The 57,671-nt window shown below is 32.4% G+C and carries 42 protein-coding genes (2 of these 42 running past the window's edge); 18 read left to right on the top strand and 24 right to left on the bottom strand.

Features of this window, described 5'->3' with window-relative positions; translation table 11 throughout:
• The 5 genes from BT107_RS15335 to BT107_RS15315 form a co-directional block, all read right to left on the bottom strand.
• On the bottom strand, positions 1-3,139 hold the 5' portion of the coding sequence (locus BT107_RS15335) for a SusC/RagA family TonB-linked outer membrane protein (RefSeq protein ID WP_072304714.1). Its footprint begins 50 nt before the window's first position; only the first 3,139 of its 3,189 coding nucleotides appear in the window; it begins with the start codon at positions 3,137-3,139; the stop codon falls past the left edge of the window.
• Positions 3,140-3,661: 522 nt separating this feature from the next.
• Positions 3,662-5,179, bottom strand: coding sequence for a RagB/SusD family nutrient uptake outer membrane protein (locus BT107_RS15330; RefSeq protein ID WP_072304713.1), 1,518 nt, complete (start codon positions 5,177-5,179; stop codon positions 3,662-3,664).
• 4 nt (positions 5,180-5,183) lie between these two features.
• Positions 5,184-8,447, bottom strand: coding sequence for a SusC/RagA family TonB-linked outer membrane protein (locus tag BT107_RS15325; RefSeq protein ID WP_072304712.1), 3,264 nt, complete (start codon positions 8,445-8,447; stop codon positions 5,184-5,186).
• Between the two features lie 403 nt (positions 8,448-8,850).
• On the bottom strand, positions 8,851-10,269 hold the full coding sequence (locus tag BT107_RS15320) for a RagB/SusD family nutrient uptake outer membrane protein (protein ID WP_072304711.1): 1,419 nt from the start codon (positions 10,267-10,269) through the stop codon (positions 8,851-8,853).
• Between the two features lie 14 nt (positions 10,270-10,283).
• Entirely contained in the window at positions 10,284-13,403 is a 3,120-nt protein-coding gene (locus BT107_RS15315; protein ID WP_072304710.1) for a SusC/RagA family TonB-linked outer membrane protein, read from the bottom strand.
• 432 nt (positions 13,404-13,835) lie between these two features.
• Between BT107_RS15315 and BT107_RS15310 the strand changes: the two genes are divergently transcribed.
• Together BT107_RS15310 and BT107_RS15305 are read left to right on the top strand one after the other, a co-directional pair.
• Complete coding sequence (locus BT107_RS15310) at positions 13,836-14,441, top strand: ribonuclease HII (protein WP_072304709.1); 606 nt, start codon at positions 13,836-13,838, stop codon at positions 14,439-14,441.
• 29 nt (positions 14,442-14,470) lie between these two features.
• Entirely contained in the window at positions 14,471-16,912 is a 2,442-nt protein-coding gene (locus tag BT107_RS15305) for a hypothetical protein (RefSeq protein ID WP_072304708.1), read from the top strand.
• A gap of 1 nt (position 16,913) precedes the next feature.
• Here the strand turns inward: BT107_RS15305 and lipB are convergent, their stop codons facing one another.
• Together lipB and BT107_RS15295 are read right to left on the bottom strand one after the other, a co-directional pair.
• On the bottom strand, positions 16,914-17,618 hold the full coding sequence (lipB, locus tag BT107_RS15300; protein WP_072304707.1) for a lipoyl(octanoyl) transferase LipB: 705 nt from the start codon (positions 17,616-17,618) through the stop codon (positions 16,914-16,916).
• Positions 17,619-17,633: 15 nt separating this feature from the next.
• Complete coding sequence (locus tag BT107_RS15295) at positions 17,634-17,792, bottom strand: YqaE/Pmp3 family membrane protein (RefSeq protein ID WP_072304706.1); 159 nt, start codon at positions 17,790-17,792, stop codon at positions 17,634-17,636.
• A gap of 314 nt (positions 17,793-18,106) precedes the next feature.
• On the opposite strand from BT107_RS15295, the gene lysS reads away from it, so the two are divergent.
• The gene (lysS, locus tag BT107_RS15290; protein WP_072304705.1) at positions 18,107-19,798 is read left to right on the top strand and encodes a lysine--tRNA ligase; all 1,692 of its coding nucleotides are present in this window, start codon (positions 18,107-18,109) and stop codon (positions 19,796-19,798) included.
• A 126-nt stretch (positions 19,799-19,924) separates the two neighbouring features.
• Here the strand turns inward: lysS and yiaA are convergent, their stop codons facing one another.
• Entirely contained in the window at positions 19,925-20,404 is a 480-nt protein-coding gene (gene yiaA / locus BT107_RS15285; protein WP_072304704.1) for an inner membrane protein YiaA, read from the bottom strand.
• A gap of 149 nt (positions 20,405-20,553) precedes the next feature.
• Between yiaA and BT107_RS15280 the strand changes: the two genes are divergently transcribed.
• The 5 genes from BT107_RS15280 to BT107_RS15260 all read left to right on the top strand — a co-directional run bounded on the left by BT107_RS15280 (position 20,554) and on the right by BT107_RS15260 (position 27,613).
• Positions 20,554-22,062 (top strand): hypothetical protein, encoded by a 1,509-nt coding sequence (locus BT107_RS15280; protein WP_072304703.1) that lies wholly within the window; start codon positions 20,554-20,556, stop codon positions 22,060-22,062.
• Positions 22,063-22,135: 73 nt separating this feature from the next.
• Positions 22,136-23,566 (top strand): SLC13 family permease, encoded by a 1,431-nt coding sequence (locus tag BT107_RS15275; protein WP_072304702.1) that lies wholly within the window; start codon positions 22,136-22,138, stop codon positions 23,564-23,566.
• 354 nt (positions 23,567-23,920) lie between these two features.
• The gene (locus tag BT107_RS15270) at positions 23,921-26,401 is read left to right on the top strand and encodes a zinc-dependent metalloprotease (protein WP_072304701.1); all 2,481 of its coding nucleotides are present in this window, start codon (positions 23,921-23,923) and stop codon (positions 26,399-26,401) included.
• Positions 26,402-26,747: 346 nt separating this feature from the next.
• Positions 26,748-26,927, top strand: coding sequence for a hypothetical protein (locus tag BT107_RS15265; RefSeq protein WP_072304700.1), 180 nt, complete (start codon positions 26,748-26,750; stop codon positions 26,925-26,927).
• A 155-nt stretch (positions 26,928-27,082) separates the two neighbouring features.
• Positions 27,083-27,613 carry a hypothetical protein gene (locus tag BT107_RS15260; protein ID WP_072304699.1) on the top strand — a complete coding sequence of 177 codons (531 nt, stop codon included), beginning with the start codon at positions 27,083-27,085 and terminating at the stop codon, positions 27,611-27,613.
• Between the two features lie 52 nt (positions 27,614-27,665).
• Here BT107_RS15260 and hemL read toward each other — a convergent pair whose 3' ends face one another.
• The 4 genes from hemL to BT107_RS15240 are packed head-to-tail and all read right to left on the bottom strand — an operon-like array spanning position 27,666 to position 31,038.
• Positions 27,666-28,946: a glutamate-1-semialdehyde 2,1-aminomutase gene (hemL, locus tag BT107_RS15255; RefSeq protein ID WP_072304698.1), complete on the bottom strand. Its 1,281-nt coding sequence runs from the start codon at positions 28,944-28,946 to the stop codon at positions 27,666-27,668.
• 9 nt (positions 28,947-28,955) lie between these two features.
• Positions 28,956-29,798: a glucosaminidase domain-containing protein gene (locus BT107_RS15250; protein WP_072304697.1), complete on the bottom strand. Its 843-nt coding sequence runs from the start codon at positions 29,796-29,798 to the stop codon at positions 28,956-28,958.
• Positions 29,788-30,696: a 1-aminocyclopropane-1-carboxylate deaminase/D-cysteine desulfhydrase gene (locus BT107_RS15245; protein ID WP_072304696.1), complete on the bottom strand. Its 909-nt coding sequence runs from the start codon at positions 30,694-30,696 to the stop codon at positions 29,788-29,790. Before BT107_RS15245 ends, BT107_RS15250 begins: the two co-directional genes overlap by 11 nt.
• Before the next feature lie 12 nt (positions 30,697-30,708).
• Complete coding sequence (locus BT107_RS15240; RefSeq protein ID WP_072304695.1) at positions 30,709-31,038, bottom strand: hypothetical protein; 330 nt, start codon at positions 31,036-31,038, stop codon at positions 30,709-30,711.
• Between the two features lie 168 nt (positions 31,039-31,206).
• Here BT107_RS15240 and BT107_RS17570 point away from each other — a divergent pair, with 168 nt between their 5' ends.
• The 3 genes from BT107_RS17570 to BT107_RS15230 all read left to right on the top strand — a co-directional run bounded on the left by BT107_RS17570 (position 31,207) and on the right by BT107_RS15230 (position 33,912).
• Positions 31,207-31,368: a C1orf53 family protein gene (locus BT107_RS17570; protein ID WP_170854747.1), complete on the top strand. Its 162-nt coding sequence runs from the start codon at positions 31,207-31,209 to the stop codon at positions 31,366-31,368.
• 82 nt (positions 31,369-31,450) lie between these two features.
• Entirely contained in the window at positions 31,451-32,005 is a 555-nt protein-coding gene (locus BT107_RS15235; protein ID WP_072304694.1) for a DUF4136 domain-containing protein, read from the top strand.
• Positions 32,006-32,160: 155 nt separating this feature from the next.
• Positions 32,161-33,912, top strand: a complete 1,752-nt coding sequence (locus BT107_RS15230; protein WP_072304693.1) for an aromatic amino acid hydroxylase — start codon at positions 32,161-32,163, stop codon at positions 33,910-33,912.
• 8 nt (positions 33,913-33,920) lie between these two features.
• Here BT107_RS15230 and BT107_RS15225 read toward each other — a convergent pair whose 3' ends face one another.
• The 3 genes from BT107_RS15225 to alaS are packed head-to-tail and all read right to left on the bottom strand — an operon-like array spanning position 33,921 to position 38,120.
• On the bottom strand, positions 33,921-34,541 hold the full coding sequence (locus tag BT107_RS15225) for a DUF4230 domain-containing protein (protein WP_072304692.1): 621 nt from the start codon (positions 34,539-34,541) through the stop codon (positions 33,921-33,923).
• A 2-nt stretch (positions 34,542-34,543) separates the two neighbouring features.
• On the bottom strand, positions 34,544-35,494 hold the full coding sequence (locus tag BT107_RS15220; RefSeq protein ID WP_072304691.1) for a GSCFA domain-containing protein: 951 nt from the start codon (positions 35,492-35,494) through the stop codon (positions 34,544-34,546).
• A 10-nt stretch (positions 35,495-35,504) separates the two neighbouring features.
• Positions 35,505-38,120 (bottom strand): alanine--tRNA ligase, encoded by a 2,616-nt coding sequence (alaS, locus tag BT107_RS15215; RefSeq protein WP_072304690.1) that lies wholly within the window; start codon positions 38,118-38,120, stop codon positions 35,505-35,507.
• Between the two features lie 199 nt (positions 38,121-38,319).
• On the opposite strand from alaS, the gene BT107_RS15210 reads away from it, so the two are divergent.
• Genes BT107_RS15210 through BT107_RS15190 form a run of 5 tightly spaced genes read left to right on the top strand, consistent with a single transcriptional unit; the run spans position 38,320 to position 41,484 of the window.
• Positions 38,320-39,297 (top strand): M23 family metallopeptidase, encoded by a 978-nt coding sequence (locus BT107_RS15210; RefSeq protein ID WP_072304689.1) that lies wholly within the window; start codon positions 38,320-38,322, stop codon positions 39,295-39,297.
• Entirely contained in the window at positions 39,297-39,626 is a 330-nt protein-coding gene (locus BT107_RS15205; protein ID WP_072304688.1) for a MerR family transcriptional regulator, read from the top strand. The genes BT107_RS15210 and BT107_RS15205 overlap by 1 nt, the downstream gene beginning before the upstream one ends.
• A 39-nt stretch (positions 39,627-39,665) precedes the next feature.
• On the top strand, positions 39,666-40,265 hold the full coding sequence (locus BT107_RS15200; RefSeq protein WP_072304687.1) for a LemA family protein: 600 nt from the start codon (positions 39,666-39,668) through the stop codon (positions 40,263-40,265).
• 6 nt (positions 40,266-40,271) lie between these two features.
• Complete coding sequence (locus tag BT107_RS15195; RefSeq protein ID WP_072304686.1) at positions 40,272-40,709, top strand: TPM domain-containing protein; 438 nt, start codon at positions 40,272-40,274, stop codon at positions 40,707-40,709.
• Entirely contained in the window at positions 40,690-41,484 is a 795-nt protein-coding gene (locus tag BT107_RS15190) for a TPM domain-containing protein (RefSeq protein ID WP_072304685.1), read from the top strand. Before BT107_RS15195 ends, BT107_RS15190 begins: the two co-directional genes overlap by 20 nt.
• 68 nt (positions 41,485-41,552) lie before the next feature.
• Here the strand turns inward: BT107_RS15190 and BT107_RS15185 are convergent, their stop codons facing one another.
• From BT107_RS15185 to BT107_RS15165, 5 genes are all read right to left on the bottom strand, one after another.
• Positions 41,553-44,297: an outer membrane beta-barrel protein gene (locus tag BT107_RS15185; RefSeq protein ID WP_072304684.1), complete on the bottom strand. Its 2,745-nt coding sequence runs from the start codon at positions 44,295-44,297 to the stop codon at positions 41,553-41,555.
• A gap of 120 nt (positions 44,298-44,417) precedes the next feature.
• A complete protein-coding gene (locus BT107_RS15180) occupies positions 44,418-45,575 on the bottom strand; it encodes a glycerate kinase (protein WP_072304683.1) in 1,158 nt (385 codons plus the stop codon).
• A 1-nt stretch (position 45,576) separates the two neighbouring features.
• Positions 45,577-47,223 (bottom strand): sodium:solute symporter family protein, encoded by a 1,647-nt coding sequence (locus BT107_RS15175; RefSeq protein WP_072304682.1) that lies wholly within the window; start codon positions 47,221-47,223, stop codon positions 45,577-45,579.
• A 10-nt stretch (positions 47,224-47,233) separates the two neighbouring features.
• Complete coding sequence (locus BT107_RS15170; protein ID WP_072304681.1) at positions 47,234-48,535, bottom strand: MGH1-like glycoside hydrolase domain-containing protein; 1,302 nt, start codon at positions 48,533-48,535, stop codon at positions 47,234-47,236.
• Between the two features lie 81 nt (positions 48,536-48,616).
• A complete protein-coding gene (locus BT107_RS15165; protein WP_072304680.1) occupies positions 48,617-51,211 on the bottom strand; it encodes a TonB-dependent receptor in 2,595 nt (864 codons plus the stop codon).
• Between the two features lie 185 nt (positions 51,212-51,396).
• Here BT107_RS15165 and BT107_RS15160 point away from each other — a divergent pair, with 185 nt between their 5' ends.
• The gene (locus BT107_RS15160) at positions 51,397-52,422 is read left to right on the top strand and encodes a LacI family DNA-binding transcriptional regulator (protein ID WP_072304679.1); all 1,026 of its coding nucleotides are present in this window, start codon (positions 51,397-51,399) and stop codon (positions 52,420-52,422) included.
• A gap of 38 nt (positions 52,423-52,460) precedes the next feature.
• Here the strand turns inward: BT107_RS15160 and der are convergent, their stop codons facing one another.
• Positions 52,461-53,765, bottom strand: coding sequence for a ribosome biogenesis GTPase Der (gene der / locus BT107_RS15155; protein WP_072304678.1), 1,305 nt, complete (start codon positions 53,763-53,765; stop codon positions 52,461-52,463).
• 76 nt (positions 53,766-53,841) lie between these two features.
• Between der and BT107_RS15150 the strand changes: the two genes are divergently transcribed.
• Entirely contained in the window at positions 53,842-54,342 is a 501-nt protein-coding gene (locus tag BT107_RS15150; RefSeq protein ID WP_072304677.1) for a GTP-binding protein, read from the top strand.
• Positions 54,343-54,497: 155 nt separating this feature from the next.
• Here BT107_RS15150 and BT107_RS15145 read toward each other — a convergent pair whose 3' ends face one another.
• From BT107_RS15145 to BT107_RS15135, 3 genes are all read right to left on the bottom strand, one after another.
• On the bottom strand, positions 54,498-56,015 hold the full coding sequence (locus tag BT107_RS15145; protein ID WP_072304676.1) for a choice-of-anchor I family protein: 1,518 nt from the start codon (positions 56,013-56,015) through the stop codon (positions 54,498-54,500).
• An 84-nt stretch (positions 56,016-56,099) separates the two neighbouring features.
• A complete protein-coding gene (era, locus tag BT107_RS15140) occupies positions 56,100-56,984 on the bottom strand; it encodes a GTPase Era (RefSeq protein WP_072304675.1) in 885 nt (294 codons plus the stop codon).
• A 50-nt stretch (positions 56,985-57,034) separates the two neighbouring features.
• Positions 57,035-57,671 carry the end of a Na+/H+ antiporter NhaC family protein gene (locus BT107_RS15135; RefSeq protein WP_072304674.1) on the bottom strand. It continues 842 nt past the right edge of the window, so only the last 637 of its 1,479 coding nucleotides appear in the window; its start codon lies off the right edge, out of view — the gene reads right to left on this strand; its stop codon occupies positions 57,035-57,037.

Genomic DNA, 57,671 nt, shown 5'->3' with positions numbered 1-57,671 from the left:
TAACAGAGTTATTACCTCCCGTAACACTTGCTCGTGGATCAAAACCTTGTCTACCAGAAGCTGTCCATAAAGCCAGATTGTTACCTAAACCATATATTCTAACCTTAGATAAACCAATTTTTTCTACTACGTCACTAGGTAAAGTATACCCTATAGAAACATCATTAAGACTAATAAAATCTGATTTTTCTAAAAGTAAATCTGATGTATTGTAATTTCTAGAACCATCTATTACTCTTGGTAAACTTGCAGTTGTATTATCATACGTCCAAGTTTTATAAAAATCTTTACTTAGATTTTCTCCTATTCCACCACCAAAAGCATCATTATAAATAGCATCAAAAGCATAACCACCAAATTGATAAGAAAGCGCAAAACTAAAATCTAAATTCTTGTATGTAAGTGACGATGTAAAACCACCATTAACATCTGGTAATGCAGATTTTCCTAAGTTAGTTTCTGAAGCAACTGAGTAATCTTCTGTTTGATTATTTACTATTGGCGTTGTACCATCTGCTTCAAATTCACTAGAAGTATACCATATAGCATTACCATTAGTTGGGTTTACCCCTACAAAATCTCGAATGTAATAATCAAAGGCACTACTACCCTTTTCCCATCTATATACTGTACCTGGATCTATAAAGTCTCTTCCTGGAGCTAATTTTGTAATCTCATTTTTATAATGTGTAGCGTTAAGATCTACTGTCCAGTTTAAATTCTGGTTTCTAATAATATCATAAGAAATACTTGCTTCTACACCAACATTTTGCATATCCATTACATTTTCTGGAATAGATGGTAAGCCAGAAGAATTTGGTAATGGTCTGTTAAAAATTAAATCTGTGATCTTTCTTTGAAAATATTCTGACTCTATTCTAAGTCTGTTTTCAAACATATTTAATTCGAAACCAGCGTTAAAATTGGTAGATGTTTCCCATTTTAAATTTTCATTTCCTAAAACAGTTTTATTTAAATTAAATTCTTCACCATCTGATGTAACATCCCATTGATCTAAATAAGGCGCATAATTTCTTACCGCTGTATTATCTGGGTAACCTACATAATCGTTCCCTTGCTGACCAATACTAGATTTTAGTTTTAACTCATTAATCCAATTTACATTATCCATAAAAGACTCTTTAGATATTCTCCACGCTACACCAGCACCCCAAAAGTTACCCCATCTATTGTCTTCAGAAAAAACAGAAGAACCATCTCTACGAAAACTTCCGTTTATGTAATACTTACTATCAAAATCGTATAACATTCTAGCAAAGAAACCTTCTAAAAGATATTCTGTTGGACCACCAGTTACATTACCAGCCCCATCATTCTCTGCAAAAAGACTAGCAGATATATCATTAGAAATAAATTGATTCTTTTTATTAGCGTCTAAAAATTTAAAATTGTAGTCTGAGTTTTCATGGCCTAATAAAATATCTAAGTTATGATTGTCTGCAATTGTTTTTTTCCAACCTAATAATTGTTGGTTAGTGTACGTTGTACCTCTTCCAAATTGTTCTGATAACCTACCATTAACATCTGAAGAAGCAGAACTACCTACAATTTTATTTGTATAATTGGTAGTATTGTAAAATGCTAGATCTAAACCAAAATTATAGGTAAAGACAAAATCCTTTAAAAATTTAATTTCAGTAAAAGCTCTAGATGTAAGGTTGTCTCTTACAGACTTGTTTACGTTTAAAGTTTGTAATGCATGTGGGTTAGAAAACCCATTAAAAGGTCTACCTGCAGTTGCATTAGGAGAAGTAACATCTGCCCAATCCCAAAGTGCATTTCCTTTATCATCTAAAACTGTTGCTCCTGTTGCATGATCTACTGCAAAAACAGGATAAATAGGCGCTATATTTCTTACCCAAGCAAAATTACCTGTAATATTATTAGTTAACGTACCGGTTTGTTCTCTGTTTGCATAATTAGCAGATACTCCCATCTTAATGTTATCATTAATTTGAGAATTCATATTCATATTTAATGTTAATCTTTTAAATCCTGTATTAACATTATAACCTGTATTGTCTTCGTTACCTACAGAAAAGAAATAAGTAGCTTTTTCTGTTCCGCCAGCAACACTAGCATACAAAGTTTGTATTCCGCTACCATCATTAAACAACTCGTCTTCCCAGTCTGATGTCCACAATTGATTACCAGATCTTAATATGCCAGTATTAGGATCTACAACTGTAGTTCTGTCTCCGCCAAAAGGGTTGTAAACCAAACCTTGAGTACCATCAAACAAATTAGCTGAAGCATTTAAGCCTGCAGTAGCTACATCTGTTCCGTTCTCTACAATATCATTACTTTTTAGCATTTTATGATATGCCTCTAAGTATTCACCTGCATCGTTAAATACGTCATAATCTTTAGTTGCTCTACTAGTAAAACTAGTTCTTACATCTAAATTTACACTTACTTTACCTGCTTTACCTTTTTTAGTAGTTACAATAATAACACCATTAGCTCCCCTGTTACCATATAAAGCAGCAGCAGCAGCATCCTTTAAAAATGAAATTGTCTCAATATCATTTGGGTTTAAAGATGTAATAGATTCGTTATAAGGAACACCATCTACAACATATAAAGGAGCAGAAGATCCATTTAAAGATCCTATACCTCTAAACCTTACAGTAGGTGCTGTACCAGGCTGACCAGAGTTTGAAAAAATCTGAACACCAGAAACTTTACCTGTTAAACCAGTCACAGCATTACCAGAAGCAACTTTAGCAATTTCCTCTGATTTAATTTCTGTTATAGAACCTGTTAAAGATTCCTTTTTCTGCACGCCATAAGCAGTAACAACTACTTCTTCTAAAGCTTCTGCATCTTCCTCTAGCTGTAAATTAATTACACTAGAAGCACCAACTGTTCTTTGCGTTGTTTTTTGCCCAATATAACTGTAACGTAATATTTGACCTATACTTGCCTTAATAGTATAATTACCATCAAAATCTGATTCTGTTCCTATTGTTGTACCAACAACTAGAACAGACACACCTGGTAATGGCAAACCATCTTGATCTGTAACACTACCTGTAATTGTTTTCTCTTGTCCGTAAGAGAAACTCATTAATAACACCAACAAGGGTGTTAAAATCCAAGTTACTTTTTTTCTCATTTAATTTAGTTTTTAGTTAGCTTCAGCTTTTTTCCAAACTATTTGTATAAGAACAAGTAAGAGATTAACATTTAATTAATCTTTTAATGTGATTAACAAACAATAGAGATAGACTGAAAATTATTTAATAAAAAAATATAGATACTTAGTAAATCCATTGTCTTACAAAGAATTAGTACTACCCAAAAAACTTCATAAATAAGAAAATCAGTAACTTAAAAAGTATCTATGAGATGCTTTGTCGTATTAAAGATTTGTTAATTACAGTTATTTTTAAAAAAATATGCTTTTCATTGAAAATAAATTAAAAAAGAAGCATGTTTCTTATTAAATTAATAGCTTATAACATCAAAAGGTAAATAAAATAAGATTTAGAACGTAGGATAAAAGCGTTCTTTTTTAACACGTAATCTGTGTTTGTTAAGTAACAAGATTTTACTTAACAATAGAAATAAGACATAAAAAAACCGCCAAGAGCAAGGCTCTTGGCGGTTGTAAATTTTATTAATAGTATAAAGACTATTAATTTTGAGTGTTTATATTTGGATTAAATAAAATTTCCTCTTGTGGAATTTCATAAGTTAAACGCTCATCATCATGGCTAAATGCATCACCAGAAAAATCTAACCAATTAGAACCTCTTGTTCTAGTTTCACGTCTTCTTTTCATTACAAAGTAAGATTGTCCCTCTGCAAACAATTCTAAACGAGCTTGTAAAGCTGCCTCTTCTGCTAGAGCTGCTCCAGATAAACCATCTATATAAGAACTGTCATCTAATCTTAAGTCCAATAATGCTTTTAAACTAGTTCTAGCACCAGCATCATTACCATTTTCAGCTGCAGCTTCTGCATGTAATAAATACATTTCTGCTATCCTCATATAGTGAGAGTCAGAATCTATATTAGACTGAGGTCCTGAGAAAGCACCAAATCCATTGTTTTCTGCACCTTTGTAGTAAAACTTACCAGAAGGTTGTAAACTTCCTGAAAATTGATTTAATCTAATATCATCATCTCTAAAATTAGCATGTAAATCTGCATCCATTCCTTTAGAGTTTCCTACAGCTGCATAACTATAACTATATACATCCATAAAACCCCACCAAGAAAATAAAGATGCTAAGCCTTGACCTGTAGGTGTAATGTCTATACCCCACATAATACCTGGGATAGAGTTAATATCATTAAAACCACCAACAGCACCACTTTCACCTGGCAATAAGGCTACTTCATCAGCTGTCATTATTGGGTAATTACCAGAATTAACAACTAAAGCAGCATAATCCTCAGCGTTTTCCCAGTCGTTAAGAGCTCCATAAGTTTTAGCTAATAAACCTCTTACAATATCTTGGTTAATTTCAATTTTATCTTCTCTTACAAAACCTTCTAATAATGTTTCAGCATCAGTTAAATCTTTTATAACTAAGTCAAAAACTTCTTGTAAAGTAGATTTTGGTTGATCAATATCTTCTGCACTTGTATAAATAGGAAGTGCTTCTTGAGATAAGTTTGATATGTCATTTACAAAAACGTGAGCAAGAAAGAAGTAAGCATAAGCTCTAAGAGCTTTTGCTTGACCTACGGTATACCTTAAGTTTTCTGTTTCTGGTACTACATCATTACCGCCTGCACCATCAATAACTAAGTTAGAAAGGTTTACAACTCTAAAAAGAAATCTCCAAGGTCTGTAGTTATAATCAGAATCTGGATCTACTGTTGCTGTTAGCTCTGAAACTTGTGTTTGCCTGTTATAACTTTTACCTAAATGAGCCATATCTGTAGAAAACATATCTAACTGTATGTACTGTGTTGTTATACCAAAATCTTCTTGACTAGTTGTACCTCCACTACCTCTACGGTATAAGTTTTCGTAAATACCCAATAATGTAGCCTTAGAAACATCTGGATTAATTTTTGAAGCCTCACTTACTTGCTCTTGAGACAATGTTTCTGTTGGAAACACCTCTAAAAAGTCTTCACTACATGAGCTCATAAACAGTAAAGCTCCTGCTGTATATATTATTTTATTTAAAGTTTTCATAGTTTTATAATTTTAAATTAACACCTAAAACAACAGTTGATAATGGACTATAACTGTAAATTGAAGATCCACCAGTTATAGATGTAGATGGGTTAAAACCTTGTCTTTTAGAGAAAAATGCAAGATTATCTCCTGTTATATAAAAATCTAGATTTTTAAGTCCAATTTGCTTACTAATGTCACTTGGTAAAGTATACCCTAACCTGATATTGTTTAATGCTAAATAATCAGATTTCACTAAAAATCTAGTAGATGTAGCACTTTGCTGAATTTGGAATCTAGCATCCTGTCTAGGAATATCAGTAACATCACCAGGCTGCATCCAACGATCTCTAATATCTACATGGAAATTATTTGTACCAGCATAATCATTATCCATTAAGTTAGCATAAGCAGCGTCATAAGCATAACCACCTAAAGAATAGTTAAATAAAGTGCTTAAAGTAAAATTACCATATTTAGCATTTAACCTAAAAGAACCTGTTACATCTGGTATAGCTGTTTTATTGATAAATTTATCAGCAGCTTCTGAATATACCTCAGTAATATCTTGAACTACATTAGCGTCTGGATTATCATTAGTATATGATGTTAAATTTGTAATTATTTCATCACCTGTTCCAAAAACACCATCACCATCTAAATCATTAAAGCTACGCTCCCATTGTGCTGCACCTGTATCTACATTAACACCTGCATATACTGGCATATAGTAGTCATATAATGAACGGCCAACTGTACGTCCGTAATTTCCACTTATATCAAGTTTTTGCTGCTCCCCGGTAGATGGATCTATTGGCATTGCCTTTAATTCATTTTTAAAAGTAGAACCATTAATACCTAATGATAAGCTAAATTTATCGTTTTGAACCAATTTAAAATCTAAATCAAATTCTACACCTGAATTAACCATCTCTCCGTCATTTACAGAAATTAACGCATACCCTACTGAAGGACCTACTCTTCTGTCAAAAAACATATCTGTAGTAGATTTACTATATGCCTCTACAGAACCATCTATAAAACCACCAAGTTCAAACTCTACACCAACATTAAATTGATTTGAACTTTCCCAAGTAAGGTCTGGGTTTCCTTTGGTAGCAAATGCTAATGATATATTATCATTTAAATTATTTACAGAATATAAGTTATATCCTGGATAGTAGTTGTTAGCGGTACCTGTTAATACACCAGAGTTACCAAGAACACCATAACTACCCTTAACTTTTAAGAAATCTACAAAATTAGAACTAGACATAAAATCTTCTTGAGATAAAACCCATGCTGCACCAACTGAATAAAAATTACCCCATTTTTCGTTTAAAAATCTTGAAGAAGCATCTCTGTTAAACGTTGCATTTAAAAAATACTTACTAGAAAAATCTAACGTAGCATTTGCTATGTAACTTTCTGTTGTTTCATCTCTAGTAAAACCATCACTAGGTGCATTTACAACACCGTTAGAAATATCTGTTCCAAAAGGTGTTACTAACTTAGAGCGCTCTGCTTCTAAATAATTAAATTTATATGATGTAGCTACGTGAGATACAAAAGCAGACAAATTTGTTTCTCCAAAAGTTTTATTATATCTAAGACCTGTTCTTATTGAATAATTTTTAGTTTCTGATCTAGATCTGTTAATTACCCCACCTTGACCTTTAGCAGGACTATAAAAAGGCTCGTTTAGATCTATATCATCACTCATAAAATACTGATAAGAGAAGTTATTATCTAAAGTTAAACCTTCTACTAATGTAATTTTTAAATCATTAGTAAAGTTTACTGAGTTGTCTTTAGACCTACTAATATTAATTTGAGAATCTGCAACACCATTTGTAGCAAAACCAAAACCACGACCATCTTCTAAACCATAATCATAAAGAGAACCACCATATATAGGATCGTCAATTTTGTTACCATTAGCATCTCTAGTAAACAATGGGTAAATTGATGGGATATTATCTATCCACCAAAACTGTGAAGAAGAAGAACTACCTGTACCATTATTATTAGTTTCACTCTGCGCATAGTTTAAAGAAGTATTCATTTTTATGACATCTTTATACTTGTTTGTTGCAGAAATACGTGCATTTAACCTTTGATAATCAGTGTTACTTGCATAACCTTGATCATCAATAAAACCTACTGAAGTATATACTGAAGAGTTTTCTCCTGTATTAGCTAGAGAAACATTTCCTTCAATTCTATTTGCACTTTGAAAAGCAAAATCTTCCCAATCTTCTGGCGAATATCTTCTAGTTACCCCTGGTCTAACCATACCTGTTACAGGGTCTATTAATTCTGACACTCCAATTGCACCGCTATCACTGGTATTCCACATATTGTATACTGGCGAAATATCTGAAACATCTGCATTTGCACCTTCAAATAAGTTTGCATTAGCATAATCTACTGCTGCAATTTGATCTCCATTATTTTCTAACAAACCTCTTTGATAAGTACCTTCCCAAGCAATACCAATATATTCTTCTGGAGAATCAATAGTCTCGTATCTACCAATACCTTGAAAATTGGCACCTGTTTTAATAGATACGCTTATTTCGTTACCAGTATCAGAACCTCTTTTTGTTGTAATAACAATTACACCATTAGCTCCTCTTGCTCCATACAAAGAAGTTGCAGAAGCATCTTTAAGAACGGTTACAGATTTAATATCATTTGGGTTGATATCATTTAAACTACCTCTAAATGGAGCATCATCCACAATGTATAATGGATTTTGACTACCATTTACAGATCCAAAACCTCTAATTCTCACAGTAGATGTACTACCAGGCTGACCAGATGTATTAAATACAGATACACCTGCAATTTCACCTGCTAACGCTTGAGATACATTTGTGAAAGACTTTTGAGAAATGTTTTCACCCGCTACTACTTTTGCAGAACCGGCAAAAGATGTTTTAGATACATTACCAAAACCAGTAACAATTACCTCGTCCAATGCCTCAGCATCCTGCTCCATTTGAATGTTAATTGTACTACTTGATCCAACCTTTCTATCTGTTGCTTTTTGACCAATATAGGTGTAACGCAAAGTTTGCCCTACTTTTGCCTTAATAGTGTAATTACCATCAAAGTCAGATTGGGTTCCTGTTGTTGTTCCAACAACTAAAACAGAAACTCCTGGTAATGGAAGACCATCTTGATCTGTAACATTACCTGTAATTGTTTTCTCTTGTCCGTAAGAGAAACTCATTAATAACACCAACAAGGGTGTTAAAATCCAAGTTACTTTTGCTCTCATTTATTTTCGATTTTTGAGTTAGTTTCACAAAAATCTTAAAATTAAGTTAAAGAAACAAACAATAGATGTTAATTATATTAACAATACCTGAAGAAAAAGTGTACGTGTAAGACAAATACTCACTTATGTGTTAATAGTAAGAAAACAACTGTTCATTAGATTTAAGGTTAAATTATTAAGAAAAATACTACTTTGAAATGCCTGTGAAAATGGATAATTAAATAAGTAAAAAAATAAAAACCAATAACCTTAAGAGCTATAACAGACAGAAAGCGACCATAAAAGATTAGTTAAAAACCAACACTAAGCAATGTAACACTTCCAAATGTTAATTTTATAAAACAAAAAAAACCGCTATAAGCAATTGCTCATAGCGGTTAAATAAAATTTATTTACTTTATTCTTATCTACCTGAATTCACAGAATCATCTATGTTTTCATTTGCATCAATTTCAACTTGTGGAATTTTTAAATAAAACCTTTTATCATTAGGCTCTAATGTTTTCACAATTCTATGGTTTGGAGTTCTTACAATACCTCTTTGTAATCTTTTTGCATCAAACCATTCTACACCATATTCACCATATAATTCTTTTCTTCTTTCTAAAAGAATTTCCTCTTCTAAAGCAGAACCAGTGTTAGTAGACTTAACAGCCATCGGATCTCTATTACTTTGTAACTCAAACATTAAATCTCTTGCTCCAATTTCGTCACCTTGTCTAAATTTAGCTTCAGCTTCAATTAAAATCATCTCTGCTGTTCTCATTAAAACAATATCACTAGAGAAAGCAAAAACAAATTTAGTACTTGTTACTTTAGTAAAATCTGTAGCAGTACCGTAAGTAAAAGTGTTACGAGCATCTGTAGCTGTAAATTCGTTTGCAAAAAATTCATTTATATAAATATTATTATATGCTGGGTTTATTGGATCTACGAAAGCAGAAGGTGCATTGTAATAATAGTTAGATTGATCACCAGTTTGAGGGTTACCCCAAATCCACTCAACATTGCTAATATCATCAAATCCATTTCCATAACTATCTGGATCTAATACAGCAGCAACATTACCACCGTAAGCAGCATTTGCAGCATCCTCAGCACCGTCCCAATTAGACATAGCCAAATAAACTCTAGCCAATATACCATTAGCAACATTTACGTTTACGTAAGACTTACCAAGTCTATCTTCTGATAAAGAAGATATAGCTGTAGTTAAATCTTCTACGATAAAATCGTAAAGCTCACCTAAAGTACCCATTGGCTTACCTTCTGTAGAAAGTTCTGTGTAAATTGGAGGAGCAGGTAAATCTCTATTTGAAGATGTGTAACCTTCTTGAAATTCTAATGCTAATTGGAAATAGTAAAAACCTCTTAAAGCTCTAGCTTGACCAATTAATTCTGATTTATCTACTTCAGATAATTCAGATGTTTCAACACCATTAATACAAGCATTAAGTTGGTTAATCATATAGTAAGGAAATTCCCAACTAAAAGAAGTTCTACGGTAAGTAGGCTCTCTGTTATCATTATCATAATCAAAACCCCACCAAGAACGAGCGTGGATTAAATCGTTTCCTTTTAATGTTCTAGCAAAGTAAATTGAATTTACACCAGCTGCATCAACACTACTAAATTGACCTCTAGCTCTTCTTGCAATACCTGATAAAAAAGCTTCTACACCTGTACGAGACCCAAAAATAACACTTTCCGCAACTATTTCAGTTGGTTGAGGATCATTTAAGTAATCTTCAGAACAACCAACGAAGATAAAAGAGCTTGCGCATAGTAAGGATAAAAATCCTGTTTTTATATAATTCTTCATTTCTCTATATATTATTAAAATTGAACATTAAGACCTAAACTAACTGTTTTTAACAAAGATGATCTACTATCTGTAGTACCTGCTAAACTTTGTTCTGGGTCTATTCCTTTATGACTTTGCCAAGTGAATAAATTATCACCTCTTAAGTATAACCTAACGTTATCTAATGACGCTTTACCTACTATATCTTTAGGTAATGTATAACCTATTGTAAGTGCTCTTAGTCTAACATAATCATTATCAAACAAGAATCTTGTTGACGTACCATTAAAATCATTTTGAGAATTTAATAAAAGAGGTACATCTGTTACGTCTCCAGGCTGAGTCCATCTACTTGCAACATCTGGAGATGCAGTATAACCAGGTCTAGAAAAACCATCCATTAAACCAGCATAAGAACTATCATAAATTTGAGCTCCAACACTAAAGTTAAATAACATATTAAAGTCAAAACCACCAACTTTAAGGTCTGTTGTTAAACCACCTGTAACGTCTGGCAAAGAAGAACCTTGGTAATATCTAGTTGCTTCTGAATAATCTTTTGTAGTCTCTCTTTCTCCTGTTGGATTACCTTCTGTATCTAAAACATCTTTATACCACATACCGTAACCGTCTGCAGAATCTACTCCAGCCCAGTCTTGAATAAAGAAATCATATAAAGATTTTCCTTCTTTCCATTTTTTGGTACCAGTAATAAATTCATCCTGAGTTAACTCAGTAATTTCATTCTTATTAACTGATGCGTTAACACCAACAGACCAAGTAACATTATTTGTTTGAATAATTCTACCTGCTAATGAAAGTTCGTAACCAGAGTTTTTAATAGAACCTACGTTTGTTGTAATACCAGAGTTACCAGTAGAAATTGGTAACGGCTTAGTATAAATTAAATCAATAGACTCTTTACTGTAATACTCTAAAGTACCATCTAACCTATCATTAAGTAAAGAAAAATCTAAACCTACATTAAAAATTGCTTGATTTTCCCAAGTTAAATTAGGATCTGTTACATCTCCTAATAATACTCCTGTGTTCTCTAACTCGTTGTTTCCTGTTTCAAAACCTTGTAAATAAGGAAAATAAGAACCTGTACTTGCGTTACCAAGCTCACCATATGATGATCTCAATTTCAATAAATTAATAGTATTACTATTTGCAAGGAAACCTTCATCAGAAATAACCCATGAACCACCTATAGAGAAAAAGTTACCCCATCTTGTGTCTTCAGAAAATCTTGAAGAACCATCTCTACGGTAAGAACCTTCTATAAAGTATTTATCTTTATAACTGTATGCCAAACGTCCTAAATATGAAGTTATTCTATCTTCATTAACAAATCCACTAACACCTTCTGGAAGCGTACTACCATTTAAAACTTTTACCCCTGGTAAAAAACCAGTTCCTTGAGCTCCTAATGCATCAACCTTAAGCTTGTAAGCTTCGAAAATTGCAGTTCCTTGAATACTATGATCTCCAAATGTTTTATCATAATTAAGAGAGTTTGTAAAGTTAAAAGTTGTAGTAATATCTCTATCTTGAGCTACACGACCACCAACACTAGCAGCAACACCTACATCATAAGCATCATAAGAATTACTATCAAATAAATAGTTTTCGTATGATAAGTTAGTCTTGAAAGATAAGTTATCAGAAAACTTAATTTTAGCAAAACCATTTACAGTTGCATTTGTTCTTTTGTTAACATCATCATAATTAAATAATGAACCAACTGCATTTTCATTTCCTAATAAAGGTCTACTACCGTTAACAGATTGTCCTGGTGTAGAACCATAATCGTAAATACGATTTCCTAAGTTATCTAAAACTAAACCTCCAGCTTCGTTTCTTCTATATAATGGGTAAATTGAAGACATACTGTAAATCCATTGGTAAGAACTTTGAAAGTTAGATCCTGACTGTGTTGGAAATTGTTGCTTAGATGTAGATAATGACGTATTTAAACCTACAGTTAACCAATCTTTAACACTAGATTCTACATTTAAACGAGTAGTAAATCTTTCAAAATCTGACTCTCTAACTGCTCCTTCTTGGTTTAAATAGTTTGCAGATAAGAAAAACCTTGATGATTCTCCACCTCCACTAATACTTACTGTATACTCGTTACGTTGAGCTGCACTTCTTAACATTGCATCTTCCCAATCAGTTTCCCATTGAGATGCTGCACCAGCTACTAAGTTTCCATTTTGATCAACTGGCTGAGCAACATTGTAAGGATTGTATCCTAAATTAGATATTAAACTTTGTGAAGCATTAACACCAGCATCTGCTGCAGACTGACCAGAAACATAAATATTTTTATTTCTTTCTGCTTCCCAAGAATATCTCATCATATCATCATTACCTATACGCTCATGTAAAGATACTGCTGGAGTAGAAAAACCAGAAACTGCAGTTACAGTAATTTTTGATTCTGAATTGTAACTACCTTTTTTAGTTGTAATTAAAATAACCCCGTTTGCAGCTCTTGAACCGTATAATGCAGTAGATGATGCATCTTTAAGAATGTTCATAGATTCAATCTGATCACCACTAATACTATTAATATTCCCATTAAAAGGAACACCATCTAATATAATTAATGGATCTGAACTAGCATTAATAGAACCTACACCACGAATTCTAATTGTTGGGTTAGATCCTGGCTGACCACCAGAAGTAATAACATTTACACCCGCCACTGTACCTTGAATAGCACTAGTAACAGTTGTTAACTGCTGATTACCTATTTCCTCTACTCCTAAAGAAGTAACAGAACCTACTATAGATTTCTTTTTTTGAGATCCGTAAGCCACTACAACTACCTCTTCTAACGCTTCTGCGTCTTCCTCCATTTGAAGGCTAATTGTGCTGCTTGATCCAACTTTTCTTTCAGTTGTTTTTTGACCAATATAGCTGTAACGCAATACCTGCCCTACACTTGCTTTTATGGTATAGTTACCATCAAAGTCTGTTTGAGTTCCTGTTGTTGTACCTACAACTAAAACAGTTACTCCTGGTAATGTTAGACCTTCGTGATCTGTGACATTACCTGTAATTGTCTTTTCTTGTCCATAAGAAAAGCTCATTAATAACACCAACAAGGGCGTTAAAATCCAAGTTACTTTCGTTCTCATTTATTATAATTTTTGAGTTAGTACCCAACAAAACTCTTAATTAATGGTTAAGATTCCAAGAAATTACTGTTAACGGAACATGCATATGTTAAAAAAAAGGTTAAAAATAAACAATTGTTAAAATAGACATTAAATAACAAACGAAAATCTATTTTTAAGCTATAAAAACCAAAAATACTTAAGAAAAACACAAAATTAAATAAAAAAAAATGAAGATAAAATCCTACAAAAAAAACATAATAAAATATAACGAATATCAAATGTTAACCTTTAGGTAAAATTATAATTTTAAAAAATTAACAAATGATACCTTAAAGGTGTTTGCGAAAAGTTAAAGATGTGTTTACTCCAAATAAAATCACCAATAATTAAACATATAAAGCCAAACTGTGAAAAATTCTTAATTTTGCATATTTAACATTTTGAACCTTTATGCTAAAAGCCTATCACAAACTAATAAATGAAACAGGAACAGATGAAGCAGGACGTGGATGTTTAGCTGGCCCAGTTACTGCTGCTGCAATTATTTTACCTGAAGATTTTAAAAATTCTATTTTAAATGATTCTAAGCAATTATCAGAAAAAAAAAGAGAGCTTCTTAGACCTATTATAGAGGAACAAGCTATTTGCTTTGGCGTAACACACATATACCCTAAAAAAATAGACGAAATAAACATATTAAATGCCTCTATACTTGCAATGCATAAAAGCATAGGTAAGCTTACAACTAAACCCGATTTTATAATTGTAGACGGAAACCGATTTAAGCCTTATAAAAAAATTGCTCATGAGTGCATTGTTAAAGGTGACTCTAAATTTATGAGCATTGCTGCAGCATCTATACTAGCTAAAACATATAGAGATGCATATATGGAAAAAATACATTTAGAATACCCAATGTACAATTGGAAGAAAAATAAGGGCTACCCTACCAAAGAACATAGGGAAGCAATTAGAGAATTTGGAATAACTAAATACCACCGCAAAAGCTTTAAACAATTACCCGAGCAATTAAAATTTCCTTTAAAACTAAATTAATCTAACTTTGTTATTCTAAGTTGCTTTGTATGAAATTTAAAATTATTGCCGTATTATTTTTATTAGTTTGCATTAGTTGCACTACCAACGAACAAACCAAGACATCTATTCTAGATTATATCCCTAGTAATACCACTACGCTATTAAAAATTAATGATTACAACAGCTTAACCAGTGAGATTAAAAATAACGATTTTTTAACTGACCTTAAAAAAAGTGATCTCCTAAAAACATATCAGGAGTCTGTTACCCTATTAGACTATGCAGAACCTAGCGCAAAAGGCTTGCTTGCTTTTACCAAAACAAATGACACTACAGACTTCTTTTTTATAACCAAGGACTCTATAAATCTAAACAGATTAGATAGCTTAAATACAACCAAGAGTGTTTTAGATTACATAAGTACTACTTACACCAAAACCACACTAGACAGCACTGCTTATTATAGCTATAAAGAAAACGAATACACCATTTTATCTAGCTCTAAAAACTTAATAGAAAACACAATTAATAATACTGTAGAAGCTAGACTAAACAGCAATACCTTACAAAAACTATACAAAGCGGCTAGTAACAATAAGTCTGGAACTTTGTTTTTACACACACAAAACAATTTTTTACTTAAAAATACGCTACCAAAAGACACAATTACCAATACTAAAACTATAGATTGGATGTCTCTTGATATTAACACCAAGCAAACCCAACTAAACTTAGCAGGCATAACTGTTACCAACGATTCTGTTTTAACAATTTTAAGCTTGTTTAAAAATACAACAGCAGTAGCCAACAGAGCACAAGAGTATGCTCCTGAAAACACAGAGGCAATTAGTTCTTATACTTTTACAGACTACAATACTTTTGCTAAAAACAGAATTAACTATATAGTAAAAGACAGTTTGCAAGATTCTATTTTTAACACTGTAGAAGAAATAGCTTTAATTACTATAAATTCTAAGAAAGCAGTTTTACTACAAACCTTTGGCGCAGATAATATAGATGAACACCTAAATACCTTTAAAAAAGCCGAAAGTAACTTTAAAGACAGTCAAATTAAGGAGTTAAACAAAAACACTATTCTAACCGAGGTATTTAGTCCGTTGGTAGAAGGGTTTAAATCTAACTACTACACCATAATAGGTAATGCTTTTATTTTTTCTGAAGATTTATATACGTTACAAGATATTATTAGCAATTACAAAAACGGCACAACGTTTAACAAAACTCCTCTTTACAAATCTGCTACCGAGACAATGGCAAAACAATCTTCAATATTACGAATTGCTGATGCCAAAAAACTGAAACAAGATTTAGCAACTAATTTTTCAAATAGCTATAAGGATATCGATTTAGAAAACTACTTTTTTGCAGGTCAGCTTGTCGCAGACGCTAATTTTTATCACACGAACTTTACAATTCAGAAAATAAACACAGAGACTGAAGCCAATACTACGTCCCCTATTTTTACTGTACAGTTAGATAATGATCTTGCAACCAATCCTCAGTTTGTAAAAAACCACAGAACTAACAAAAAAGAAGTAATAGTACAAGACATAGAAAACAACCTGTATTTAATTTCTACAGACGGTAAGGTCTTATGGAAAAAACAATTAGAAGGTAAAATACAAGGAGAAATAGCCCAAGTAGACCTGTACAAGAACGGAAGATTACAATTTGCCTTTACAACTAACAATCAATTTTTAATTTTAGACAGAGACGGAAAGTCTGTGGAACCTTTTTCTATTACATATAAAGGAGGTAACTTAAATGCTCTTGCGGTTTTTGATTATGAAAACAATAAGAAATACAGATTTGTAGTAACACAAGGAGACAAAGTATTTATGTACAATAACAAAGCAGATATAGTTTCTGGATTTACATATACTAAAGCTAGCAGTGCTATTATAAAAAAACCAAAACATTTTACTGTTGGCAATAAAGATTACTTGGTTTTTATGCTAGAAGATGGTTCTCTTAAAATTTTAAACAGAGTTGGTAAAGTACGCGTTAAGACTAGTAAAAAAATAGCCTTTTCTACAAATGACGTTGTTCTGTATAAAGACAAGTTTACTGTAACAGACACAACTTCAATTCTACACCAAATAGCTACAAATGGTAAAACAGCTGCAACTAAATTTAACCTAATTAAAGAACACGGTTTAGACGCTACAACAAATACTTTGGTTTTAATGGACCAAAATACAATTACTATAAAAGGTAAAAAAGTAACCTTAGATCTAGGTATGTACAGTAAGCCAAAAATATTTTACATTAACAATAAAATATACGTTAGCGTTACAGATTTACAGAACCAGAAAATATATTTGTTTGACAGCAATGCAGATCCAATACAGAACTTTCCAGTTTACGGAAGCTCTCTAATTGACTTAGCGGATGTAGACAATGATAAAAAACTAGAACTTGTATCTAAAGATTTAGATAACTCTATAATTGTGTATAAAATAAATTAGGCTACTTAACCGTTATTTCAGCTTTAAATAATGTTGTAAAATGCTTTAGCAGCTTTTCTTTTACCTCAGTTACATTTACTTCTTTTTTACCTAGCTCAACGTTTAAAGAAGTTACTGCTTTATCTTTTATGCCACAAGGTATCATTAAATCAAAATACCCTAAATCTGCATTTACATTTAAAGCAAAACCGTGCATAGTTACCCATCTGCTAGCACGCACACCCATTGCACAAATTTTACGCGCAAATGGTGTACCAACGTCTAACCATACTCCAGTTTCCCCTTTAGATCTTTCGGCTTTTAAACCATACTCTGCCAGGGTTAAAATTACCATCTCTTCTAACAAACGTAAATACTTATGTATATCTGTAAAAAAGTTATCTAAATCTATTATTGGGTAACCTACTATTTGTCCGGGTCCGTGGTATGTTATGTCTCCTCCTCTATTAATTTTATAAAACGTAGCATTCTTTTTTGCTAACTGCTCTTCGTCAATTAACAAATTAGACATATCGCCACTTTTACCTAAGGTATACACGTGCGGATGTTCTACAAACAAAAAGTGATTAGGTGTTTTTAAACCAGCATCTTCTCGCCTGTTTTTAATCTTTATATCTAAAGTTTCTTTAAAAAGATCTTCTTGGTAATCCCAAGTCTCTTTATAATCTTTTTGTCCTAAATCCTGTAGAAACACTTCTTTATTCATTCTACAAAGATACAATTATCTGTCCGGATTATTCAATATTATAAGCGCTGCAATTGTACCAGGAACCCAACCGCACAGCCAAAGCAAAAATACAATTACTATAGATCCGCATCCTTTACCTATTACAGCCAAAGGCGGACAAAAAATAGCCAATACTACTCTCCAAAAACTCATTTATTATTATTTTGATTGATGTATTTATAAGACGAACAAAACACGTCTTTGTTACTCTTTTTCTTCAATTTCACTAAAAACATCGTATTTCTTACGTTTTATAGATTGATAAAATCAAATTTTAAACAACCAATAAAAGCATCAAACTTAAAAATAAAGACCATATTATTATAAATTTTAATTGTTTTTAGATTAATGATTTACAACATAGTTACATCAAAATGTAAAAATTATAAATCCTTTTTATTCTATTACGCTTTCTACTTTGATAGATTACCACTTTGTAACTATATTTGCAGCCTTAATATAGATATATGCAGCTTTCGGAACAAGAAATCATCAGAAGGGAAAAATTAGGCAAGCTTAGAGAAATGGGAATAAACCCATACCCAGCAGACCTATATCCAGTAAATACCACCTCTAAACAAGTAAAAGAGAATTTTGAAGAGGGTAAACAGGTGGTTATTTCTGGCCGATTAATGTCTCGTAGAATACAAGGAAAAGCTTCTTTTGCAGAACTACAAGATGGCGAAGGAAAAATACAGGTATATTTTAATCGTGACGAAATTTGTACTGGTGACGACAAAACATTGTATAACGATGTTTACAAAAAGTTATTAGATATTGGCGATATTATTGGTATAGAAGGCGATTTGTTTACAACACAAGTTGGCGAAAAAACAGTAATGGTAAAAAACTTTACATTACTTAGTAAATCTTTACGCCCATTGCCTTTACCAAAAGTAGATGCAGATGGTAAAGTTTTTGATGAGTTTAACGATCCAGAAATGCGTTACCGTCGTCGTTACGCAGATTTAGTTGTAAACCCACACGTAAAAGAAGTGTTTATTAAGCGTACTAAGTTATTTAACGCAATGCGCGACTTTTTTAATGACTCTGGTTATTTTGAAGTTGAAACACCAATACTACAGCCTATACCTGGTGGTGCAGCGGCTAGACCGTTTATTACACACCACAACAGTTTAGATATTCCGTTATATATGAGAATTGCTAACGAGCTTTACTTAAAACGTTTAATTGTTGGTGGTTTTGATGGTGTTTATGAGTTTTCTAAAAACTTTAGAAACGAAGGAATGGATAAAACACATAACCCAGAGTTTACTGCTATGGAGATTTATGTGGCTTACAAAGATTACAATTGGATGATGGATTTCTGTGAGAAATTACTAGAACATTGTGCAATTGCTGTTAATGGTACTAGTGAAGCTACTTTTGGTGAGCATAAAATTAATTTTAAGCCACCGTATGCTCGTGTAACAATGGCAGATTCGATTAAACACTTTACTGGTTTTGATATTACAGGAAAAACAGAAGCTGAAATTCGTGATGCTGCTAAAGGCTTAGGAATAGAGGTTGATGAAACAATGGGTAAAGGAAAACTTATTGATGAGATTTTTGGTGAAAAATGTGAAGGAAACTATATACAGCCTACCTTTATTACAGATTACCCTAAAGAAATGAGTCCGCTGTGTAAAGAACACAGAGATAACCCTGAGTTAACAGAGCGTTTTGAGCTTATGGTTTGTGGTAAAGAAATTGCAAATGCATATTCTGAGCTTAACGACCCAATAGACCAAAGAGAACGTTTTGAGCACCAATTAAAATTAGCTCAAAAAGGAGATGATGAAGCTACAGAATTTATAGATCACGATTTTTTACGTGCTTTAGAATACGGAATGCCTCCTACATCTGGAATGGGAATTGGAATGGACAGGTTAATTATGTTCTTAACCAATAACCAATCTATACAAGAGGTTCTTTTCTTTCCACAAATGAGACCAGAGCGCAAAGCTGTTGCTTTAAGTGATGAAGGAAAAGCGGTATTAAACATTCTTAAAAAATCTGATAAATTACCTTTAGAAGAATTAAAGACTGCTTCTGGTTTAAGCAATAAAAAATGGGATAAAACCATTAAAGAATTAACCAAAAACAATGCTGCTAAAGTAGCAAAAACAGAAGAAGGTTTATTTGTAGAACTTGTTTAACTAGACTACAAACCCATATAAATTTAAAACAGCGTTACTTTTTAGTAACGCTGTTTTTGGTTAAACTAATAACCTTCATCAAAACAAATAGTTTGTGTTTGTTTTAACTTTTAAAATAGTTTAAAACTACTCTTCATTTTTATCATTATCTTCTATATACTTAATATCTCTTGTGTTTTTCTGTACCGCAATAGCAGAAAAAAGACATAGTAAATAAGACATTCCGTAAAATCCTTTTTCACTTAATAACAAATCGGCATTCCATAAACCAACAACCAATAACACAATAGATGCTGTTGCTGCAAACCAACTTATACCGTAATAAATATCTGTTACTTGCACTCCTTCTAACTTATCTCTCACCGCTTTTTGCAGAGATATAACAGAGAACAAACCAAAAAGAAGAATTGTAAAATAATATCCTTTTTCATTTAGTAACATTTCTGCATTCCATAAACCAATACAGAAAGCAACCATACCTACACATAAAGATGTCCATGCAGCTCCAATAAATGCCGGTGTTGGCCTTTGATCGTATACCTTTTTAACTTTTTTCTTTTTTAATTTTGACTCTTTATCTACTGAAACATTTGTTTGATAATCCATAATATTTTTGTTTTGATTATGATGCAAAGATGTAACGCTTTTAAGCCTACAACAACACAAGTTTTACAAAAAACTGACGATATATTTTACATACAATCCATAAAATAACCTATATTTATAGGATATACTTAAAAATAACTGACGATTAAATGACTGATATAAATTTAATTATTTCTACACTTACTATTGAAGAGCAACAACAATTTGTTACATATTTGAAGAAAAAGAACAAAAGAAATGATATTAAAAATATTCAACTCTTTAAGCTATTACAGCAAAACGAGTTGTCTTCATCAGAAATTTGCCTCGCAATATATAAAGCAAACAAAAAAAATGCTTACCACGCATTAAGAAAACGTCTTTATCAATCTTTAATAGATTTTATTGCCAATATAAACTTAGAAGAAGAAAACTCGGTAGACATGCAAGTAATTAAATATATACTTGCCTCGCGTTCTTTTTTACACAACCAGCAGTACAAACTGGCTTATAAAATATTAGATAAAGCAGAAGCATTAGCAGAGGCACATTACTTGTTTTCTATACTAAATGAGATCTACCATACAAAAATTCAATATGCATATGCAAATCCAGAAACAGAGATTAATACTCTTATTGAAACGTTTAAAGTAAACCAAAAAAACCTATTTATAGAAGACCAGCTAAACATTGTGTATGCTAAAATGCGACAAACACTACACAATATTACCTATAAAGGTGACATTATAGATATAGAAACATTACTTAAAACCACATTGCAAGATCACCATATCTCTGTAACCGAGTCTATGTCTTTTAAATCTTTATACCAATTAATAACATTGGTAACCATACCTGCATTTGTAACTAACGATTATTTAAAAACAGAACCTTTTATAATTGAAACCTACTCTATTTTAAAAACACACAAAAGTCAAAGCAAGCAGCTATACTACCATATTCAAGTACTTTTTTTAATTGCAAATACCTTATTTAGAAATAAGAAGTTTAAAGAGTCTTTAAATTACCTAGAGCAAATGAAAACCCAAATGCTACTAAATAGAAAAAAACACTACACTACTTTTAAACTAAAGCATCAGTTTTTACTAGCCTTAAATGCAAATTATTCTAATCAGCAAAAAACAGCCATAGAAATACTAGAAAAGCATATAAATACCAGGCACGAGGATTTAGATTCACTCTTAAAAATACATTTAAGTCTAATTATGTTTTACATACAAGCCAAAAGATATAAAGACGCACACGGTATTTTTTCTAAATTTTACCACACAGATAATTATTACGAAAGTAAAGCTGGTAAGGAATGGGTTATAAAAAAAAACTTAATCGAAATTATTCTACACATAGAACTAAACAATATAAATTTAGTAGAATCTAGATTACTTAGTTTTAAAAGAAATTATTTTAGCTACTTAAAACAAATTAAACAACAACGTGCCATAACATACCTCTCTTTTATAGAAGGGTATTACAAAGACCCTACATATATACAAACGGTTGAGTTTAAAAACAAAGTACAAGGATCTTTTGAGTGGGTAGGAAAAGAAAGAGAAGATATTTTTGTAATGAGTTTTTACGCTTGGTTAAAAAGTAAAATGGAAAACAAACCACTATATGAAACAACTTTAGAGTTAGTACAACTTGCAAGAGAAAATTAATAAAGGCACATTAGTATTAGTTTTTAGTTTGCTCGCAAATTCTATATTTGTACAATTCTTAGCATAACATATTATGGCAATTAGCAAAAAAATTGGACTTATAGTAGGACCACTAGTCTTTTTCTGTATTCTTTTACTACCAAATACACTATTATCTACAAAAGCAGATGCGGTTTTAGGTGTTGCCGCCTGGATGGTTATTTGGTGGATTACCGAAGCTGTTTCAATTTCCGTTACAGCCTTATTACCCCTAATACTATTTCCGCTTTTAAAGATAATGCCACTAGATACCGTTGGTGCAAACTATGGTAGTAAAATAATTTTCTTATTCTTTGGCGGTTTTATACTGGCTTTAGCATTAGAAAAAGTGAATTTACACAAACGCATTGCCTTAAACATTATAAAAATTACAGGAACTACGCCAAATAAAGTAGTACTTGGGTTTATGATTGCTACAGCTGCATTAAGTATGTGGATTAGCAACACCGCAAGTACTGTTGTTATGCTACCCATAGCAGTATCTGTTATAAAATTACTTATTAACGACAAGGACGGCTTTACCAAAAGCGATAAAAATTTTGCATTAAGTGTTATGTTGGGTATTGCTTTTTCTGCAAATGCTGGTGGTATTGCTACTATTATAGGCACACCACCAAATTCGGTATTAATTGGCTTACTAGAAAAACAATACAACATTGAAATATCTTTTTTTAAATGGATGATTGTTGGCCTTCCTTTTTCCTTAGTTCTATTAACCGTAATTTATTTTGTGCTTGTAAAATGGATGTTCCCAAACAAACAACTAGAATTTAGCGCTTCTAAAGATGTCATAAAATCGGAATTAGCAAAACTAGGACCTACTAGCAAAAAAGAAAAAATGGTTCTTGTTATTTTTGGAGTAACTGTTTCTCTATGGATTTTTAGGACACTTATAAATTCTATTTTTCCTAATTTAGGTTTATCAGATACGGTTATTAGTATGATAGCTGCTGTGTCGCTCTTTGCAATACCATTTAACCTTAAAAAAGGAGATTTTATATTAAAATGGAAAGATACAGAGAAACTTTCCTGGGGAATACTTGTCTTATTCGGCGGTGGCTTAGCATTAGCAAACGGAATGGCAACTACAGGTATTATAAATACTGTTACAGAAGCCATATCAAACAGCAACATTAATATTCTCTTTACGGTTTCTCTACTTATACTACTAATGTTATTTATGACAGAGTTAATGAGTAACGTAGCACTTATAACAGTTTTAGCACCAATAGTCGCAGGTATTGCAATAGGGTTAGATATTCCTATGCTACATATACTTATACCCGTAACAATGGCAAGTAGCTGTGCTTTTATGCTGCCAATGGCTACACCTCCTAACGCTATAGTTTTTGCTAGTGGCTATATTAAAGTAAAACAAATGGCAAGGGTTGGTGTTATTCTTAATCTTATATCTGTTGCACTTTTAATTCTAATGTACAGATTTGTACTACCTCTCCTTTTTTAATAAAAAATTTTATAAATAGAATAGCCCCTGCATTGCAGAGGCTATTCAATCGACTAATTCAATCTTACAAAGAGAATTTTATAATGCTTTTTGTTGTTGATTGTTACTTAAATAGACGAATAATAAATCAAAAAGTTACAATAAAAATAAAATTTTAACATAATTTCATTTAAATATCATTTTTTTTAACAAATGTTAATATCTGTTAAACCAAAAACCAACCTGTTAAAAATCAAACTTTTAAATCGTTAAACAGGTAACACAATTCAATTTTTAGTTATGATATCCTTAACATAGAATTAGGATTATTTTACTTTTATTTGTTTTATTCAAAAAATTTAACTCAAACTAACAATGATTAAAAGTTTACCCACCAAACTTCTTTTAGCTGTTTTTTTATTTGGTTCATTAACCACAATAGAAGCTCAGTCTAAAAAGAAGAACAAGAAAAGCAAAAAAAATGCTAAGACAGAAGCTCCCGCTGCTAAACCCAAAAAAGGAGACATTTTACCTTACAGTAAAGTAATTACTAAAGACGCCGTAACAGACGAAGGTCTTTTTAAAGTACACACTGTAGATGATAAACGCTACTACGAAATTCCAGATTCTTTATTAAATAAAGAAATGTTAATGGTAAGTAGAATATCTAAAACAGCAACCGGACTAGGATTTGGTGGTGGTAAAATAAACACACAAATGCTACGTTGGGAAAAGAAAGACAAAAAAGTTCTTCTACGCATTATGTCTACCAGCATTGTCGCAGATGAAAAACTGCCTGTACATGAAGCTGTAGTAAATTCTAACTTAGAACCAGTTTTATATTCTTTTGACATTAAAGCATTAAAAAAAGATTCTCTTAACCCTACAACGGTAATAGAAATCAATGATTTTTTTCAGAAAGATGTAAAAACATTAGGCTTACCAGAACGTAACAGAAAACAATATAAAGTTAGTCGTTTAGACGACAGCAGAAGTTATATTGAAAGTGTAAAAAGTTACCCTTTAAATATTGAAGCTAGACACGTAAAAACATATTTTGCTGGAAACCCACCATCTAACTCAGCTTTAGGATCTATTACAATAGAGATTAATAACTCTATGATTTTACTTCCTAAAAACCCAATGAAAAGACGTTATTTTGACGAACGTGTTGGTTGGTTTGCTCGTAGCCAAGTAGATTATGGTTTAGATGCACAAAAAAGTAAATCTGTTACATATTTAGACAGATGGAGATTAGAAGTTAAAGATGAAGATCTTGAAAAATTTAAAAGAGGTGAACTTGTAGAGCCTAAAAAACAAATTGTTTACTATATAGATAGAGCCACTCCAGAAGAATGGGTGCCTTTTATTAAGCAAGGTATAGAAGATTGGCAAGTTGCTTTTGAAGCTGCTGGTTTTAAAAATGCAATTGTTGCAAAAACACCTCCTACTCCAGAAGAAGATCCAGAATGGTCTGCAGAAGATGTAAGATATTCTGTTGTTAGATATTTAGCTTCTCCTATTCCTAATGCAAATGGCCCTCACGTAAGTGACCCAAGAACAGGTGAAATTTTAGAATCTGATATTAACTGGTACCACAATGTAATGACATTATTACGTAACTGGTTCTTTGTACAAACTGCAGCTATTAATCCTGATGCTAGAGGCGTTGAGTTTAAAACTGAAGTTATGGGTAGACTAATACGTTTTGTATCTTCTCATGAGGTTGGCCACACATTAGGTTTACCACACAACATGGGCAGTAGTCCTGCATACCCTGTAGACTCTTTACGTTCTGCATCTTTTACTAAAAAATATGGTACAGCACCATCTATTATGGATTATGCTCGTTTTAATTACATAGCACAACCTGGTGATGAAGGTGTTGCATTAATGCCAAACATTGGCTTTTACGATAAATACTCTATTAGCTGGGGTTACCGTCCAATCTTAGACAAATCTGCTAAAGAAGAAAAGAAAACTTTAGATGCTTGGATTTTAAAGCACGCTGGAGATCCTCTTTATCGTTTTGGAAAACAACAATTTGGAGTTATAGATCCTAGTTCGCAAACCGAAGATTTAGGTGATGACGCTATGAAAGCTAGTGATTACGGTATTGCTAACTTAAAAAGAATTGTTCCTAATTTAATTAAATGGACAGCAGAAGATGGTAAATCTTATGATGATTTAGATGAATTATACGGACAAGTTCTTGGACAATACAATAGATATATGGGCCACGTAGCAAACAATGTTGGTGGTGTTTACGAAGATTATAAAACGTATGATCAAGAAGGTGATGTTTACACTCACGTTCCAAAAGAAAAGCAAAAAAGAGCAGTAACATTCTTACACAAACAATTATTTACTACTCCTACTTGGTTATTAGATAACAATATACTTAACAAGATTGAAAATGCTGGTGCTGTAGAGCGTATTAGAAGCACACAATCTAGAACATTAAGTAATCTTTTAGACACTGGCAGAATGGCTCGTATAATAGAGAACGAAGCATTAAACGGTTCTGAAGCTTACAACCTTACCACAATGATGTCTGATGTTAGAAAAGGCATCTGGAAAGAACTTAGCACAGGAAGATCTATAGATACGTACAGACGTAATTTACAACGTGCTTATGTAGACCGTATGGAGTATTTAATGACTACTGATCCTAAATCTTCTAGATTTGGCACAGCTGTAAACGTAAGTCAGTCTGATATTAGAGCCGTTGTTAGAGCAGAATTACAAACGTTAGAGCGTTCGGTAAAATCTGCAGCTGCAAACTCTTCAGGTATCAGAAGAGCTCACTTAAAAGATATACAAGAAAGAATAGGTGCTATTTTAGACCCTAAATAAAATAGAAAAAACACACTTTATATCAAAGGCTGCAATGTATGTTACATTGCAGTCTTTTTTTTGTAACATACTAATAAACAAACCCCTATATCTCACAACAGTTTAGTAACACTTTCACAACAACTTTACCACTATTTTTGTATTAAATGAGCTAAATACGTGTATTTCATCTATTTAATTACGCACTTTATCCTGTTTATTCATTTTTTTTAATATATTGCAGAGAGTAAACAACATAATATTGATGTTTCACAACTATTAAATGGTTGTTTTACAACAAGATTTTTTAATTATTAATTAACCTAGGTATCTTTGATATAGAACCGATATAAAAACCCCAAATCTTATGTCATACAAATTAAAAAGCTTAGTTTATTTTTCTTGTTTAGTTCTTGCTATTATTGCTTATGGCGCAATGGATAACGAAAACGTTTTAGATGAAAAAGATAACACAGCTCAACTTCACAACCTAGAAGAGAACACAAACAATAATGACTTAATTGTTCAGTTAACTGAAGAAGAATAGCACTGTTGAAAAAATTAAAAAAAAGTCTGAAACTTTAGAGTTTCAGACTTTTTTTATGCCTTATAATTAATGTTAAAACCATACTAAAAAGCACATTGCAATTAAACTATTTTAAAAATCTGATGTCAAAATAGAGAACAATAAAAAATAGTAGTATGAAAAAAATAACACTAATAATGGTTTTAATGCTAGGCGTTTTAACTATTTCTGCACAGGAAAAACCAAGAGATTCTAAAGACGCAAAACACAAAACACATAGAAAAAAAGGCGGCAAAAAAGGAATGCATAGAATGGCACAATTTACGCCAGAACAGATCGCTGTTTTGCAGACTAAAAGAATGACACTTGCTTTAGATTTATCAGATGCGCAGCAATCTAAAATTAAAACACTAAATCTAAAAAATGCAGAATTAATTCAACAAAAAAGAGAAGAAAGAAAAGATAAAAAAGAGCGCACTAAGTTATCTCCAGAAAAAAAGTACGCCATAGCTAACGCAAAGTTAGATCATCAAATAGAGCATAAAAGAGCATTGCAAAAAATTCTATCAAAAGAGCAATATGCACAATGGGATAAAATGCACAAAAGAAAGTCTCACACTCTTAAAAAAAGAGGTATGCATAATGCAAAAGACAGAAAAGACAGAAAAGATAGAATGGAGAAAAGAGAAAAGACTATGAAGTCTTAATACAAAAAAGGGAGCCACTTGGCTCCCTTTTCTAATTTATTTCTATTTACAATTACAGATCTAAACTCTCTAAAGCCGCAATAGTATCATCTAAATCTTTATACGATAATGCATCGTTTAAAAAATAACTTTCAAAAGCACTTGGCGGCAAATACACACCCTTACTTAACATTCCGTGAAAATATTTTTTAAATGTATCGTTATTCCCTTTCGCTGAAGATTCAAAATCTATAACTGGCTCATCAGTAAAATGAACAGAAATCATACTACCAAATCTATTAATTTGGTAAGCAATTCCTTTTTTATCTAAAGCCTTCTCTAAACCTTTATGCAAGTATTCTGTCTTCTCTGCTAAACTTCTAAAAATATCAGGATTATTATTTAACTCAGTTAACATAGCCAAACCAGCACTCATAGCTAACGGATTACCACTTAAAGTTCCTGCTTGGTAAACAGGTCCGTTTGGAGCTAAATAATCCATAATTTCATCACGAGCAGCAAAAGCACCAACAGGTAAACCGCCACCTATAACCTTACCAAAAGTTACAATATCTGCATCTACACCTAAAACTTCTTGTGCACCACCTCTTCCTAAACGAAAGCCAGTCATAACCTCATCAAAAATTAACAAAATACCTTCCTTTGTACACAACTCTCTTAAGCCAGTAATAAATTCTTTAGAAGGTATTATACACCCCATATTACCAGCAACTGGTTCTATAATAATAGCTGCAATTTCTCCTTTGTTTGCAGCCACCATAGAAGTTACATTATCTAAATCGTTATAATTTGCCAATAAAGTATCTTTTGCCGTTCCTTCTGTTACACCAGGACTGTTTGGACTACCAAAAGTAACCGCACCACTACCCGCTTGTATTAAAAAAGAATCTGAATGGCCGTGGTAACAACCTGCAAATTTTATAATCTTATCTTTTCCTTTAAAACCTCTTGCTAGCCTTACAGCACTCATACAAGCTTCTGTACCACTATTTACAAATCTTATTTTATCTATGTTAGGCACCATAGAAACTGCCAGCTTAGCTAACTCGGTTTCTATTTCTGTAGGCATACCAAAAGAAGTTCCCTTTTTAGCTTTTTCTATTACTGCATTAATTACAGGATCGTAAGCGTGACCTAAAATTAACGGCCCCCAAGAAGCTATGTAATCTATAATCTTGTTTCCATCTTCATCATACAAATAAGCGCCTTTTGCCTCTTTTACAAAAATAGGTTCGCCACCAACAGCATTAAAAGCTCTTACAGGAGAATTTACACCACCTGGTATGTATTTTTTTGCTTCGTTAAAAAGTTCACTGCTTCTTTTATAAATCATTTTTAAGATTTAATTTTTAGTATATTTTACAATAAGTTCTTGACCTACGTGTAGGTTTGTATTTTTTAAATTATTTAACTCCATTAGCTCAGGTACACCCATAAAGTACATTTTAGAGATAGCGTACAGTGTTTCACCTGCTGCTACTTTATGTCTTTTAACAACATACTCTTTTGGACTTCTAGGTTCTGCTTTATGCTTGCCATCAAACTTATGAAGATTGTATTTTTCTATTAGATAAATTAATTTTTGTGGGTATTTAGGATCTGTTGCATAACCTGCCTTACGCAAACCCTTTGCCCAACCTTTATAATCTTTACTCCCTAGGTCAAATAAAAAAGAGTAACGCCCTCTAGTTGTTAAAAATAAACTGTGATCTCTAAAAGAATACATTGGATGATTGTATTTTCTAAAACACTCTCCTTTTTCATCATCATCATGGTAATCATAATCACCCTCCCAACCGGTATGGCATTTTATGCCAAAATGATTATTTGTTTTACGAGCCAACTCACCCTTTCCAGAACCACTTTCTAAAATTCCCTGTGCTATAGTTATACTTGCTGGTATACCATAAGATTTCATTTCATCTTGAGCTATTGCTGCAAAGGTATTTATATAATCGTCTGTATTTTCTATTGCAAAACTAACAAAATGGCCTTCATCTTTTGGCAACCCCATTGGCTCCCCTGTTGTTTTAACATCTCCTCTAGGTGATACAGTAACAACTCTTTTATGATTTTTTTTTGTAGTGCTTCTCTTTGCTTTACAGCTAGCAAAAAAAACTAACAATACAACTACACCCAACTTAGAAGCTAACCTTAAACTATTTTTATATATACTAATACTCATTAATAAGTGGTAATTTTTTCTTTTTCAATAAACTATTCATTCCTTCTATGCCTTGTAATCCGCCAGTATGTATTGCTACAATTTTAGTGCCAGGCGCAAAATAATCTTTACGCACAAGATCTAAAATACCAAACAACATTTTAGCTGTGTAAATAGGATCTAAAGGTATGTTTGTTTCTGTTCTAAAGTAATTTATAAACTCTATTAATTCTTGCGTTACCTTTGCATAACCTCCAAAATGATAGTCTTTTAACAACTCCCAATTTGTCTTGTGAGCAAATTTACAAATATCTTCTTTTAAAAAATCACCTTTTAACGCAGGAAAACCTAAAACGCGTTGGTTTTTATTGGTAGAATTTATAACCCCAGCTATTGTACCACCAGTACCCACTGCACTGCAGACAATATTAAACATACTATCTTCTGCCGTTAAAATTTCTTCACAACCTTTAACAGCTAAGTCGTTTGCACCACCTTCCGGTAGAATAAAACTGTCTTTATATTGATGTTTTAATTCGGTTAAAAAATCAGGATTGTTCTTTTTTCTGTAAGTTTCTCTGCTCACAAACTTAAATTCCATTCCGTTTTTTTTAGCAAAAGAAAGTGTTGGGTTTTGCTGCCATTTACCAGCTAACTCTTCGCCTCTTATTACCCCAATAGTTTTTATGCCATTCTCCTTGCCTGCATAAGCAGTTGCCGCAATATGGTTAGAGAATGCACCTCCAAACGTAAGTATAGATTTAGCATTTAATTGTTGTGCTTGTAGTAAATTGTATTTTAATTTTCTAAACTTGTTCCCAGATATAAAAGGATGTAACATATCTTCTCTTTTAATATAGAGCGATATATTTTTTTCTGTTAGAATAGGAAGCTGTACTTGCTGATTTAAAACTTTCACGTTTTATTATTTTCAGCGCCAAAGATATTTAATAAAACTGAAGGGTCTACGTTCATTTAAATAATTAGGGTTATCTTCATTAAAATAAGCCTCACGCTCAAAACTAAGATTTTGATATGCCTTATAACTATCCCTGTAAACTAAACAACGTATTGCAAATTCTGATAAATACAAAATGTAAAAAGGTAAAACTAAAAGTTCTAGTTGTTGCCTTAAATGTATTTTTTCGTGATTAATTAATGTATCATCTGCCTTTAGAGCATCACTCTTTAAAATTATAAAAGGCCATAATGATAGGCCTACATAATTTTTTCTAAAGAAGAGTTTTGAAACTAAAATCATATATTGGGATTAATTAACAATGTCAAATTTAATAGGTTAGAACATAAATTATACCATTTTTAAGACACAAAACGTTCAACCACTAAAAAACACCGATTACCAACTATTTTTCTATTTTAACAATTGCGTTTTTACGTACTTAATGGAAAAACACGTAATTTTACAAATATGAAAAAAATACTTCAACCTATAGAGGGCGATTATTATTTATCAAAAGAAGGATACAGAGTCTTTACAGAGCAGTACCACACAAGAAGAGGTTATTGCTGTGAAAGCGGTTGCAGACATTGTCCTTATGGCTATAACACAAAGACAAATACTCAAAAATAAATTAAAAAGCACTTAAGACCAATCATTTAGAACGTAACGGCACAGTTTTTGTGTTATTTTTATAAACTAAAACATCAAAAATATGAAAGCATTAAAATTAGCAATAGTACCTATACTTGCTCTGGTTCTTTTTAGCTCTTGTACTTCGGTACGTGTATTATCTGATTATGACAAAGAAGCAAGCTTTGACACATACAAAACATATGCTTTTTATAAGACAGGAATAGATAAGGCACAAATATCTGATCTTGATAAAAAAAGAATTTTAAAAGCAATAGACGCAGAAATGAGTTCTAGAGGTTTTGTAAAATCTAGTACTCCAGATATCTTAGTTAGTATTTTTACCAAAGAAAAAGAACGTGTAGATATTTACAACAACTACTGGGGTGGTGGTTTTGGTTGGGGTTGGAATCCTTACTACTACGGTAATGGTTTTAACAGAAATAATGTTTCTACAAGCACAGAAGGTTCTTTATATATAGATCTTATAGACTCTAAAAACAAAGAGCTTGTTTGGCAAGGTCGCGGTATTGGTACATTAAACAACACTAGCAACATAGAAAAGAAAGAACAACGTATAAGAGAATTTGTTTCTCAAATACTTGAAGCTTATCCGCCGGAGTTAGCTTCTAAATAAATAATATCAGCCGCTTTAAAAAAGCGGCTTTTTTTTGGTTTAAACTCAATAGTTTCTCTTTGCTATAATTGTTTATTTCAGCTAAATAAAACTAAAATCATTTTCCAATTTCGTACCTTTAATGCCATTAAGTTAAATAGCTAACATAACGTGCAATGTCTTATACAAGTAATTACATATTAGATAAACTACCTACACATTTAAAACAGTATATAAAACCTCAAGACTATGAGGATTATACACCAATTAACCAGGCTGTTTGGCGTTATGTAATGCGTAAAAACGTAGATTATTTAAGTAAAGTTGCACACACATCTTATATAGACGGATTAAAAAAAACAGGAATCTCAATAGAGAACATTCCAAACATGTATGGTATGAACCGTATTTTGGAAGAAATAGGTTGGGCAGCTGTTGCTGTAGATGGTTTTATACCACCTTCTGCCTTTATGGAATTCCAAGCATATAATGTTTTAGTTATAGCTTCAGATATTAGACAACTAGGAAATATAGAATACACACCTGCACCAGACATTATTCACGAAGGTGCTGGGCACGCTCCTATTATTGCAAATCCAGAGTATGCAGAATACTTAAGACGTTTTGGCGAAATTGGCTGCAAAGCTATTTCTAGCGGTAAAGATTACGAATTATATGAGGCTGTTAGACACTTATCTATTATAAAAGAAGCTGCAGGATATGACCAAAAAGAAATAGAGAAAGCAGAAAAACACGTAGAAGATTTACAAAATAATATGGGCGAACCTAGTGAAATGGCGTTGATTCGTAATTTACACTGGTGGACTGTTGAGTATGGCTTAATTGGCACTACTGAAAACCCTAAAATATATGGAGCAGGTTTACTTTCTTCTATCGGAGAAAGTGCTTGGTGTATGACGAATGAAGTAAAAAAATTAAACTACTCTAGTGAAGCTGCTCATAAATCTTTTGATATTACCCAACCACAACCTCAACTTTTTGTAACACCAGACTTTGCTTTTTTAAGTCAGGTTTTAGAAGAATTTGCTAATACAATGGCTTTACGTACTGGTGGTTTAGATGGGGTAAACAAACTTATAGACTCTAAAGCTTTAGGAACCATAGAACTTAGTACTGGCTTACAAATTTCTGGCGTTTTCTCTAATGTATTAACACATAAAGGAAAACCAAGCTACATACAAACTACAGGTAAAACTGCTTTATCTTATAGAGAAAAAGAATTAGTTGGCCATAGTACAAAACACCACGCAGATGGTTTTGGCTCTCCTATAGGAAAACTTAAAGGTATTAATTTGGCCATAGAAGATATGAGTCCGCGCGATTTAAAAGCGTATAATATATTTGAAGGACAAACCATTACACTAGAATTTGAAGGCGGTATTAAAGTTGAAGGAAGCATTATAACTGGTACACGTAACCTTAAAGGTGAAATTGTTCTAATTACATTTGATAATTGTACGGTAACAAAAGAGGAAACAGTATTGTTTAGTCCTGAATGGGGACTATACCATATGGCTGTTGGAGAAAACATTGTATCTGCTTTTAATGGCCCTGCCGATTTAAGTAGTTTTGATTTAATTACACACAGCATTACTGAAGAAACTATTAAAGCAAAACAAACAGAAGCTAATACGGAGCTAGAAAAACTATACAAACAAGTACGCGAGTTTAGAGAAGGCATTAACACTACTATTTCTAGAAACAAAGTTTTTAAGGAAGTAAAAAGTAACTATCCTACAGATTGGTTATTACCAGTTGAGTTATACGAATTGGCAAAAGCTAATAATGATAATGATTTTGCGAAAGAAATTGTAGATCACTTAGAGACCGTAAAACAAAACAACCCTAAAGTTGGACATTTAATTGATGACGGTTTGGAGCTAGTAAACAAAAGTTTAGTTGCATAATTGCAACACTAGTCTAAGATTTTAATCTCATTTAATTCCTCTATATTTTTTATAGGGGTTTCATTGTATTGCAGTGTCCACCCCAAAGAGTTTGTTAACACATAGAATTTAGAAAGCTCACTTAAAAGTCTATTTTTTGCATTTGTTTTTAAGGACGAATTTTCAACCTTTTTAAGCAATGATGCTTTTACGTTTTTCTTAATTTTATTATAGTCACTAGCATCAAACTGATTCAAAAAATCTGCAGTAACATCATAATACTCGTAATCTGGATAAACTTTAATTTCTGGTTCCGGAATTTTTTTAAGAATTAATATTCTATTTTCTTCATCAACCTCAAAATCTATCTTACTTAAATCGTATGCTACAGTCACATCTGCATTTACAACTACTAACGCTTTTTTTTCTGCTGTAATTAAAGGCCCAAAAAGTTGTTGGGAATCTTTGTAATTATACACCTCAGCAAAATGACCTTCTGTGACTATTAACTTAGTCACATTTTGTATTTGCTGCTGTATAAGCATAGAGTTTTCTTGTAGAATAGAGTTTTCTTCTTTTTTGTCTGCACAAGTTTTAAAAACTAGTAAAGCCACTAAAATAATTATAATTCCGACAAGGATTCTCTTCATAATTAAAATATGATAAATGGATATTCTTTTTGAAGATACGTAATTTTTTCTTCTAAGGATTTTAAAAACTTTTGATGTTCTTTAGACTCACTATTAAAAGGTCTATGCAGTAATCCTCTTTGCACGGAAGCTACCTTTTCAGCTGTTACCAATGCTTCTTTAGTAAGCCAATTATCTGCAAACTTCTCCCAAATATAATCTACAGCCAAACTACTAGGATGCACCATATCATCTTTATAAAAACGATAATCGCGTAACTCATCCATCATAATTTCATAACTAGGAAAATAAAAAGCAAAGTTTAAATTACGCTCTATTACATTGTGTACCGCAGTTAACAAATGAGACTTGCTACGTTGGTTTTCTATAAAACCATCTTTTATATGCCTTACAGGAGACACTGTAAATAAAAATTTAGTAGTAGGGTTTATCTTTTTAACTAATGTAATTATCTGTTGTAGACTTACCTCTATTTCTTCCACAGTTAACAATTGCTTATTAAACTCCTTCTGCTGCACTTTATGACAGTTAGCAACTACTTTACCTAAACTTAAATGTTTATACACCCAAGCTGTTCCTAATGTAATTACAACGTGTGTTGCAGTGCTAATACAAGTATTAGTTTGTGCTACAGCTGAATTTAAATTTTGTAGTAATTCTTGTTTTGATGGTGTACTTAAAACAGAATGAGCGTTGAAACAATGCCAACGCTCATTCTGGTTAAATATATCTTTCTCTGTATATTCTTCTTTTAAAACTGCATTTTGCACCAACTGCTCTATTGCCTTTGGATGAAACAAAATACCAAACGGGTTGGTTTCTGATTGCATTTTAAAATAAGTAAACTTGCTACCAATGTGCTCTGCAAAGCAAGAACCCAATAACAACAACTTACTAGAATAGTCTATTTGAAACGTACTCTGCTTAAGTGGTACTTTAGTTTGTAGTTTCATAGATTATTTTTTAATTTATATAAAATACTGACTTTTCTAAAGCCTCTGCTATTCCGCCAGGATTTTTACCTCCTGCAGTTGCAAAAAATGGCTGTCCGCCACCGCCACCTTGAATATACTTTCCAAGTTCGCGTACAATGGTACCTGCATTTAAATCTTTCTCGCCAGCTAATTCTTTAGAAATGTAACAAGATAATGTTGCCTTACCATTATTTTCTGCTCCAAAAAGCAAGAACATGTTTTTAGCATTAGCACCCATTTCAAAACATAAATCTTTAATTCCCGAAGGATCTAAATCTACTTTCTTAGCTAAAAACTGAACGCCATTTACTTCTTGCAATTCACTAATTAAATCACCTTTTAAACTTTTGGCTTTATCTTTTAATAATTGTTCTATTTCCTTTTTAAGCTTACTATTTTCTTCTTGTAAAGAAACTACAGCTTTTACTGGATCTTTAGCATTGCTTAATACATCTTTTATATTTGTTAATACCACACTATTTGTAGCATAAAAATCTTTAACAGCATCAGAAGTAATAGCCTCTATTCTACGTATTCCAGATGCAACTGCACCTTCAGACTTAATTTTAAAATGCCAAATATCTCCTGTATTTTGCACGTGTGTTCCTCCACAAAGTTCTACAGACTGTCCAAAACGAATAAGTCTAACCGTATCTCCGTACTTCTCTCCAAACAATGCCATTGCACCAGCATCTAAAGCCTCTTGCATTGGTATGTTACGTTTCTCTTCTAAAGGTAAATTACCTTCTATTCTTGCATTTACAAAATCTTCAACTTCTCTTAATTGCTCAGTAGTTACTTTAGAGAAATGAGAAAAATCGAAACGTAAATACTTAGAGTGTACAGCAGAACCTTTTTGTTCTACATGCGTGCCTAAAATCTCTCTTAATGCTTGGTGCAATAAGTGTGTTGCTGTATGATTACTTGCTGTTCTTTGGCGTTGTTTACTATCTACAACAGCTCTAAATGTATCGCCCGTATTTTTAGGTAAGTTTTTAGTTAAATGAAAAATTTCATTATTTTCTTTCTTCGTATCTAAAATGTAAACAACGTCTCCGTTAGGCGCTTCTAAATATCCTTTATCTCCTACTTGTCCGCCTCCTTCAGCGTAAAACGGAGTTAAATTAAACACCAACTGGTATTGCTCGCCATCTTTTTTAGAAGTTACCTTTCTGTATTTTACCAAACGCACATTCGTTTCTAAAGCATCATACCCAACAAATTCTTGTTCGGCGTCTTGCAATAGAACTTCCCAATCTTCTTTAGAAACTTCAGAAGCAGACCTAGATCTCTTCTTCTGTTCTTGCATAGCTTCATCAAAACCTTTTTCATCTAAAGCTAAGCCACGTTCACTTAAAATTAAAGCAGTTAAATCTATAGGAAAACCATATGTGTCATACAACTCAAAAGCTTTTCTACCATCAACAGTTTTTGTTGTTGCATTTGCTATTACGCTATCTAACAACACCAAGCCTTGATCTAATGTTTTTAAGAAAGAATGCTCTTCTTCCTTTATCACATTTTCTATAAGTTGTTTTTGTTCTTTTAATTCTGGAAAAGCACTACCCATTGTCTGGGTTAGTATATTTACCAACCTGTACATAAACGGCTCTTTTGTGTTTAAAAAAGTAAATCCGTAACGTATAGCTCTTCTTAAAATTCTACGTATTACATAGCCAGCACCAGTATTACTTGGCAATTGTCCGTCTGCAATAGAAAAAGCTACCGCTCTTATATGGTCTGCAATAACACGTATTGCAATATTTATTTCTTCGTCTTTATTATAAGTCGAGTTTGTAATAGTTTCTATCTCTCTTATAATTGGTGTAAATACATCTGTATCGTAATTAGACTGCACACCCTGCATAACCATACACAAACGCTCAAAGCCCATACCTGTATCTACGTGTTTAGCAGGTAAGTTCTCTAAATCTCCGTTTGCTTTACGGTTGTACTGCATAAAAACCAAGTTCCATACCTCTACAACTTGCGGATGATCCATATTAACTAAATCTACACCAGAAACTTTTGCTCTCTCTTCTGCAGACCTAATATCTACGTGTATTTCTGAACAAGGTCCGCAAGGTCCTTGGTCTCCCATTTCCCAAAAATTATCTTTCTTATTCCCAAAAAGAATTTGAGATTCTGGAATAATTTTTTTCCATAAATCTAAGGCTTCTTGGTCCATACCTAGGTTATCCTTGTCCTTGCTACCCTCAAAAACAGTAACGTACAAGGTACTTTTATCAATCTTTAAAACTTCTGTTAACAACTCCCAAGCCCAATTAATAGCCTCTTCTTTAAAGTAATCCCCAAAACTCCAGTTGCCCAACATCTCAAACATAGTGTGGTGGTATGTATCTTTACCAACCTCTTCTAAGTCATTATGCTTACCACTTACACGCAAACACTTTTGCGTATCTACAACTCTAGTGTTTTTGGCTTCGGTATTTCCAAGAAAAAATTCTTTAAACTGGTTCATCCCAGCATTAGTGAACATTAGGGTAGGATCATCTTTAATGACCATTGGGGCAGAAGAAACAATTTTATGTCCTTTATCCTGAAAAAATTCTAAAAATTGAGATCTTATTTCTTGAGATTTCATCCGTTGCTATTTTGTATATTTAATTGGCAGCTCTAGTTTATTAAAAAACGTTATATTTAACGCAAATAACTTAATTTTATATGGCTTATACCACCTTAAAATGGTAAGCTTTTGATAAAATTAACTATTTCTGCAAAACAATTTTTATATTTGTTTGTTTTGATAAAATAAAAGTGCAAAAATAGGATAAATTCCCTTTATGTCTCAAGTTAAATATTATTATGATCCAGACACTCTATCTTACAGAAAGATAGAGCATAAAAAGTCTAAGAAATTTCGCAATGTTGCGTTACTATTTTTAGGTGCTGCCATATTAGGTTTTTTAGGTTTATTACTCCTATTAAATACCAATTTAGTAAACACACCTAAAGAGTTATCTCTACAAAGAGAATTACATAATTACGAGTTTCAGTTTCAGTTGTTAAACAAAAAAATGGAACAAATGGAACAAGTACTTGGTAATATTGAAGATAGAGATAATAACATTTACCGTTTGTATTTTGAAGCTAACCCAATACCAGAAGAACAAAGACGTGCTGGCTTTGGTGGTGTAAACAGATACAAATCTTTAGAAGGTTTTAATAATTCTGATATGATTATTGATGCCACTAAACGTTTAGAAATAATACAAAAGCAAATGGTAATACAGTCTAAATCTTTAGATGAAATTACTAAACTTGCCGAAGAAAAAGAAAAATTCCTAGAGGCTATACCAGCCATACAACCTATAAGTAACGAAGACCTAACTCGTATGGCTTCTGGTTACGGTTGGCGATCTGACCCATTTACTAAAGTACGTAAAATGCACTGGGGAATGGATTTTACTTCTCCTAGAGGAACACCAATTTATGCTTCTGGAAATGGCAAAGTTACACGTGCAGATGCTAGTTCTACTGGTTATGGTAAACACGTTAGAATAGACCACGGTTATGGCTATTTAACACTCTATGCACATATGAGCAAGTACAATGTTACTCAAGGGCAAACTGTAAAAAGAGGAGATCTTATTGGTTTTGTTGGTAGCACAGGTAGATCTGAAGCTCCACATTTACATTATGAAGTTTGGAAAGATGGCGACAGAATTAATCCTATTAACTTCTATTACGGTAACCTTTCTGCTTTAGAGTTCGAAAACTTACTAAAACACGCAACACAAGAAAATCAATCATTGGATTAATGCATATACAACTTCCAGAAAAAAGATATTATGGTATTGGCGAAGTAGCCAAGGCCTTTAACGTAAATACGTCTTTAATACGTTTTTGGGAAAAGGAGTTTGATGTTTTAAAACCAAAGAAAAATGCCAAAGGCAACCGTAAATTTACACCGCAAGACATAAAAAACTTGCAGTTAATTTATCATCTTGTAAAAGAAAGAGGATTTACTCTAGATGGCGCAAAAACTCATTTAAAAGAAGAAAAGAAAAAAACACTATCTAATTTTGATATTATAACAAAACTAGAAAATGTAAAATCTGAGCTTTTAAAGATAAAAGAACAATTATAACCATTACTATATTTAAACTAAACACTAAAAAACCTAACTATGAAAAAAACATTAATTGTATTAGCTATTATCATAGCAATAGTACTAGCATTAGGTAGCTGGTATGTTAGCACAAATAACACTTTAGTAGAGATGAAAGGCCAGGCTGTTAAGCAATGGGCAAACGTAGAAAGCTCTTACCAAAGAAGAAATGACCTTATTGGCAACTTAGTTAAAACAGTACAAGGAGCTGCAGATTTTGAAAGAGGAACTTTAACAGATGTGATCGAAGCTAGAGCTAAAGCAACATCTGTAAACATAGACCCTTCTAATATGACACCAGAACAAATAGCACAATTTAGCAAAGTACAAAGCGGTTTAAGCGGTGCACTTAGTAAGTTGCTTGTTTCTGCAGAACGTTACCCAGAGCTAAAAGCAAATAAAAACTTTTTAGCACTACAAACACAAATAGAAGGTACAGAAAACAGAATTAATGTTGAGCGTAATAGATTTAATGATACAGCTGGAGACTACAACATTCATATTAAAAAAATACCTACAAATTTTATTGCTGCAATAGCAAATTTTGAGCCTATGGCGCTATTTACTTCAGAAGAGGGTTCTGAGAAAGCTCCAGATGTAGAATTTGATTTTAAATAATAGTCTATGTCTAAAGTCGAAGAGTTTTTAACTGCAAGAGAAGAGCAAGAAATTGTTACTGCCATTGTAGAAGCCGAAAAAAATACTTCTGGCGAGATTAGAGTACATATTGAAGCTACAAGTAAAGTAGAACACTACAAAAGAGCTCAGGAGGTTTTCCACGCATTAAAAATGGACAACACTAAAGCAGAGAATGGTGTGCTACTATACATTGCTGTACACGACAAAAAATTTGTTATATATGGCGACAAAGGCATAAATAATGCTGTACCAAAAGATTTTTGGGAAACTACAAAAAATGCTATACAAGCAGAATTCTCTAAAGGAAATTTTAAACAAGGAATTATTAATGGTGTACTAACAGCTGGCAAAGAGTTAGAAACTCATTTTCCTTGGCTACACACAGACACCAATGAACTTAGCAATGAAATATCTAAAGGCTAGCCTATTTTTATTGGTTTTATTAGTTGCTAATTTTAGTATAGCACAATATAAAATTCCGGAAAAACCGAATACAGAAACTAGTGTTTATGATTATGCTAATTTGTTATCTACAACAGATAAAGCTAGTTTAGAACGTAAACTTATTAGTTATTCTGACAGCACATCTACACAAATAATTATTGCTGTTATAACTAGCACACAAGGTGAAGACATTAACTATCTTGGTGCTAAGTGGGGGCAAAAATGGGGACTAGGTCAAAAAGGAAAAGACAATGGCATATTGGTTCTTTTAGCTAGAGATGACCGAAAAATAGCAATTAGCACTGGTTACGGTGTAGAAGGCAGATTGCCAGACATTACAGCACACAACATTATAAACAATATTATTATACCTCAGTTTAAAACAGGCAACTACTACAGCGGATTAAACTATGGTGCAGATGCTATTTTTGATGCATTAAATGGAGAATTTAAAGAAGATAGAAATCCAAACAATTTAAGATTACAATCCTTTTTTCCCTTTATAGTTTTCTTTATTATCATTTTAATATTGATAAATAAAAAAAGAAACAATAATGGAAATGGTGGTAAAAATGGAGGAAGAGGATCTACTGGTATCGACTTATTAGATATTATAATCTTAAGCAACCTTGGCCGTGGAGGTTCTGGCGGCTTTGGAGGTGGCGGAAGCTTTGGCGGAGGTGGCTCTGGAGGTTTCGGTGGCGGCTTTGGAGGTGGTAGCTTTGGAGGCGGTGGCGCTTCTGGTGGTTGGTAACAAAACAGAAAACCCTGAATTAGGATTCAGGGTTTTCTGTTTATCATTATAAAAAAACATATTTTAAATTAAAATCTTGCCCGAGGAGGTGGCGGAGGTGGCATCATACCTCCAGTTTTACCTAAACTATTAAATTTCCAACTAAAGGTTAACATAAAATAACGCTGCAATACTGTACTCTGACTATCTTGTATGTAGTTCCCTGTTGCTATACGCCTTGCGTTTGTATTCTGGTTAAGTAAATCATATGCCTTTAAAGAAATTGTACCATTGTTCTTTAAAATAGAATAGGCAAGTGTTGTATTCCAAAACCAAGCACTCTTTTGAAAACCTGGCCCTACATTTGGATTATATGTATAGTTAACATCATTACGCCATTCTAATTTTTTAGGGACAAAAGTAGATGTTCTTATACCTAGAGTTTGATATTTAAAATCTTGATTACTAAATTGATCTAAATCGAACTTATTCTCTGTAAAAGAAACAGAATATCTTGGCGTTATTTCCATAATATCTTTCCAATTAAACGTAAGCTCTAGAGATGGACTCAAAGACGTATTTGTTGCACTGTACTTAACATTATTATTAAAGTTAATAGACTTGCTTACACTACCATTAAAACCAACTCCAAGCTTTAATGTTCTTAAAGTATCTAACCTTTTAGTCTTGCTAGCAAATATATTTCCGTTTACGTTATAACCACCATTTACATTGGTGTAAGTTGTATTTCGTAAAAAATTATCATCTATAGTAGTTTTAGCCACTACTTGATTTTCATCTAAGCTAACACCTGCATAAGACCAAATAGCTATCCCTTTCTGAAAATTGTGATTATTAAAACCAAAATATAATCTATGATTTGTAGTTGGCTCTAAACTAGGATTACCAACTACAGTGTTTAGTGGATCGCTTACATCTTCAAAGGGTTGTAACTGACTTATACTTGGCGTGTTATTACTTAAAGAATAGCGCATAAACATACGAGATTTAGGGTTAAATCTATAAGTAAATCTAGAATACATTTCTACTGCCTCAAAGTTTCTTTTTAAGTTAAGCTCTGGACGTAAAGCATCTTTGTTTTCTAATGTCCTAAAAATATAACTACCACTTAAATTAAAACTAACTTTATCTTTTCGATAATTTAAACGTAAACCTGGTGTGCTTCTATAGTTTTTATACTCAAAATCTGTACTTAACGCTGTATTAAAATCATTAAACGCTTGTGAATTTTCGTTAAAATCATAAGCACTCTTTACATCCTCATCTGTATTAGATCGATAATTATATTTTAGATCCAAAGACAATTCTTCTTTTAAAAGTGGAATTCTATAAGTAAGCCCAGTATTTAAACTTGTCGATTTTTGTTCTCCGTCTGTAAACTGATTTCTTGTAATAGACTCTGGATTATCTCCATATACTTCTGTCTGCGAATCTAGAAAGTTTTCCGAAGTAGATTTACTAATGTTATTTGTAATGCTTACACGTAAAAAAGAACCTTTGGAGCCTAACTTTTTAGTAATATCTAAATCGTTTTTAAAATTATTAGTGATTCCTTCTGAAAAAGAATTAGAAGCTGATTCGTTGGTTACAAAATCCTCATCATCTCTAGATTCTTCTTGACTTGTATACGAGTTGGTATTTCTGCTATGAGTAAAAGATGGTTCTATATCTATACGTAATGTAGAATCTAATTCTATCTCTAATTCTAGGTTAGCATCATGTTTATAATTATCTGCAACAGAATTAGAATTTGCATCTGTAAAATATCTTGAATCTGGTAAAATATTTTCTCGCTGGCTTGCGCTATTATTTTCCGAATGGCTATCACTATAAAAATAATCTGAAGACAATTCTACTTTATCACTTAACTTATCCGTGTAGTTTAGTCCTGCATTTTTTGATGTTGTTATTCCTCTTCCGCTGCCGCCGCCAACAACACTGTACATATTATCTAACTCACCAAAACTAAAACCAGCAGAATTAATATTATTACCACCAAAAAGAACACTTAATCTTTGGTCGTTATCAAAAAGATTTACCATTGCAGCAGCCTCATAACGCTCATCTGTACCACCTCCTGCAGATGCTTTACCAAAAACACCTTTATTTTTATCTTCTTTAATCGTTAAGTTTATTGTCTTGTTATCAGATTCTGATTCCTCTCCAGTAAAAGCTTCTGATTTTGTTTTAGTATCTGTAATTTGAACCTTTTCTATAATATCTTTAGTAAGGTTACGTGTAGTTATTGTTGGATCATCACCAAAGAAAGGTTTTCCGTTTACAAAAATATTACTAACATCATTACCGTTCACAGTAATTTTACCAGACTCATCTACCTCTACACCTGGTAGTTTTTTAAGTAAATCTTCTACATTAGCATCCTTTTTTGTCTTAAAAGAATTAACGTTAAACTCTAAAGTATCCTTTTTTATTGTTACTGGAGCAGTTGCTTTTACTACTACCTCATCTAAAAGGTTTTCATCTACCTCTAAATTTATTTGTCCTAGGTTAACTTTTTTTCTATCTACCGGTATGACCTTAGCATAGGTTTTGTAACCTATATAAGATATAAACATATTTAAAGTAGTGTCATATGTTTTACCTTCTAAAGTAAATTGACCTTTTTGATCTGTAATTGTATAAGTTACCAAGGAACTGTCCTTTACTCTTTGCAGATAAACAGTTGCAGATTCTAATGGTTTATTATCATCTGCTGTAAATAAAATTCCTGAAACATTAAATTGTTTCTGTTTAGATTGAGAAAAACTAGTTAATGTGGTTAGCATTAATACTAGCATTAAAAAATACTTCATTTAAGATTGGCTTAGTTTGTTTTGAACAAATGTAATTTTATCAAAAGTTACACTTCTTAATAAAATCTTAAAAAACCAACAATTAATCTTAAATACTATTAAATATTACAACGTAATAACTTACATTAACTTTATTTTAAACATTATGCTCGTTTTTTTTTTGAAAAACTGATACATTATATTTTCTACTAGCTTGGCTGCGTTCCTCATACTATAATCTACACTCTTTTTTTTATCGTATATTTCTATAGCATTTTTTAGTCCCATTTTTTGTAATTCAGCCTTATTTGCATCTAACTTACCACAAACAGCAACTACAGGTACATTAAACTGTTTAGATAAGTCTACTATACCTTTTACCAATTTACCGTTACTAGTCTGACTATCAATTTTACCTTCTCCGGTAATTACATAGTCTATCTTTTTGTTTTTAAAGATTGTTGAAACCTGTGCTAATTCTAATAAAAAATTAACCCCGCTTATAAACTCTGCATTAAAAAAAGTTTTTAAACCATAAGCAGTACCTCCTGCTGCACCTGCCCCAGGTAATAGAGAATTATCTACGACTAAACTATGTTTAATAACAGAATTAAAATACTCTAAAGCATTATCTAATTTTGCAATATCCTCTGTACAAGCTCCTTTTTGTTTTGCATAAACATAAGCAGCTCCATTAGGTCCAAATAATGGATTATCTACATCATTAACAGCAAAAAATTGTATTCGGTTTAGAATTGAAGCAGTAGCATTACGTTCAATTTTAAATACTTTAGATAAATTATCTCCTATAGGGTTTAAAACTATTCCGTCTTCATCTAAAAAAGAATAACCTAAAGCAGCGGCTATACCCATACCAGCATCGTTAGTAGCACTACCACCAAGACCCACGTATATTTTAGTTGCTCCTTTTTTAATAGCATTTTTAATTAAAATACCTGTACCATAAGTAGATGTAGATTTTGCACAGCGGTCTTTTTCTTTTAACAGCTCTAACCCAGAAGCCTTTGCAAGTTCTACATATGCCGTTTTTGTTTCTTCTTTAAATAAATAACTAGCAAAAATTTTAGTTCCTAAAGGATCTAATGTTTCCACTATAACTTCTTCTGCCACAATATTTGTTGCAACCGCATCTAAGAAACCGTCTCCTCCGTCGGAGGCTATTACAGTATCTATAGATGGAGATTTGTCTGCTCGTTCCAAGCCATTAGTAATTGACTGTATTACTTCTTTAGCCGTTAATGAGCCTTTAAACTTATCTGGAATAACTAAATAATTCATCCTAGCTATATATTTGGGGGATTAGAAAACTTATAATAAGTATTATAATAAAGAAGCCTAATAAGATATATACTTCTTTGATTAAAAAATCTGACTTCTTTGGAAACACATTTGTTAGAACATTGGTTTTTTCTTTTTGCCAACCCGTTAAATAACTTACAAGGTAACTAACTCCTAAAGTTAAAAGAACACCTGTAAAGTTTAACCATATCCAAAAAATATGTATCCCTAGATCTATGCCTACCATATTTTGCATTGTCTTAGAAAAAATTAAATTTACCAAAACTGCTACTAAAATACCTGCATTTATTCCTTTATAATTTACCTTTTTAGAAAACATTGCTAATAAAAAGGTAACCAAAACTGGTCCATAAAAAACAGAACCAATTGCATTAATAATTTCTATTACGGCACTTTTACTACCTCCAAATAAGAATGAGCTAGCCATACATACCAGCCCCCAAAAAACTACAGAGACCTTAGAAACTATCATATATTTTTTAGATGATATTTTTTTATCACCTCTATTAAAAAAGTCCTCAACAGTAACCGCAGATAAAGAGTTTACAGTAGAACTTAAAGTAGACATTGCTGCAGATAGTATACCAACCATTAATAAACCAATTAACCCATGGGGTAAATACTTGGTAATAAAAATAGGAATCATTAAATCTGCTTTGGCGCCAGTAGCAGCATATTCTTCTGGAAAATACTTTTGCGTCATTACAGCAATGTCATTTAAAAAATCTGGCGCTTTCATAACCAGTGTACCAATTACCAAACCAATTGTACAATACAAAAGAACCACAGGAAAACGCAATAAGCCGTTAGCTAATAACAGCTTACGTATTGTACCCTCATCTTTTGCAGATAACAAACGTTGTGCTTGGGTTTGGTCACATCCATAATAAGAAACATATAAAAAGAAACCACCGATTAGCATTGGCCAAAACCCATATTCTTGATTTTCTCCTATGCCCCAATTAAAGTCTATTACTTGTAACCTTTCTGGTGAAAAATTTTCTGTAACACCTGGAGTTGCATCTAATAAAGACCAGCCGTAAAATAAACAAACGATTAGGCCAACAAATAAAATTATCATCTGTATTGCATCTCCCCAGACAACAGCTTTCATACCGCCTTGCCAAGAATATATAATGGTTATTACACTTATAATTAAAACCGTGTACACATAGTCTATATCTAAAACTGCCTGTAATATTATAGAAATAGTATACACCATAACACCAGTTGCAAGTGCTCTACTAATTAAGAACACCACACTTAAAATCATACGAGTAGAAGAATGAAAACGTCTTTCTACAAACTCATAAATACTAACGACTCCTGACCTAAACAAAGGCGGAACTATAATAACCATAATAAAAATCATAGCTAACGGAACAGCAAACTCGAACGTAAGCCATTTCATCCCTCCATTTAGTTTTAAACCAACAAAAGCAGGAGCAGAAATAAAACTAATAGCCGATAATTGTGTAGCCATTGTAGACAGACTTAAAGGAAACCACCCTAAGCTTTTTCCGCCTAAGAAATAATCTTTAGAATTTTTATTCTCCTTAAAAAAATAGCCCATCGCCAAGAAACCAAAAAGGTAAAGCCCAACAATTATATAGTCTATATAGTTCATTATATTTGGTTTAGTTATTTAGTAAATCTATAAGTAATGCCGCACTCCATGAGAAATCTCCTCCTCCGTAACCAGCATTTTCTGTTCCTTTTTTACAATTAAAGTACTCATAAAAACCGTATTTCTCTATAAGTTCTATAGAATCTTCTTTAACACGATTTGCAATATCTGTGTACCCATAATTTTTTAATCCGTAGAACAATATCCAATTCATATTAATCCAAACTGGTCCTCTCCAATATTTTTTAGGATCAAAACGATCACTTTCTGGGTCAAAAGAAGCACATAAGTACTTATCTTCTCCTCCAAACTTGGTCATCATTGTGTGCACTAAAGCATCTGCTCTTTCTTGACTAGGTATGTTTGCATACAAAGGCGCAAAAGAAGAAGAGGTTACAAAACTAATAGGTGCATCTTTTCTTAAATCGTAATGGACGTAAGCTCCCAGCTTATCATCCCACAATTTAGAATTAAAGCCCTCTATACTTTTTGCTTGCCATTTTTTTAATTGCGCAATTTTATCCTCGTTACCACCAATACGGATATATAAATTAATTAAAGCTTGGTTAGATTTAATTAACATTGCATTAAACAAGGGATCTATAACTAAAAAAGGAGATAACTCTGCTATTTTAGCATCGTTATAATTGTTCTCCTTAGCTATCTCTATAATATACAGGTAATGATCGTATTCTCTTTTGCTAGGTCTCTGAGAAGCGTCTACGTGAGTTGTATCTCTACGTTCAAAAGTATATTCTGGCGGATTCATTGTTGTCCAGATATCGTCCCAAATAGGTGAATTATCTGTGCCAGATTCCCAGTTATGGTATATAAACACTAAACCTTCATCATTTACATCTCTATTCTTATAAAAATAGTTATGATTGTCATAAACCTTATCTATTTGGGTTTTTATAAATGCAAACATATCTTCTTTATCATCTGCAATTCTATACATTTCTTCTAACACAAAACCTGTTACAGGTGGCTGTGTCATCCCTGTAGATTTATATTTTTTAGATGCAACCGGACTTAAATCTGACCTATGTACATCTGCTCCTGGAAAATAGGTATCGCTTTCGTTATGAAAAACAATATGTGGTATAAAACCATTATCCCATTGCGCATCTAGCAATGTTGCTATTTCTTGTTTTGCTTTTGAGGCATCATAATATGCCTGCCCTATAGCTATAAAACCACTATCCCATTTCCATTGAAAAGGATACAATCCTTTACATGGTATAGTAAAACCTCCTTCTTGGAAATTATCTTCTAATACTCTAATGGCTTGTGATATTAACTTCTCTTTCATAAAACTGTTGTATTAAACACATTAGCGGCACTAACCTCCGCTAATGTGTTTGTAATAATTATAAACAAAAAAACTACTAACTTAAAAATTGAATGTTGCGTTAAAGAACACTCTTGTTGGCAATACAGGACGACCAACAAAGAACTCTTCATCTGTTTGGTTGTTACCCAACCTTGGAGAACCTTCTGTAATTCCGTCAGAATTAAAAAGATTAAATACTTGTGTACCTATTCTTAATGTTTCTCCGTCTTCACTTAAACTAAAAGTATATCCTAAATTAAAATTTGCTATACCTATAGCATCTAACTCTATTGTATTTGTTTCGTTAGAGAATTTTTTACCTGTGTAGTTGTAATCAAAATTAGCATCTAGCTTAGAATCATCAAAACTAATACCTAAAGCGCTTATTACTTTTGGCTGTCTTCTTAGTTCGTTACCTTCTATAGTTGGGTCGTTCTCTGACTTTGTTATTTCGTGATTTTGATATGTAAAAGACCCTGTAAAGGCAAAATTATCTGCAAATCCCCAGTTCCAAGTACCTTCTATACCGTACGTATTAGTATCTTGCTTATCTACATCTTCTATAAAACCACCTCCTGGTGCATTTATAAAGCTTACAGATCTTCTATCTTTTAAGCCTACATTATACAATGCCGCTGTTGCAGAAAAACCAGGAATACCATACTTAACACCTAATTCTCCTTGAAGAATTTCTTCTGTATCATAAGAAGATGGATTTCCAAAATCATCAAACTTTGTACCTCTTAATTCTGGGAAAAAATATCCTCTAGAGAAGTTACCATACACACTTAAATCATCATTTACTTTATACAAGGCAGCTACTGCTACTGCAAAATCATCTGCATAAACGTGACCTCTTGTGTAGCTACCATTACCCCAAGCTACATTATCTAAACCTGCTATACCTGTATTATCAACTAAGTAAGAATCTGTTCCTTCATTTTCTATATCTCCTGATGCTCTTTCGTAACGTACACCAAAATCTAAATTCCAACGATCTAATTTAATTTCGTCTGCAAGAAAAACAGCTACTTTATTACTAGAAATATTTCTGTTTGTATAAGCTAAACCTCTGTTTGTAACTCCATTTACACTATAATCTGAAACATTTACTAAACTAGGTCTATTATTGTATTCTCCTAAATATCTAGTAATTACATTAAAATCTCCGGCTTCTGATCTAGATAAAAAAGTACCTAAAGTAAGGTTGTGCACCCCTACAGATTTTGTTAATTTAATATCTGCCATTAATTCTTTTAACGGTCTATCTCTGTCTAAAATTCTGTTTTCAAAAAGTAATGCATCTGCTGCTAAAGGTTGCCCGTTTAAGTATGTAAAATCTCCACTTGCTAAACCTCTTGCATCTAAGTACTCTTGTTGTGTTTCTACTACTTTTGCTCCGCCTACTCCACTTCCATCTAAAAATAAATTAAATTGATGCTCGTATTTAGAGTAACGTAATTTTGCATCTAATTTAAAATCATCATCAAACCTATGTTTAAAATCGGCCATAATGTAAGATCCTTTAGTAGACACACCATCTTCTATAGGAGAAGTATATACTCCGTTTGGAGTTTGGTAAGATATATCTTGTGCAGCTGCTGTTTGTAATGTAAATATCTCTTCACCATTATTCCCTGTTGGTCTTTTTCTAGAACCACCTTCTAAAGGGTAAGGCAAGAAAAATTGTACTTGATCGTCTATATACTGACCAGAAAGTGTAAATGATCCTTTTTCTGTTACATGCTTAATATTACCTCTTAACTGAAAACCTTCTGTTGGTAAACCTGTAATAATTGGCCCCTCATCATATCTATAAAAACCAGAAAGCGCATAAAACGTATTAGAATCTTCGCCTCCTAAAGGACCACTTGTAACAAAATCTGCTTTGTATCTAGAATTGCTACCAACCTCTGTTCTTAATGTTGTTTTTTGGTCTACTGTACCTGTAATACTGGTATAATTAATAATACCAGCAACAGAACCTACACCATATAATATAGAAGAACCACCACGTACAAACTCTAAACTCTTTATACCAATATCATTTCTAAAATATACATCATGTGCAGATGAGTTTAAACCAAATGTACTTAACACTGGCATACCATCTATTTGTAATGGGTTAAATTGATATTGTCCGCCAGAAGGCAAACCTCTTACAAAAATATTAGATGCTACCTCACCACCACCACCTTCTGCGGTAATACCTGGCACACTACGCAAAACATCTGCCTGGCTACTTGTATTTACTTTTGCCAACTGTTTTGCACCTAAAGAAGTAACAGATAAAGGTGTTTCTTTCTGAGACCTTCTAGTTGATGTTGCTGTTAACAAAACCTCATCTAACTGCTGACCATCTGTGCTTAAAACAATATTTAAAACCGCTTTGCCACCAGATAAGTTTATTGTTTTTTCTACTGCAGTGTATCCTATATATGATACTCTAACAACTTGAGATCCACTTAAATTAGTTGACAATGTATAATTACCATCAAAATCTGATGTTGTACCTTCTGTTGTGCCCTTTATAATAATATTGGCACCATCTACTGGAACTCCGTCCGTATCTTTAACTGTACCAGAAATATCGGTTTGCCCAAATACTCCAGTAGCGCTAAAAACTAATGCAATTGCAAAAATTAAGTTTTTCATTTTCTTGATTTTTATTAATATTAAGTTTGTTGGTTGCTATTACGTAATTTGTAATTATTATATAAATTTATAATGATTACCGTAATTATTTAATGTTTTTATTGCCAAAAAACTATGCAAACGTTTGCGGGAACGTTTGCAATTAGATATTTTTATGTATATTGATCTACAAAAAGCATCTTAAAATGGCTAAGAACCACACTGTAACCCTAAAAGAGCTCTCTAAAAAGTTAAACATTTCTGTATCAACAGTTTCTAGAGCTTTAAATGATCATCCAGACATAAGTCCTATTACAGTAGATAGAGTTAAGAGATTAGCCAACGAATTAAACTACGTTCCTAATCTTTTTGCAAAAGGATTTAGAACCAAGAAAACGAATATACTTGGCGTAATTGTACCAAATGTTAGTCATATTTACACAACTACTATTTTAAAAGGCATTTTGGATGAAGCTGAATTGTCTGGTTATAGAGTAATTATTTCTGAGTCTAAAAACGATGAAACAAAACAAGTAGAAATGTTGCAAACTATGATACAGTTTGGAGCAGATGGTATTTTAATGTCTTTGGCAAAAAAAACATCTTCGGTAAATAAAATTCTAAGTATGTTACAGCGCGTACCTTTAGTTTTATTTGATAAAGTATCTGACAAAATACCCTGTACACAAATTGTAATAGATGAAGAAGAAGCTGCCTACAATGCAGTACAACATCTAATAGGTTTAGGTAAAGAAAGAATTGCTATTTTAAAGGAAACCGAAAACTCTTATAACTCCGAAAAAAGATTTGCGGGTTACAAACGAGCTTTAGAAGCGAATAACATACCGCTTAAAGAAAAATTAATTTTAAGTACGGAAGATATTTCTCTTATCAACGGAAAAAGATTAACCAACGTTTTACTTAGTATGAAAAAAAGGCCAGATGCCATTTTTGCAATTACAGATAATGCAGCAATTGGCGCTATACAAACCTTAAACAAATTTTCTATAAAAATACCAGAAGAAATAGCTGTGGTAGGCTTTAGTAACTCTGCCAGCGCTACAATTATAACACCTAGCTTAACAACTGTAGACCAGCCGGGAGAACGCTTAGGCAGAACCGCAACAACTTACTTAATTAAAGAAATACAAAACCCCATTGAGGATTTGGTTACAAAAACAATAGAGATAAAAACAAATTTAGTTGTTAGAGCATCTACCTTTAAAGGATAAAGCACTAACAACTAAATGATATTTAAAGTATATAAAAATTACTTCTTACGCATAAATACAGAGATAGGAACTCCTTCAAAATTAAAGTTCTCTCTTAATTTATTTTCTAAGAAACGTTTATAAGGATCACGCACATATTGTGGTAAATTACAGAAAAACGCAAATTGCGGATAAGGTGTTGGTAATTGTGTACAAAATTTAATTTTTACATATTTACCTTTATACGCTGGTGGCGGATTATTCTCTATAATAGGTAACATTACGTCATTAAACTTACGTGTTTGTACTTTTCTAGCTCTGTTATTGTAAACTTCAACAGCAGTTTCTATGGCTTTAAAAATACGTTGTTTAGTAAGTACCGATACAAAAATAATTGGCACATCTGTAAAAGGTTCTATAGCTTGTTTAATACGAGTAGTATAATTTTTAATAGTATTGGTTTCTTTATCCTCTACCAAATCCCACTTGTTTACTAATATAACTACACCTTTATTATTACGTTGTGCTAACCAGAAAATGTTTTCTACCTGCCCATCAAAACCACGAGTAGCATCTAACATTAAAATACAAACATCTGCGTGTTCTATTGCTCTAACAGAACGCATTACAGAGTAAAATTCTAAATCTTCTTTTACCTTAGCTTTTCTACGTATACCTGCAGTATCTACCAAGTTAAACTCAAATCCAAATCTATTGTATTTGGTATCTATACTATCTCTAGTAGTACCTGCAACATCTGTTACAATATATCTTTCTTCGCCAATTAAAGCATTTATAAATGAAGATTTACCAGCATTTGGTCTACCAACTACAGCAAACCTAGGCAAATCATCATGTTCCATTTCTTTCTCTGGAAGCACTTTAACAACAGCATCTAATAAATCTCCTGTACCACTACCATTTATACTGGCAATAGTAAAGTACTCTCCTAAACCTAGTGAATAAAACTCTACAGCATCTTCTGCTCTTTTAGCATTATCTACTTTATTTATTACTAAGAAAATTGGTTTGTCTACTCTACGTAACAACTTAGCAACATCTTCATCCATACCAGTTACACCAGACTCTACGTCTACCATAAAGATAATTGCATCTGCTTCGTCTATAGCAAGTTCTACCTGCTTATCTATCTCTGCTTCAAAAACATCATCGCTCCCTAATACGTAGCCTCCAGTATCTATTAAAGAGAACTCAACACCATTCCAATCACTTTTTCCGTAGTGACGATCTCTTGTAACACCACTAACGGCGTCTACAATAGCTTCTCTACGTTGAATTAATCTATTAAAAAAAGTAGACTTCCCTACATTTGGTCTTCCTACTATGGCAACAATAGCACTCATTCTTTTATTTTTTTGCAAAAGTACTATTAATATCTGAAGAAAAACAGTATCTTTTTGTTTACTATCTATTTACATAATGAAAACATTACCTAACGATATAGTTTTAAGGCCTAGGTTTCAGATAAAATTAGACCAACCAAGCAATATAATTCTTGACCAATTTGAAAAAGCCAACAGCAGTTCTATCACCTGCAAACGACTAGACGACCATATATTCTTGAAAATTAAACCAAAAGATGTTCATTTTTGGTCTCCTCAACTTCATTTAGAACTAGATACTATAGATTCTAATTCTTGTAAATTATACGGTGTCTTTGGTCCCAACCCATCACTTTGGACCTTTTTTATGTTTATCCATTTTGCAATAGCAATAACATTTATTGTTTTTGCTATTTGGGGATATACAAACTGGTCTTTACACAGGCCTTATTTTTTACAACTTTCTTTTATGCTTTTTATGACACTAATATGGGCGTCTTTATATGCTTTTGGAAGAATTGGAAAACAAAAAGGCAAACCACAAATGAATGATCTTTATTTGTTTATGAAACAAACCATTAATGAGTGTTCTGCGTAAAAAAGAGACTTACCACATTTGCTCGTTAAACAACTGCAATCATTTTACTTAATTGCAAAGGTACTAGTAACTTACAGTAAACTAACACAATAAAACAAAAAATCCTTAAAATCTACTTTAAATAGAAATTAAGGATTATATACTATGTTTAAAATTTATTTAATCTCGTAAATAGAAACAGTATTAGAGACTTCATTAGTAATAATAACTAAGTTTTCTCCTGTAGGACTATCTTCTGCAGATACAGTTAATAATCCTTCTGGTGCAACATCTTGCGCACTAAAAATCCAATGTATGTACTCTGGTGCAGCAGGATTACTAATATCGTAAACCAACACACCACCTGTGCGTTCTAAGCCAACGAACAACAACGTAGACTCTCCTATTTTTAAAGTTGCTACGGACTCTGGCTCTGCTCCTTTATCATCACTTCTACCATCTGCTTCTCCTTCATCTGCATTAAAATAAGCCGGATTAACTTCTAGTGTTTTTCTTCCTATGGCGTCACCACTATCAAAAACTAAAGAGCCGTCTGTATTCCAAATTGTAAAAGATCTTGCTCCGTATGAATACAGCTCCTCAAAATCACCATCATTATCTATATCGCCATTTGCTGTAGTAATTTTAAGTCGTCCTAAATTTTCATTTAATTGAAGGTCTGCAGCATTAGGAAAAATTGCAGGATCTAATGTTACATCTTTAACACGTTCTTCTTCAGAATAGCCATCATAATCTCTAGAGTCGCCCTCGTTTGCAGAAATAATATAACCTGTTCCATTTATAGATGCATACGTTATAGCATCTGGCATATAAAAACCTTTTACTGGCCAGTTTTTAAAATTACCAACAATATCATCTTTATTACTAGCATCTAACATATTATCTGTTAGCATATGGTCTTTAACACCTAAACCAAAAACCTGAGTAATACTTTTAGAGTTTAAGTTAACTACAGCCATACCGTTGTTCTCTTGTAAAGAAACATAAGCAAACCTGCTATCTTTAGAAACTGCTACATACTCTGGTTCTATATCTTGTGCAACAGTTGCACCAGGACCAAATACTCTAAAATTATTGTCTATATCCTGACCATTAAAACCTGCAAAGCTTAACTGTACAACTTCTTTTTTTGTTAAATCTATTACAGTTATAGAACCCTCTGGATCTATAGTGTAATCATCATTTGGTTCACCTTCATTAGCAGAAATAATGTATTTACCATCTGGACTAAAAGTTACCATATCTGGCAAAGCACCAGCAGCATAAGATTGCTCTAAAACTTGTGTATCTGTATTATAGGTTAAAATTTGTCCGTTTGCTTGTTTATTTGCGTTTTCTACAGCAACAGCCAACAAGCCGTTATAAGTAGCTACACTATTAGGTGTGCCATTTAAAGTAATAGAAGTTAATTTTAATGGTGATTCTGGTGAAGATAAATCCCAAACCGAAACTTCGTTATCATTAGGGTTTACCACAAATAGCTTTTTAGAAGCCTTGTCATAAGTACTAATTTCTGCAAAGCCTTCATCTCCGATACCGTTAGTAAAACGGCCAATTCTGTTAAAGGTTAAAGCAGATGTGTCTATTGGAGTTTCACCACCACTGTTGTCGTCTTTATCACAAGAAACAAATAGCGCAACAAATAATGCTGCACTTAATACATATTTTTTCATTTTCAGGTTGATTATATAGTTCTCCCAAAAATGATGATGTAATATAACTTTATTGTAAACTTAAAAACAAAGAAAGGTTAGCTTTTAGCCTTTATTGTAACCAAAGCGTTTTAACTGGTTGGCATTACTACGCCAGTTTTTATTTACTTTAACGTAAAGCTCTAAATGTACTTGCTTGTCAAAAAACTTTTCTAAGTCTTTACGTGCCTCTACACCTACTCTTTTTAAAGCAGAACCTTTATGACCAATAATAATACCTTTTTGCGAGTCTCTTTCTACCATAATTACGGCACGCATTCTAATAATTTCCTCGTCTTCAAAAAATTCTTCGGTATCTATTTCTACTGCGTAAGGAACTTCTTTTTTATAAAACTGAAGTATTTTTTCTCTAATAGTCTCGTTTACAAAAAAACGTTCTGGCTTATCTGTTAACTGGTCTTTAGGGTAATATGGATGAGATGCTGGAAGCAACTCTATAATTCTAAGAAAAACTTCTTTTACATTAAAGTTCATTAATGCAGAGATTGGGTGTATTTCTGCGGTTGGCAATTGCTCTTGCCAGTATTGTACTTGCTCCTCTAATTTTTCTTGTTCAGAGGCATCAATCTTATTTAATAATAATAGTACCGGAATTTTTGTATTCTTTAACTTATTAAAGAATGCTTCATCTTTTAATGCTCTTTCTCCTATTTCTACCATATAGATAAGGATATCAGCATCTTCAAAAGCAGTCTTAACAAAATCCATCATAGAACTTTGTAGTTCGTATGCTGGTTTTATAATACCTGGTGTATCAGAAAGTATTACCTGAAAATCATCACCATTAACAATACCCAAAATACGGTGTCTTGTAGTTTGTGCTTTAGAGGTAATTATAGATAATTTTTCGCCCACAAAGGCATTCATTAAAGTAGATTTACCCACATTTGGGTTTCCTATAATATTTACAAATCCGGCTTTATGAGTCATTTTACTATTTTATCATTTAAAATGCAAAGGTACACTATTGTATGTCTTTACTATAATGCAAACCCTAAAATTAAGTATAATATAATTGTAATAACACCACCAATTAGCGCATATGGCAACTGTGTATTTACGTGATCTATATGGTCACTAGCAGAAGACATTGACGATATTATTGAGGTGTCTGATATAGGCGAACAATGATCGCCAAAAATACCACCACCCAAAGTTGCTGCAATTACAAGCGTTATTGGCGCTTGGTGCACTTCTGCCATTGGTATTGCTATAGCCATCATAATTGCAAATGTTCCCCAAGATGTACCTGTAGAAAATGCTATAAAAGAACTAATTATAAATATTATGGCTGGTAAAAATTCTGGTGACAACCAATCTTTAGACCATTCTGCTACAAATTTACCTGTACCCAACTCATTACAAGCATCACCAATTGCAAATGCCAACAACATTAACAGTGCAAGTGGCATAAGCTCACTAATTCCTTTTAAAACCAAATCTATCATTTCTTTGGTTTTCATTATTTTTTGAGACCTGTACAACACCATTGCCACCAAAATAGCGGTTAATACAGCGTATAATACAGAAGAAGACCCAGAACCTTGACCAATTGCTTTAAATATATGGTCTGATGTTGATACAGCATCTGTAACATTACCCCAACCTGTGTACACC

Origin of the sequence: Cellulophaga fucicola (assembly GCF_900119145.1) — a bacterium.
GTDB lineage: Bacteria > Bacteroidota > Bacteroidia > Flavobacteriales > Flavobacteriaceae > Cellulophaga > Cellulophaga fucicola.
Note: the sequence above shows the minus strand (reverse complement) of the source record. Positions and strands in the feature narration are given on the sequence as shown.

What these genes read in the sequence shown, in the direction of transcription:
- BT107_RS15330 (WP_072304713.1), bottom strand. Translation starts at nt 5,179, where the DNA reads ATGAAAACTTTAAATAAAATAATATATACAGCAGGAGCTTTACTGTTT.
- BT107_RS15325 (WP_072304712.1), bottom strand. Translation starts at nt 8,447, where the DNA reads ATGAGAGCAAAAGTAACTTGGATTTTAACACCCTTGTTGGTGTTATTA.
- BT107_RS15320 (WP_072304711.1), bottom strand. Translation starts at nt 10,269, where the DNA reads ATGAAGAATTATATAAAAACAGGATTTTTATCCTTACTATGCGCAAGC.
- BT107_RS15315 (WP_072304710.1), bottom strand. Translation starts at nt 13,403, where the DNA reads ATGAGAACGAAAGTAACTTGGATTTTAACGCCCTTGTTGGTGTTATTA.
- BT107_RS15310 (WP_072304709.1), top strand. Translation starts at nt 13,836, where the DNA reads ATGCTAAAAGCCTATCACAAACTAATAAATGAAACAGGAACAGATGAA.
- BT107_RS15305 (WP_072304708.1), top strand. Translation starts at nt 14,471, where the DNA reads ATGAAATTTAAAATTATTGCCGTATTATTTTTATTAGTTTGCATTAGT.
- lipB (WP_072304707.1), bottom strand. Translation starts at nt 17,618, where the DNA reads ATGAATAAAGAAGTGTTTCTACAGGATTTAGGACAAAAAGATTATAAA.
- BT107_RS15295 (WP_072304706.1), bottom strand. Translation starts at nt 17,792, where the DNA reads ATGAGTTTTTGGAGAGTAGTATTGGCTATTTTTTGTCCGCCTTTGGCT.
- lysS (WP_072304705.1), top strand. Translation starts at nt 18,107, where the DNA reads ATGCAGCTTTCGGAACAAGAAATCATCAGAAGGGAAAAATTAGGCAAG.
- yiaA (WP_072304704.1), bottom strand. Translation starts at nt 20,404, where the DNA reads ATGGATTATCAAACAAATGTTTCAGTAGATAAAGAGTCAAAATTAAAA.
- BT107_RS15280 (WP_072304703.1), top strand. Translation starts at nt 20,554, where the DNA reads ATGACTGATATAAATTTAATTATTTCTACACTTACTATTGAAGAGCAA.
- BT107_RS15275 (WP_072304702.1), top strand. Translation starts at nt 22,136, where the DNA reads ATGGCAATTAGCAAAAAAATTGGACTTATAGTAGGACCACTAGTCTTT.
- BT107_RS15270 (WP_072304701.1), top strand. Translation starts at nt 23,921, where the DNA reads ATGATTAAAAGTTTACCCACCAAACTTCTTTTAGCTGTTTTTTTATTT.
- BT107_RS15265 (WP_072304700.1), top strand. Translation starts at nt 26,748, where the DNA reads ATGTCATACAAATTAAAAAGCTTAGTTTATTTTTCTTGTTTAGTTCTT.
- BT107_RS15260 (WP_072304699.1), top strand. Translation starts at nt 27,083, where the DNA reads ATGAAAAAAATAACACTAATAATGGTTTTAATGCTAGGCGTTTTAACT.
- hemL (WP_072304698.1), bottom strand. Translation starts at nt 28,946, where the DNA reads ATGATTTATAAAAGAAGCAGTGAACTTTTTAACGAAGCAAAAAAATAC.
- BT107_RS15250 (WP_072304697.1), bottom strand. Translation starts at nt 29,798, where the DNA reads ATGAGTATTAGTATATATAAAAATAGTTTAAGGTTAGCTTCTAAGTTG.
- BT107_RS15240 (WP_072304695.1), bottom strand. Translation starts at nt 31,038, where the DNA reads ATGATTTTAGTTTCAAAACTCTTCTTTAGAAAAAATTATGTAGGCCTA.
- BT107_RS17570 (WP_170854747.1), top strand. Translation starts at nt 31,207, where the DNA reads ATGAAAAAAATACTTCAACCTATAGAGGGCGATTATTATTTATCAAAA.
- BT107_RS15235 (WP_072304694.1), top strand. Translation starts at nt 31,451, where the DNA reads ATGAAAGCATTAAAATTAGCAATAGTACCTATACTTGCTCTGGTTCTT.
- BT107_RS15230 (WP_072304693.1), top strand. Translation starts at nt 32,161, where the DNA reads ATGTCTTATACAAGTAATTACATATTAGATAAACTACCTACACATTTA.
- BT107_RS15225 (WP_072304692.1), bottom strand. Translation starts at nt 34,541, where the DNA reads ATGAAGAGAATCCTTGTCGGAATTATAATTATTTTAGTGGCTTTACTA.
- BT107_RS15220 (WP_072304691.1), bottom strand. Translation starts at nt 35,494, where the DNA reads ATGAAACTACAAACTAAAGTACCACTTAAGCAGAGTACGTTTCAAATA.
- alaS (WP_072304690.1), bottom strand. Translation starts at nt 38,120, where the DNA reads ATGAAATCTCAAGAAATAAGATCTCAATTTTTAGAATTTTTTCAGGAT.
- BT107_RS15210 (WP_072304689.1), top strand. Translation starts at nt 38,320, where the DNA reads ATGTCTCAAGTTAAATATTATTATGATCCAGACACTCTATCTTACAGA.
- BT107_RS15205 (WP_072304688.1), top strand. Translation starts at nt 39,297, where the DNA reads ATGCATATACAACTTCCAGAAAAAAGATATTATGGTATTGGCGAAGTA.
- BT107_RS15200 (WP_072304687.1), top strand. Translation starts at nt 39,666, where the DNA reads ATGAAAAAAACATTAATTGTATTAGCTATTATCATAGCAATAGTACTA.
- BT107_RS15195 (WP_072304686.1), top strand. Translation starts at nt 40,272, where the DNA reads ATGTCTAAAGTCGAAGAGTTTTTAACTGCAAGAGAAGAGCAAGAAATT.
- BT107_RS15190 (WP_072304685.1), top strand. Translation starts at nt 40,690, where the DNA reads ATGAAATATCTAAAGGCTAGCCTATTTTTATTGGTTTTATTAGTTGCT.
- BT107_RS15185 (WP_072304684.1), bottom strand. Translation starts at nt 44,297, where the DNA reads ATGAAGTATTTTTTAATGCTAGTATTAATGCTAACCACATTAACTAGT.
- BT107_RS15180 (WP_072304683.1), bottom strand. Translation starts at nt 45,575, where the DNA reads ATGAATTATTTAGTTATTCCAGATAAGTTTAAAGGCTCATTAACGGCT.
- BT107_RS15175 (WP_072304682.1), bottom strand. Translation starts at nt 47,223, where the DNA reads ATGAACTATATAGACTATATAATTGTTGGGCTTTACCTTTTTGGTTTC.
- BT107_RS15170 (WP_072304681.1), bottom strand. Translation starts at nt 48,535, where the DNA reads ATGAAAGAGAAGTTAATATCACAAGCCATTAGAGTATTAGAAGATAAT.
- BT107_RS15165 (WP_072304680.1), bottom strand. Translation starts at nt 51,211, where the DNA reads ATGAAAAACTTAATTTTTGCAATTGCATTAGTTTTTAGCGCTACTGGA.
- BT107_RS15160 (WP_072304679.1), top strand. Translation starts at nt 51,397, where the DNA reads ATGGCTAAGAACCACACTGTAACCCTAAAAGAGCTCTCTAAAAAGTTA.
- der (WP_072304678.1), bottom strand. Translation starts at nt 53,765, where the DNA reads ATGAGTGCTATTGTTGCCATAGTAGGAAGACCAAATGTAGGGAAGTCT.
- BT107_RS15150 (WP_072304677.1), top strand. Translation starts at nt 53,842, where the DNA reads ATGAAAACATTACCTAACGATATAGTTTTAAGGCCTAGGTTTCAGATA.
- BT107_RS15145 (WP_072304676.1), bottom strand. Translation starts at nt 56,015, where the DNA reads ATGAAAAAATATGTATTAAGTGCAGCATTATTTGTTGCGCTATTTGTT.
- era (WP_072304675.1), bottom strand. Translation starts at nt 56,984, where the DNA reads ATGACTCATAAAGCCGGATTTGTAAATATTATAGGAAACCCAAATGTG.